General features: G+C 62.3%; 55 protein-coding genes and 1 pseudogene (2 of these 56 only partly in view). 25 read left to right on the top strand and 31 right to left on the bottom strand.

Annotation, left to right across the window (positions count from 1 at the left end; genetic code table 11):
* A protein-coding gene (locus PSH80_RS10730; protein ID WP_057959859.1) for a DHCW motif cupin fold protein crosses the window boundary here: on the bottom strand, positions 1-151 show its 5' portion. Its footprint begins 179 nt before the window's first position; 151 of the gene's 330 nt are visible here — the first part of the coding sequence; its start codon is at positions 149-151; its stop codon lies beyond the left edge, outside the window.
* Positions 152-286: 135 nt separating this feature from the next.
* On the opposite strand from PSH80_RS10730, the gene PSH80_RS10725 reads away from it, so the two are divergent.
* Complete coding sequence (locus PSH80_RS10725) at positions 287-781, top strand: HIT family protein (protein ID WP_186626133.1); 495 nt, start codon at positions 287-289, stop codon at positions 779-781.
* Here PSH80_RS10725 and PSH80_RS10720 read toward each other — a convergent pair.
* Positions 762-1,232, bottom strand: a complete 471-nt coding sequence (locus PSH80_RS10720) for a GNAT family N-acetyltransferase (protein ID WP_128593766.1) — start codon at positions 1,230-1,232, stop codon at positions 762-764. The two genes, PSH80_RS10725 and PSH80_RS10720, sit on opposite strands and share 20 nt — an antisense overlap.
* A 192-nt stretch (positions 1,233-1,424) precedes the next feature.
* Here PSH80_RS10720 and PSH80_RS10715 point away from each other — a divergent pair, with 192 nt between their 5' ends.
* A complete protein-coding gene (locus PSH80_RS10715; RefSeq protein ID WP_057438669.1) occupies positions 1,425-1,757 on the top strand; it encodes a hypothetical protein in 333 nt (110 codons plus the stop codon).
* On the opposite strand, the gene PSH80_RS10710 is transcribed toward PSH80_RS10715, so the two are convergent.
* The gene (locus PSH80_RS10710) at positions 1,750-3,363 is read right to left on the bottom strand and encodes a hybrid sensor histidine kinase/response regulator (RefSeq protein ID WP_076964888.1); all 1,614 of its coding nucleotides are present in this window, start codon (positions 3,361-3,363) and stop codon (positions 1,750-1,752) included. The two genes, PSH80_RS10715 and PSH80_RS10710, sit on opposite strands and share 8 nt — an antisense overlap.
* A gap of 110 nt (positions 3,364-3,473) precedes the next feature.
* Here PSH80_RS10710 and PSH80_RS10705 point away from each other — a divergent pair, with 110 nt between their 5' ends.
* The 4 genes and pseudogenes from PSH80_RS10705 (at position 3,474) to PSH80_RS10690 (ending at position 5,460) form a co-directional block, all read left to right on the top strand.
* Positions 3,474-4,076, top strand: coding sequence for a response regulator transcription factor (locus PSH80_RS10705; RefSeq protein ID WP_057438671.1), 603 nt, complete (start codon positions 3,474-3,476; stop codon positions 4,074-4,076).
* Between the two features lie 28 nt (positions 4,077-4,104).
* Positions 4,105-4,284 (top strand): annotated as a pseudogene (locus PSH80_RS10700) (ASCH domain-containing protein); the annotation flags it as partial.
* A gap of 165 nt (positions 4,285-4,449) precedes the next feature.
* Complete coding sequence (locus tag PSH80_RS10695) at positions 4,450-4,887, top strand: GNAT family N-acetyltransferase (RefSeq protein WP_076964903.1); 438 nt, start codon at positions 4,450-4,452, stop codon at positions 4,885-4,887.
* Between the two features lie 81 nt (positions 4,888-4,968).
* Positions 4,969-5,460: a GNAT family N-acetyltransferase gene (locus tag PSH80_RS10690; protein ID WP_057438672.1), complete on the top strand. Its 492-nt coding sequence runs from the start codon at positions 4,969-4,971 to the stop codon at positions 5,458-5,460.
* A 14-nt stretch (positions 5,461-5,474) separates the two neighbouring features.
* Here the strand turns inward: PSH80_RS10690 and PSH80_RS10685 are convergent, their stop codons facing one another.
* The 3 genes from PSH80_RS10685 to PSH80_RS10675 all read right to left on the bottom strand — a co-directional run bounded on the left by PSH80_RS10685 (position 5,475) and on the right by PSH80_RS10675 (position 8,888).
* Positions 5,475-6,686: a YgcG family protein gene (locus PSH80_RS10685; protein WP_057959864.1), complete on the bottom strand. Its 1,212-nt coding sequence runs from the start codon at positions 6,684-6,686 to the stop codon at positions 5,475-5,477.
* Between the two features lie 129 nt (positions 6,687-6,815).
* Positions 6,816-7,193: a type 1 fimbrial protein gene (locus PSH80_RS10680; protein WP_057959865.1), complete on the bottom strand. Its 378-nt coding sequence runs from the start codon at positions 7,191-7,193 to the stop codon at positions 6,816-6,818.
* 129 nt (positions 7,194-7,322) lie between these two features.
* Entirely contained in the window at positions 7,323-8,888 is a 1,566-nt protein-coding gene (locus PSH80_RS10675) for a murein L,D-transpeptidase (protein ID WP_057959866.1), read from the bottom strand.
* Between the two features lie 37 nt (positions 8,889-8,925).
* Between PSH80_RS10675 and PSH80_RS10670 the strand changes: the two genes are divergently transcribed.
* The 3 genes from PSH80_RS10670 to PSH80_RS10660 are packed head-to-tail and all read left to right on the top strand — an operon-like array spanning position 8,926 to position 10,741.
* Positions 8,926-9,624: a murein L,D-transpeptidase catalytic domain family protein gene (locus tag PSH80_RS10670; RefSeq protein ID WP_057438675.1), complete on the top strand. Its 699-nt coding sequence runs from the start codon at positions 8,926-8,928 to the stop codon at positions 9,622-9,624.
* A 44-nt stretch (positions 9,625-9,668) separates the two neighbouring features.
* Entirely contained in the window at positions 9,669-10,418 is a 750-nt protein-coding gene (locus tag PSH80_RS10665; protein ID WP_057959867.1) for a creatininase family protein, read from the top strand.
* Between the two features lie 47 nt (positions 10,419-10,465).
* A complete protein-coding gene (locus PSH80_RS10660; protein ID WP_057438677.1) occupies positions 10,466-10,741 on the top strand; it encodes a hypothetical protein in 276 nt (91 codons plus the stop codon).
* On the opposite strand, the gene yfcF is transcribed toward PSH80_RS10660, so the two are convergent.
* Both yfcF and PSH80_RS10650 read right to left on the bottom strand, forming a co-directional pair.
* Positions 10,716-11,333: a glutathione transferase gene (gene yfcF, locus PSH80_RS10655; protein ID WP_178118167.1), complete on the bottom strand. Its 618-nt coding sequence runs from the start codon at positions 11,331-11,333 to the stop codon at positions 10,716-10,718. The two genes, PSH80_RS10660 and yfcF, sit on opposite strands and share 26 nt — an antisense overlap.
* A 107-nt stretch (positions 11,334-11,440) precedes the next feature.
* The gene (locus PSH80_RS10650) at positions 11,441-11,986 is read right to left on the bottom strand and encodes a DUF924 family protein (RefSeq protein WP_057959869.1); all 546 of its coding nucleotides are present in this window, start codon (positions 11,984-11,986) and stop codon (positions 11,441-11,443) included.
* 134 nt (positions 11,987-12,120) lie between these two features.
* Between PSH80_RS10650 and PSH80_RS10645 the strand changes: the two genes are divergently transcribed.
* Complete coding sequence (locus PSH80_RS10645) at positions 12,121-13,284, top strand: DUF1624 domain-containing protein (protein ID WP_057959870.1); 1,164 nt, start codon at positions 12,121-12,123, stop codon at positions 13,282-13,284.
* A gap of 537 nt (positions 13,285-13,821) precedes the next feature.
* Here PSH80_RS10645 and metE read toward each other — a convergent pair.
* Positions 13,822-16,110, bottom strand: a complete 2,289-nt coding sequence (gene metE / locus PSH80_RS10640) for a 5-methyltetrahydropteroyltriglutamate--homocysteine S-methyltransferase (protein WP_169961179.1) — start codon at positions 16,108-16,110, stop codon at positions 13,822-13,824.
* Between the two features lie 119 nt (positions 16,111-16,229).
* Positions 16,230-17,003, bottom strand: coding sequence for a M12 family metallopeptidase (locus tag PSH80_RS10635; RefSeq protein ID WP_076964783.1), 774 nt, complete (start codon positions 17,001-17,003; stop codon positions 16,230-16,232).
* Positions 17,004-17,288: 285 nt separating this feature from the next.
* On the opposite strand from PSH80_RS10635, the gene PSH80_RS10630 reads away from it, so the two are divergent.
* From PSH80_RS10630 to PSH80_RS10605, 6 genes are all read left to right on the top strand, one after another.
* Entirely contained in the window at positions 17,289-18,386 is a 1,098-nt protein-coding gene (locus tag PSH80_RS10630) for a carboxynorspermidine decarboxylase (protein ID WP_057438683.1), read from the top strand.
* 29 nt (positions 18,387-18,415) lie between these two features.
* Entirely contained in the window at positions 18,416-19,660 is a 1,245-nt protein-coding gene (locus PSH80_RS10625; protein WP_057438684.1) for a saccharopine dehydrogenase family protein, read from the top strand.
* 1,244 nt (positions 19,661-20,904) lie between these two features.
* Positions 20,905-21,255, top strand: coding sequence for a DUF6124 family protein (locus tag PSH80_RS10620; protein ID WP_057959872.1), 351 nt, complete (start codon positions 20,905-20,907; stop codon positions 21,253-21,255).
* Positions 21,256-21,377: 122 nt separating this feature from the next.
* Positions 21,378-21,884, top strand: a complete 507-nt coding sequence (locus tag PSH80_RS10615; protein ID WP_057438686.1) for a sigma-70 family RNA polymerase sigma factor — start codon at positions 21,378-21,380, stop codon at positions 21,882-21,884.
* Complete coding sequence (locus PSH80_RS10610; protein WP_198792303.1) at positions 21,881-22,840, top strand: FecR domain-containing protein; 960 nt, start codon at positions 21,881-21,883, stop codon at positions 22,838-22,840. Before PSH80_RS10615 ends, PSH80_RS10610 begins: the two co-directional genes overlap by 4 nt.
* Before the next feature lie 99 nt (positions 22,841-22,939).
* The gene (locus tag PSH80_RS10605) at positions 22,940-25,384 is read left to right on the top strand and encodes a TonB-dependent receptor (RefSeq protein ID WP_186626128.1); all 2,445 of its coding nucleotides are present in this window, start codon (positions 22,940-22,942) and stop codon (positions 25,382-25,384) included.
* Between the two features lie 72 nt (positions 25,385-25,456).
* On the opposite strand, the gene PSH80_RS10600 is transcribed toward PSH80_RS10605, so the two are convergent.
* Positions 25,457-26,641, bottom strand: a complete 1,185-nt coding sequence (locus PSH80_RS10600; RefSeq protein WP_305420140.1) for a sugar transporter — start codon at positions 26,639-26,641, stop codon at positions 25,457-25,459.
* 87 nt (positions 26,642-26,728) lie between these two features.
* Positions 26,729-27,727 (bottom strand): bile acid:sodium symporter family protein, encoded by a 999-nt coding sequence (locus PSH80_RS10595; protein WP_057959877.1) that lies wholly within the window; start codon positions 27,725-27,727, stop codon positions 26,729-26,731.
* Between the two features lie 84 nt (positions 27,728-27,811).
* On the opposite strand from PSH80_RS10595, the gene PSH80_RS10590 reads away from it, so the two are divergent.
* Entirely contained in the window at positions 27,812-28,600 is a 789-nt protein-coding gene (locus tag PSH80_RS10590; protein WP_120732578.1) for a helix-turn-helix domain-containing protein, read from the top strand.
* A 545-nt stretch (positions 28,601-29,145) separates the two neighbouring features.
* Here the strand turns inward: PSH80_RS10590 and PSH80_RS10585 are convergent.
* Positions 29,146-30,174 carry a LacI family DNA-binding transcriptional regulator gene (locus PSH80_RS10585; RefSeq protein ID WP_120732577.1) on the bottom strand — a complete coding sequence of 343 codons (1,029 nt, stop codon included), beginning with the start codon at positions 30,172-30,174 and terminating at the stop codon, positions 29,146-29,148.
* Positions 30,175-30,387: 213 nt separating this feature from the next.
* Between PSH80_RS10585 and PSH80_RS10580 the strand changes: the two genes are divergently transcribed.
* The gene (locus PSH80_RS10580; protein ID WP_186626127.1) at positions 30,388-31,719 is read left to right on the top strand and encodes an MFS transporter; all 1,332 of its coding nucleotides are present in this window, start codon (positions 30,388-30,390) and stop codon (positions 31,717-31,719) included.
* Positions 31,720-31,732: 13 nt separating this feature from the next.
* Entirely contained in the window at positions 31,733-33,088 is a 1,356-nt protein-coding gene (locus PSH80_RS10575) for an amidase (protein WP_305420135.1), read from the top strand.
* A gap of 42 nt (positions 33,089-33,130) precedes the next feature.
* Here PSH80_RS10575 and PSH80_RS10570 read toward each other — a convergent pair whose 3' ends face one another.
* From PSH80_RS10570 to PSH80_RS10540, 7 genes are all read right to left on the bottom strand, one after another.
* Positions 33,131-34,366, bottom strand: a complete 1,236-nt coding sequence (locus tag PSH80_RS10570; RefSeq protein WP_076964775.1) for a Zn-dependent hydrolase — start codon at positions 34,364-34,366, stop codon at positions 33,131-33,133.
* Entirely contained in the window at positions 34,363-34,854 is a 492-nt protein-coding gene (locus PSH80_RS10565) for an L-2-amino-thiazoline-4-carboxylic acid hydrolase (protein ID WP_057438692.1), read from the bottom strand. Before PSH80_RS10565 ends, PSH80_RS10570 begins: the two co-directional genes overlap by 4 nt.
* Positions 34,855-34,970: 116 nt before the next feature.
* Positions 34,971-36,110 (bottom strand): branched-chain amino acid ABC transporter substrate-binding protein, encoded by a 1,140-nt coding sequence (locus tag PSH80_RS10560; protein ID WP_252118050.1) that lies wholly within the window; start codon positions 36,108-36,110, stop codon positions 34,971-34,973.
* Between the two features lie 84 nt (positions 36,111-36,194).
* The gene (locus PSH80_RS10555; protein WP_076964773.1) at positions 36,195-36,911 is read right to left on the bottom strand and encodes an ABC transporter ATP-binding protein; all 717 of its coding nucleotides are present in this window, start codon (positions 36,909-36,911) and stop codon (positions 36,195-36,197) included.
* Positions 36,904-37,677 carry an ABC transporter ATP-binding protein gene (locus PSH80_RS10550; protein WP_029292970.1) on the bottom strand — a complete coding sequence of 258 codons (774 nt, stop codon included), beginning with the start codon at positions 37,675-37,677 and terminating at the stop codon, positions 36,904-36,906. The genes PSH80_RS10555 and PSH80_RS10550 overlap by 8 nt, the downstream gene beginning before the upstream one ends.
* Positions 37,674-38,774, bottom strand: a complete 1,101-nt coding sequence (locus tag PSH80_RS10545; protein WP_057438695.1) for an ABC transporter ATP-binding protein — start codon at positions 38,772-38,774, stop codon at positions 37,674-37,676. Before PSH80_RS10545 ends, PSH80_RS10550 begins: the two co-directional genes overlap by 4 nt.
* Entirely contained in the window at positions 38,771-39,718 is a 948-nt protein-coding gene (locus tag PSH80_RS10540) for a branched-chain amino acid ABC transporter permease (protein ID WP_370693735.1), read from the bottom strand. The genes PSH80_RS10545 and PSH80_RS10540 overlap by 4 nt, the downstream gene beginning before the upstream one ends.
* Positions 39,719-39,916: 198 nt before the next feature.
* On the opposite strand from PSH80_RS10540, the gene PSH80_RS10535 reads away from it, so the two are divergent.
* The 4 genes from PSH80_RS10535 (at position 39,917) to PSH80_RS10520 (ending at position 42,595) form a co-directional block, all read left to right on the top strand.
* Positions 39,917-40,822 carry a LysR substrate-binding domain-containing protein gene (locus PSH80_RS10535; protein WP_057959883.1) on the top strand — a complete coding sequence of 302 codons (906 nt, stop codon included), beginning with the start codon at positions 39,917-39,919 and terminating at the stop codon, positions 40,820-40,822.
* A gap of 229 nt (positions 40,823-41,051) precedes the next feature.
* Positions 41,052-41,504 (top strand): thiol-disulfide oxidoreductase DCC family protein, encoded by a 453-nt coding sequence (locus tag PSH80_RS10530; protein ID WP_057959884.1) that lies wholly within the window; start codon positions 41,052-41,054, stop codon positions 41,502-41,504.
* A 67-nt stretch (positions 41,505-41,571) separates the two neighbouring features.
* On the top strand, positions 41,572-42,000 hold the full coding sequence (locus tag PSH80_RS10525) for a hypothetical protein (protein ID WP_057959888.1): 429 nt from the start codon (positions 41,572-41,574) through the stop codon (positions 41,998-42,000).
* 151 nt (positions 42,001-42,151) lie between these two features.
* Positions 42,152-42,595: a hypothetical protein gene (locus PSH80_RS10520; RefSeq protein WP_057438703.1), complete on the top strand. Its 444-nt coding sequence runs from the start codon at positions 42,152-42,154 to the stop codon at positions 42,593-42,595.
* Between the two features lie 104 nt (positions 42,596-42,699).
* On the opposite strand, the gene PSH80_RS10515 is transcribed toward PSH80_RS10520, so the two are convergent.
* The 11 genes from PSH80_RS10515 to PSH80_RS10465 form a co-directional block, all read right to left on the bottom strand.
* Positions 42,700-43,677, bottom strand: coding sequence for a LysR family transcriptional regulator (locus tag PSH80_RS10515; protein ID WP_057959890.1), 978 nt, complete (start codon positions 43,675-43,677; stop codon positions 42,700-42,702).
* 51 nt (positions 43,678-43,728) lie between these two features.
* Complete coding sequence (locus PSH80_RS10510) at positions 43,729-44,658, bottom strand: peptidylprolyl isomerase (protein ID WP_305420125.1); 930 nt, start codon at positions 44,656-44,658, stop codon at positions 43,729-43,731.
* Positions 44,655-45,131 carry a YbjN domain-containing protein gene (locus PSH80_RS10505; protein WP_120732572.1) on the bottom strand — a complete coding sequence of 159 codons (477 nt, stop codon included), beginning with the start codon at positions 45,129-45,131 and terminating at the stop codon, positions 44,655-44,657. Before PSH80_RS10505 ends, PSH80_RS10510 begins: the two co-directional genes overlap by 4 nt.
* Positions 45,132-45,153: 22 nt before the next feature.
* Entirely contained in the window at positions 45,154-45,780 is a 627-nt protein-coding gene (locus tag PSH80_RS10500) for a DNA repair protein (RefSeq protein ID WP_220172910.1), read from the bottom strand.
* A gap of 17 nt (positions 45,781-45,797) precedes the next feature.
* Complete coding sequence (locus tag PSH80_RS10495; RefSeq protein WP_305420122.1) at positions 45,798-47,489, bottom strand: putative porin; 1,692 nt, start codon at positions 47,487-47,489, stop codon at positions 45,798-45,800.
* A gap of 40 nt (positions 47,490-47,529) precedes the next feature.
* Positions 47,530-48,234 (bottom strand): energy transducer TonB, encoded by a 705-nt coding sequence (locus PSH80_RS10490; RefSeq protein ID WP_076964766.1) that lies wholly within the window; start codon positions 48,232-48,234, stop codon positions 47,530-47,532.
* Positions 48,231-48,650 carry a biopolymer transporter ExbD gene (locus tag PSH80_RS10485; RefSeq protein WP_128593771.1) on the bottom strand — a complete coding sequence of 140 codons (420 nt, stop codon included), beginning with the start codon at positions 48,648-48,650 and terminating at the stop codon, positions 48,231-48,233. Before PSH80_RS10485 ends, PSH80_RS10490 begins: the two co-directional genes overlap by 4 nt.
* Positions 48,651-48,661: 11 nt before the next feature.
* The gene (locus PSH80_RS10480) at positions 48,662-50,461 is read right to left on the bottom strand and encodes a DUF2341 domain-containing protein (protein ID WP_305420120.1); all 1,800 of its coding nucleotides are present in this window, start codon (positions 50,459-50,461) and stop codon (positions 48,662-48,664) included.
* A gap of 25 nt (positions 50,462-50,486) precedes the next feature.
* On the bottom strand, positions 50,487-52,076 hold the full coding sequence (locus tag PSH80_RS10475) for a ShlB/FhaC/HecB family hemolysin secretion/activation protein (protein WP_057438710.1): 1,590 nt from the start codon (positions 52,074-52,076) through the stop codon (positions 50,487-50,489).
* Positions 52,077-52,138: 62 nt separating this feature from the next.
* Positions 52,139-52,741, bottom strand: a complete 603-nt coding sequence (locus PSH80_RS10470; protein ID WP_057438711.1) for a transposase — start codon at positions 52,739-52,741, stop codon at positions 52,139-52,141.
* 943 nt (positions 52,742-53,684) lie between these two features.
* Entirely contained in the window at positions 53,685-54,164 is a 480-nt protein-coding gene (locus PSH80_RS10465; RefSeq protein WP_057959148.1) for an Lrp/AsnC family transcriptional regulator, read from the bottom strand.
* A 160-nt stretch (positions 54,165-54,324) separates the two neighbouring features.
* Here PSH80_RS10465 and PSH80_RS10460 point away from each other — a divergent pair, with 160 nt between their 5' ends.
* Positions 54,325-56,139 carry a tyrosinase family protein gene (locus PSH80_RS10460; RefSeq protein ID WP_220172908.1) on the top strand — a complete coding sequence of 605 codons (1,815 nt, stop codon included), beginning with the start codon at positions 54,325-54,327 and terminating at the stop codon, positions 56,137-56,139.
* Positions 56,136-56,622: the 5' end (the start) of a hypothetical protein gene (locus PSH80_RS10455; RefSeq protein ID WP_220172907.1), read on the top strand. It continues 1,247 nt past the right edge of the window; only the first 487 of its 1,734 coding nucleotides appear in the window; the start codon lies at positions 56,136-56,138; its stop codon lies beyond the right edge, outside the window. The genes PSH80_RS10460 and PSH80_RS10455 overlap by 4 nt, the downstream gene beginning before the upstream one ends.

The raw sequence follows: 56,622 nt of genomic DNA, 5'->3' as shown, positions 1-56,622 counted from the left end.
CCAGGTAGCCAGGGCTGTATTCGACCATGCGCACGCGGGTGGTGCCGAAATGGCAGGTGCGCCATAGGGCGCTGCCGGTTTCGCCAGGGTGCAACTCTGGTTCGATGGTCGACCAGTCGGTGGTGCCAAAAGGGGTAGCCAGTAGATCCATGATTGCCTCAGCGTTAAAGCAAAGAGCAGGACAGTACCCACAAGACCCGCCCGTCGAAAGACACAGATCGCGCCCATTTCTGGGATACAGGGGGTTGCCTTTGGTATCCTGCCGGCCCGACCTAGGTGCCCGGCCATGCACATTGCTCCGTCCCATATCCTCCACGAAACCGAACACTGGCTGCTCAACCATCACCTGGCCTCGGCCCTGCCCGGTTATTTGATGCTGGGGGCCAAGACGCCAATCAGCTCGCTGGCTGACCTGCCCGACGCGGCCCTGGCGGAAATGGGTGGCCTACTGGCGAAAACCCAGCGGGTGATGGAAGTACAGCTCCAACCCAAGTGGCTATACATCAGCCGCTTTGGGCATATGCCCGGTTTCCCGCTGCATTTTCATTTGATCCCGGTCTATGACTGGGTCGAAACGCTGTTCTGGGAGGATGAGCGCTACCGGGTGCTGCAAGACTTCGGCACTGGCAGCGACGGGCAAGCGGCGACGGATGGGGCCGAACTCACCCTGTTTATCTGGCGCGAGTTCGGTGAGAACCCGACGCCACCCGCGACGGCCGGGCTCACGGTGCCGGACGTGATCGAGCGGCTGCGGGCGGCGTTCAAACAGTCAGGCGCTTGACCATCGGGATACACGCCAGCTCCAGCCCCGAAGGCGAATGATAGATGGACTGTTCGCAGCCTTCATAACCACGCCTGCGATAGAACTGCGCGGCATTCAACGTCGCGTCCAGCACCACCTCCTCAATCCCCAACTCCAGCGCCACTTGCTCCAGGTGCTCAAGCATCTGCCGGCCAAAACCGCGCCCGATAGAACCGGGCAGCACAAACAGCGCTCCCACTTCCCGGTGCGCCGGGTCAAGCATGCCCGTGGCGACCGGCTCGCCATCGACGCAGCCCAGGTAAAACGGCTTGGCCATTAGCGCGGTATAGCCGTCCTCGGCCGCGCCACGGGTCCAGGTCAGCATCTGTTCGGCGGTGTAGGCGCCGATGCATTGGCCGCGGATCGCCTGACGGCGAATGTCGAAGGCGATGGGGCCATCGTCGTCGGTGGCGCGTCTGATTTGCAGCATGCGAATCTCCCTGAATTAACTCTGTTTGCCGTGACCTCAAGGTGCCATTAGCACACTTGTGCTAATCGACCCCGCAGGCCCCCGGCGCTATATTCCCCGGTACTCCAATGCTCCCCGCCAGCACGTCGAACCCGCCGTGCAAGGGATCGTTGTGCGTTGAAAACACTAAAACAACCCCAAGGAAGACACGCCATGAAACTGCACTCCCCTGTCGCCCGCCTTGCCCTGTTGGGCGCCCTGATGCTCGGTGTTGCCGGTTGCAGCAATATCAAGCCCACCGAAGACCACCTCAAGACCCTCTCGGAAACCAACCTCGGCGAGCCGGTCAAGCGTGTCTCCAATGTCCGCAGCGACTCCATGACCACCTATTACATCGCCAGCACCGCCTCCGGTGACTACAACTGCTCCGTGCCCAGCGGTGCCAGCGGCGGGATGTTTGCAGTGGCCAGCTTTGGCATGATGAAACCCGCCGCCTACTGCCAACCCAAGGGCGCCCGGGGTAACGGGTTGACGCCGTTTAACTAGTAACCGGCCCCTGGCTGAGGTCGCGCAGGGTGCCCCGTAGTTCAGCGGGGCGCACTGGCTTGGACAAAATGGCGATCTGCCGGTCGTGCAGCGCCGCCTGGATCTTCTCCACCTCATGCCCGGTCAGAATCAGCGCCGGCACCGCCACGCCACGCTGTGCACGCAACCGGTCGATGCACTCGATACCGGTGGCGTGGTTGCCCAGGTCATAGTCGGCGACGATGATGTCGCAATCGCTGACCAGGTTATGCCCGCTCGACTCCGCCTGCACCTGGCAGCCCCAACGCTCCAGCAATGCCTGGGTGGCCAGCAGCACGTTGTGGTCATCTTCCACCAGGCACACTTTCAGGCCGGTCAACAGCCCCGCCTGGCGTGCATCGTCGCGCACCGGGGGTTGATGGGGCGCGGTCGCCAGGTGCAACCCGCGCAGGCTGACGGACGTGCCATGGCCCACCCGGGAGCGCAGCACCACGTCCATGTCCATCAACTGCCCCAGACGCTTGACGATGGACAAGCCCAGGCCGACCCCTTCGACGTCCTTGTCGCGCAGGTGGCGGACGCGATAGAACTCCTCGAAGACCCGCGGCAGATGCTCCTCGGCAATCCCCCGGCCCTGGTCGTGAATCTCCACCCGCACCTCGCCGCCGCGCTGGCGCACGCCGATCAGTACCGGGCGCTGGCCGCCGTACTTGAAGCAATTGGAGAGCACGTTCTGCACCATCGTTGCCAACAGCGCCGGATCCACCCGCACCCAGTGGGCGCAGGGGCGCAGGCGCAGTTCTACGCCGGCCCAGCGTGCGGCTTCGGCGTTTTGCCGCAGCAGGTCGGCCAGCCACTCACCCAGGTGCACCACCTGGTATTTGGGCAGCAGCCGGCCGTTATCCAGGGTGTAGAGATCGAGAATGGAGCGGAACAACTGCGAGACGTTGAGCAGCGAACGGTCGATATTGTCCACCAGCCGCCGCTCCTCATCGCCCAACCGCGCTTCACGCAGGCACGCCGTAAACAGGCCGATGGAGTGGATGGGCTGGCGCAGATCATGGCTGGCCTGGGCGAGGAAGCGCGACTTTTCCAGGTTGGCGGCGGTGGCCTCTTCAGACGCCTTGCGCGTGCGCTCCAGCAGCAGGTGGGCGTAGACCGGGATCACCGTGCTGGTAATCATCAGCATCAGCACCATAAAGGGCTGCGCCTGCCACAACGGGGTCAGCCGATACACAATCAGCAGCGCCAGCAACGCCAGGCCCGTGGCAATCGCCAGGTAGCGCGAGCCATAGCGCATGCCATTGCCCAGGTTGACCCAGACCATCACCGCATACAGCGGCAATGCCGCCTCGCCGCCGACTACCAGGCCGAACGAGGTGCCGGTGTAGTCGTGGATCATCCCGAAAACCCGTCGCGCCGGGTAATGCCCGGGCCAGCGTGCAATCACCTGACGCAGCACAACCGAGACCAGCAGAAACAGGCAAATATAAATAATCACCGGCACATAGCGGTCCATCGACTGCCCCGGCAAAAAGCCCAGCAGGCTGATGTACACAATGGCGCAGACGGCCACCACAATACGCAGGTTGGCTTGGTCCAGTTCGGCGTCTTTCACGAACTTCATGGGCAACGTCCTTGTACGGTCATCGTCTAAACTGTGCCCCCAGCAGGCAGGCGCTGAGCAGAGTGGTAAAGTAGCACGCCACACAACCTGGCCCCAGGGAGGAGCACACCATGACATGCCGGATCATCATCGCCGACGACCATCCCATGTTTCGCGAAGGCATGCTGCGCACCGTGCAACGCCTGCTGCCCGAGGCCCGCGTGGAACAGGCCGGCGATCTGGATACAGTGCTGCACCTGCTCAAGAGCGGCAGCGAAGTCGACACCCTGATCCTCGATTTGCGCTTCCCCGGCCTGACCTGTATCAGCCAGTTGGGCGAGCTGCGCCAGCAACTGCGGCGCACCACGCTAATCGTGGTGTCGATGGTCGATGACCCGGGGTTGATCGAACAGGTGATGGCGCTGGGCGCCGATGGTTTTATCGGCAAGAACATCGCCCCCGAAGAAATCGGCCAGGCCCTGCTCGCCATCCGCCAGGGCGAGGTGCTGGTCAAGTTCGCCCCCTCGGGGCTGTTGCCCCTGGACACCAACACCCTGACCGCGCGCCAGCAGGAGGTGTTGCGACTGATCGCCCAAGGCAAGACCAACAAGGAAATCGCCAAGGCCCTGGATATTTCGCCGTTTACCGTACGCATCCATGTGTCGGGGTTGTTGAGAAGTCTGAACGTGCCATCGCGGGCAGCGGCGGCAGTGAAGTACAACACCCCTCTTTAGGAGCAGCACCATCAAAGCCCTCTCCATCGTGCGCCCCAGCGGCAGCCGCATCGCCGCAGGCGAAAAAACCCTGGAAATCCGCCGCTGGCAGCCACAACTGGAGCCTTCCCAGGACCTGCTGATTGTCGAGAACGGGCGCTTCCTGCATACCGATGGCGATGAAGATGAAACCGGCGTGGCCGTCGCCATCGTACGGGTAAAAGCAGTGCGTGCGTTCACCCCCGAGGACGTGCCAGCGGCCTGCGCCAGCTATTTCGAGGAAGGCTGGCTCGCCTGGGAACTGAGTGATGTACGGCCGCTCACCCGCCCCTTCACCGCCCTGGCGGCACGCGGGATCTACGACGTTGAATTCATGGATAACGGCGAGAACTGCATGAACAGCCCTATCAGAGTCGCCACCCCGGCAGATATCGACGCCATCTTCGACATTCGCACCAGCGTCAGGGAAAACCACCTGTCCCACGAGCAGTTGGCAGAAATGGGCATCACCCCCGATGCCATCCAACTAGCCATGCAGCAAGCGCCCTGCGTCTGGGTCGCCGAGGTGCAAGGTGTAGCGGTCGGGTTTGCCATGGCCGATATCGACGACGGCTGTGTATTTGCCGCCTTCATCCGCCCCGAATTCGAAGGCCGCGGGCTGGGCCGCAAACTGATGGAGCAGGCCGAAGCCTTGTTGTTCCAGCACCATCGACAGATCTGGCTGGAAACCGCCCAAGCGAGCCGGGCCAGTGGGTTTTACCAGCGCCTGGGCTGGGTGGAGGTTGAGCAATTGGCGGACGGGGATATTCGGATGGAGAAGCACCGGCAATAAGCCTGCCGCTGGGATTTTCGCCAGCGCACCGACCCCGCTATCATGCAGCCCCTCGTTCAATCGCCCAGCCCAGGAATCCCCATGCCCGCCCTCACCTTGCGCAACGCCACGCCGGCAGACGCCGCCCGCTGCTACGAGATCGAAATCAGCGCCTATGAGGGCGATGAAGCCGCGACCCTGGAGAAGATCGCCACGCGTATCGCCCTGTACCCGCAAGGCTTCCTGATTCTGGAAGCGGACGGTCAGGTAGTGGGCTTTATCAACGGCGGTTGCGCCCATGATGTGGTGATGTCGGATGAGGCCTTCAAGGAGTTGGTGGGGCACTCAGCGGATGCGCCGAATGTAGTGATCATGTCGGTGGTGGTGGACCCGGCGCACCAGGGCAAGGGCTACGCCACGCAATTGATGACAGCCTTTGTGCAGCGCATGCGCGGGATGGGCAAACAGACCATCCACTTGATGTGCAAGGAGCAGCATGTGCCGCTGTACACACGCATGGGTTACCAGTATGTGCAGCCCTCGGCGTCAGACCACGGCGGGATGGCTTGGCATGAAATGGTGATGACGCTCTGAGCCGGCACGGGGCCTCACCAGCTCCCTGAGGCCCCACCGCCGCCGCTGGAACCGCCGCCACCGGAAAACCCGCCACCGGAGCTTGAACTTGAGCTGGAGCTGGAGCTTGAACGGTCACTGGAACCGGAGCTCGACCCGCCCGTGCCCTGACCATAAATGAACAACGCCGCGAACGAGCTGATAGGCCAGGCGAACAACCAGCCATCAAGCCCCATCTCCAGCATGTACCCCGCCGCGCCATAGACCCCCAGCACCATCACCGATTGCACGCAAAAACCCAGCCGGCTGTGTTTCCAGGCGGCTTTCATCACCGCGAACAGGATCAGGTACAGGCCCAGCACCGCCAGCGCGGCCAGCGGCCATGCCAGCCAGTTCATAAAGGACACTTCAGTCAGGTAGTGATCCACCAACCCCAGGCCGATGCTGTAGGTCATCAGCCCCACTACGCAATAAAACACCGCCTTGGCCTGCCATAACGCGCCAAACAGAGCCGCGCTGATCGACATACAAAACGGCAGCGCCAGCACATAGATCGGCCAGGCCTTGCCATTGATCGCGGCCAGTGCCGTCAGCAACACGGTCAGCACCAGGCCGGCAATCAGGCCGCGGCGCCAATGCAGCTTGCCCGAGGCCAGCAGCACCCCGCCGACAGCCCCCAGAATCAGCGCCAGCAACACCGCAGTTTCATCCACTGTTTCGCGGGTCTGGTCTACTGCCGGCAAGTCACCCCCCTCGACCAGCACGGTCAGGGCGTCCACGGCGCGCTGCACACCGCCAGCGTAATCGCCCTGGCGAAACGCCGGGTTCAGTTGCTCCTCGATAATCCGGTGGCTCAACAGGTCCGTGACCACCCCCTCCAGGCCGTAACCGACTTCGATCCGCACAGTGCGGTCGTCCTTGACCACCAGCAGCAAAATACCGTCGTCGATGCCCTTGCGCCCCAATTTCCAGGCGCGAAACAGTTGGGTGGTGAATGTTTCGAGGTCAGCGTCGCCCGTACTCGGCAGCAGCATCACGGCGATTTGCGCGCCTTTGCGTTGTTCGAGGTCTGCCAGTTGCTCAGTCAGACGCTGCTGGGTCGAGGTATCCAGGGTATGGGTCAGGTCGATCACCCGCTGGTTCAGCGGCACATTCTCCAATGCCGGAGGCGCCGTTTGCGCCACGGCCAGCGTGGTGAACACCATGACCAGCAGGACCAAGACCGATTGCCGTATAAACTGCCCCATCGTTTGTTACCTGACGTTTCATCCTGAAGACGCCGACTTTACCTGATCAACCCGCGTTGAATCTCCAGGCTGACGCGAAAAGTTCGTGGCAACACGCCCCTGCGAGCCGGACCTTCGACATCGCGACAATCAGGGATAACTCAGCGTCACCAGGTAAGCCCCTGAACGCAACGGTTTGCCTGCCGCATCGCTCAAGTTGTATTGCCGATCGAAGTAACGACCATCGCGCGTTTCAGTCACCATCTTGACCTTGACCACCGAGTGGTCCAAGGCACTGACGGTACGCACCGGCTCGACACCCTGGGCGCTGACGTTGCTTGCGGGTACAAACTGCGGGCAACCACTCAGGGCCAATGTCGCCCCCGCCCCATCGCCCGTAGTGCATGTTGCCTCGACGATGCTGCCGCGGAAATGGATAACACCGTGGCTCACGGGCGCCGCCTGGGCAGTGCCACTGACGAGCGCGAAAAACAGGCTGATACCGACTGCCAAACGTTGACTGCTCATATTGAACGCTCCTGGGTATGTACCCATCACGTCGGCAAGCTTGGTCGGTTTCTTGAGTGTTTGAGAAATGCCTGATGGTTAATTTTTCAAGGATGCCAACCGGGTCTCATATTGCGCCTCGCTGCGCACCTACAGGACCGCGCCCAGAGCCTTCAACAGCACGCCATCGCGGCCATAGATATCCGGCGCGTACAGCAACGCCCCCTGGCTATCCACCTGCACCGTCCAGTACCCCAGCAACACCGGGACCGGCGTAGCCAGGCGGAACTCATGGGTCAGCCCGGTCGCCAGCAATTCCTCGGTCCGCGCTTTTTCTGCCGGGTTCACCAGCAGATCGCGCAGCAGCATCGGCTGCTCCACCCGCACACACCCCGAGCTGAACGCCCGTGGCCCCTTGCTGAACAACGGTTGGCTGGGCGTATCGTGCAGGTACACGGAGAATGGATTGGGGAAGCGCATGACGATCTTGCCCAGCGGGTTGCGCGGGCCGGCGTCCTGGCGCAGGAGGATGTTGCCGGGGTGCGACCAGTCCACCTGCTCGGGCGACAGGGCGCGGCCTTCACTGTCGAGCACTTTGAGGTTCTGTTGGCGCAGGTACTCCGGGTTCAGGCGGATGGCCGGCAGTTTGTCCTCGCGCATGATGGTCGGCGGGATGGTCCAGGTAGGGTTGAGGGTCAAGCGTGTGATGCGCGACTTGAGCAGCGGCGTCTGCCGTTCGGCGCGGCCCACCTGCAGGCGGGTCTGCCACACGGGCACACCACCCTGGTAGACACTCAACTGGGCCGCCGCGACGTTGACCAGAATGCCATCCGGCTCCAGGTCCTGGGCCAGCCAGCGAAAACGTTCGAGGTTGACCCGCAGTTGCTCGCGGCGCACCGCCGGGCTGACGTTAAGCTCGGCCACCGTGCCCGGGCCGATCACCCCGTCGGCTTGCAGCGAATGGCTGGCCTGGAAGCGCTTCACCGCCGCCACCAGCTCATTGCCGTATTGATTGCCCTTGGGCACGCTCGCCAACTGGCCGCCACTGACCAGGCGTCGGGCCAGGGCCGGTACCCGTGGGTCTTCGCCGCCGGGACGCAGCAATGGGCCGTCGGCAATCACACCCCACTGCGGCAAGGGTTGCAGGCGTTGGGTGGCATAGGCCGCGCGCAGGCTACGATACAGATCGGCTGCGGGCCGGGCCTGGTCGAACGCCGCCGGCATATCCGCAAGCCCCGCGTTGGCCAGGGCCAGCACCGCAACGGCCGGATCCTCAGTTGGCGGCTGGGAATGCCACAGCGGCTCGTAATGGGCCTGCTGCAAACGGCCATAGTGCAAGTCATGCAGGGCCTGCAGGTAGTGCTGGCTGGTTGCGAAGTCGGTACACAGCACATTGCTGGTGGTTGCCACGTCGGGCAGCCGGTAGTGCGCCGGATCGAGGCCGTCGTCGGCCAGCAACAGCAACTGGCCCTGCAGGGCCGTTCGGCGATCGTCCACCGACCACAGGGCAGCATTGCCTTGTTGCTGGTAAAAAGCCTGCAGCCGCAGCTCGGCCGGTGTATCCAGTTGGGTCGCCAAATCGGGGCAAACACTCGACAACTGCCCAAGTGCCAGCTGTACTGGGTTTGGCGGCTCGACTGGCAGTTCATCGGCCATGGCGACCAATGGTGCTACGAGCAAGCAAAGGCTCAAGTAACATGCGTGTTTTTTGAACAATGGCTTAGCTCCAATCTACGGCGGAGATGCTTGATAAATGCTGAATATTTACTGCCGACTCGGCCTGATCGCCGCCACCCTGGGCGCGTTCTGTACGGGTGCCTTCGCAGAGAATGCCAAACCTCATACCTTGTATAACAGCCTGGCGCGCTCGGCTCCAGAACTCAATCCCACTGTACTTAAAAGTGCCCTCAGCGCGATGCAGTGTGCTGTCAATAACGGCCAGGAACGCTCTGAACGCCTGGCCGTGATCGACTACTCGCAACCTTCGACCGCCCGTCGCCTGTGGATTTTCGATCTGCGGCAAAAAAAACTGGTGCTACGCGACCTGGTAGCCCACGGGCAAAAATCCGGGGAAAACTTCGCCACCCAGTTCTCCAACAGCGAAGGCAGCCATCAATCCAGCCTCGGGTTGTTCCGCACCCAGGAGAGCTACCAGGGCACCCATGGCTACTCGCTGCGCATGGACGGCCTGGAGCCGGGGTTCAATGACCAGGCCCGCGACCGTGCCATCGTGATCCACGCCGCCGACTACGTCAGCCCCTTGTGGAGCAAGCGTGAAGGCCGCATCGGCCGCAGCCAGGGCTGCCCCGCCGTGCGTCCGCAGGTGGCGCGCCAGGTGGTGGACAAACTCAAGGATGGCCAGTTCATGTTTTCCTGGTACCCCGACCAGCGCTGGCTGAAATCCTCGCCCTACCTCAATTGCAAGCCGCGCCAGATCGCCAGCGCCGGTTGAGGTAGTATCTGGAAGGCCGAGCCTGACCAGAGAGAGAACCTCCAATGCTTTTGCACCAGTCAACGTGGATCGAGATAAGCCAATTTCTCGACCGTAGCCGCACCGTGGTGATTCCTATCGGTTCCAATGAACAACATGGCCCTACCGGCCTGTTGGGCACCGATTGGATGTGCCCGGAAATCATTGCCCATCACGCGCAAAAAGACGCCGATATCCTGGTCGGCCCGACCTTCAATATCGGCATGGCCCAGCATCACCTTGGGTTCCCCGGCACCATCTCCCTGCGCCCGTCGACGTTTATCGCCGCCATCGGTGACTGGACCCGCTCCCTGGCGGCCCACGGCTTCGAGAAAATCCTGTTTCTCAATGGCCACGGCGGCAATATCGCCACCATCGAAGCCGCCTTTTCCGAACTGTACGCCGAGGCCAGCTTCGCCCGTCGCCCTGCCGGCTTTGCCTTGAAGCTGTGCAACTGGTGGGACCTGGAAGGTGTTGGCGAACTGGCGCGCGCGCAGTTCCCGACGGGGCATGGCACCCATGCCACCCCTTCCGAGATTGCGATTACCCAATGGGCTTATCCGGACTTGATCAAGACCGCCGACTATTCACCACAGATCGCGTCTTCCGGCCCGATCCGCGAGGCCCAGGATTTCCGCGCCCGCCACCCGGATGGTCGGATGGGTTCCGACCCGGCCCTGGCAACGCCTGAGAAAGGTGCTGAACTGGTGGTGCTGGCCGCCAAGGGCCTGGTGTCCGCAGTGGAGGCTTTCAGCCGCGAAGCCATGCCACACTGACGGTTGCGACACCGGCACACAATAAAATCTATAAGAAGGACCTCTCCATGAAACCCCATCAGAAGACCTTTGATCGCATCCGCAACGCCGTCCTGCCAGAGTATCGCGAGCGCGTTGCCGACTATTTGATCGAGTACGAAAACGTCCTGCAGGACCCGACTGCCGATGCCGATCAGGCCAGCGCCGCCGCCCAGCAGTTGCGCGGCTACATACGCGGCCTGAACACCACCCGGGTGCTCGGCATGGAAGACTGGGAAGACCTCGACCGCCGAGTCGCGCAGGAATGGCCGCTGGGCGCTACAACGCCGGACGTGCCTGGTTGACCCAGGCCTGTACCGATGGCCGCTGCCACTGACGCTGGGCATATGCCACCAACCGCGCGGGCACCGGATCGCCATTGAGGATCAGCCGGTTGAGCATCACGGCCAGGTCCACATCGGCAATCGACCATTGGCCAAACAGGTAGTCGTCGCCCTCGGCCAACCATTGCTGCGCCGCCGCAATCAGCTTGTCGGCCGCCATCTGGGCCTGGGTTGATAACGGGCCATACTGGACCCCGCAAAACACCACCAGTGTGGAGCGTTCCTGGCGGATCGCCAGCAGGTCGCTGCGCAACCATGCCTGAATCTGCCGTGCCCGCGCACGTTGGCGCGGCTCCCTGGGATACACCGGCACCTGCGGGAACACATCCTCCAGGTACTCGGTAATCGCCGACGACTCGGACAAGGCAAACCCAGCCTGCTCCAGGGTCGGCACCCGCTGGGTCACGGACAGCCCGGTAAACACCGGCGACTGCTGCTCCAGCGCGTCAAGGTCGAGGGGGCGCACCTCGAACGGTAGGCCTTTTTCCCGCAGGGTCACAAACACCGACATTGCATACGGGCTGGTGAACAGGGCATCGACATATAAGCGCATCGGCAGGTCAGTCACGGTGGCATCTCCTTGGGTGAGCAGCCACGCTACGAGATGTGCAGCGATAAATACAATGTCGCTTTTTTATCGGCCCATTCCCGCAAGGAATACTAGCCAGAAAATCCGCCGCCCGTGAGGAACGCCTGCTCCTGCTCAGTCGTCACCCGGCCCAACGCCGCGTTGCGGTGCGGAAAGCGACCGAATCGCTCGATGATCTCGGCGTGTTCCTTGGCCCAGTGATAGGTACTGGCGTCGAGCTGCTTGTTCAAGGCCAAAGACCGTTGTTGGTCCTCAGGGCTTTCGGAATGTTCGAAAGGCAAATAGCAAAACGCCCGCAATGCCGGGTCAATCAGCCGATCCATCCCGGCGTCGATCATACGTGCGGCATAAGCCCTGGCCAGTGGATCGGTCGCGAACATATGGGCGGTACCCCGGAAGGTGTTGCGCGGGTATTGATCGAGCAGGATCAGCAGCGCCAGCGCGCCTTCGGGCTCGTCCATCCAGTGTTCCAGTTCGCCCCTGGCTGCCTGGAAGTGCGCCTCGTGGAAGCGGGCGCCAAACTCGGCATCGAACTGTGGATCTTTCTTGAACCAGCGTGATGGGCCCGCCGCCATCCAGAATTGCACGACAGCCTTGATATCAACGGGGACGCTCATAAGTCACTCCAGGGTGGTCAAAGTCTGCGCCCTACCCTAGCACCTGCAGGGCCCGATTCCGACTGAGAAATCCACAGCTGCCGACCAATGTTATAAGATAACCGCCCCTACATTCCCGCCGGCGACCCTGCACCATGACCGACGCTGTTCCCGCTGCCCGTTTACGCCAACGCCTGCTCTCCATCGACGCCCTGCGCGGCCTGGTGATCCTGTTCATGTTGCTCGACCACGTGCGCGAGACGTTCCTGCTGCACCGCCAGGTCAGTGACCCGATGAACATCGACAGCACGGAGCCGGCGCTGTTTATCAGCCGCACCCTGGCCCACTTGTGTGCGCCGGTGTTTGTGTTGCTGACCGGCTTGTCGGCGTATCTGTACGGCGAAAAGTACCAAGGCCGTGGCGATGTTGCGGCGTTTCTGTTCAAGCGCGGGCTGTTCCTGGTGGTGCTGGAATTTACCCTGGTGAACTTCGCCTGGACCTTCCAACTGCCCCCCAGCGTGATCTATATGCAGGTGATCTGGGCCATCGGCGTGAGCATGATCGCCCTCGCCGCGCTGGTGTGGCTGCCCCGCCCGCTGCTGATCGGCCTGGCGCTGGTGATCATTGGCGGGCATAACCTGCTCGATGGCGTGCATTTCGCGGCGGGGTCGGCGTGGCATATTTCCTGGACGATCCTGCATGAGCGCAGCTGGATCGAGGTGAGCGACACCCTGCGCCTGCGCACGACCTACCCGGTGTTGCCGTGGATCGGGGTGATTGCCCTGGGTTACAGCCTCGGCCCGTGGTTTTCCGGGGCGATGCCGGCGGCGCGGCGTCAGCGGTATCTGTTGCTGGCGGGCATTTGCGCGCTGGTGGGCTTTGGGGTGCTGCGCGCGATCAATGGTTACGGTGAGGCGCCGTGGCACAACTATGACAGTCCGGTGCAGACCTGGATGAGCTTCTTCAACATCACCAAGTATCCGCCGTCCTTGCTGTTCCTGGCGCTGACCCTGGGCGTGGGGCTGGTGTTGCTGCTGGCCTTTGAACGCGCCGGGCAGCGGCGCTGGATCGACATACTGGCGGTGTTCGGCGCGGCGCCGATGTTCTTCTACCTGCTGCACCTGTATGTGCTGAAGGTGTTGTACGTGATGGGTGTGGCGCTGTTTGGCCTGAATCAGGGGACGCACTTTGGGTTCGACAGCGTGGGGGCGGTGTGGCTGGTGGCGTTGTTACTGCCGCTGGCGTTGTACCTGCCCGTCCGCTGGTTTGCCCGGTTGAAGGCCCGGCGGCGGGATATAGCGTGGCTCAAATACCTCTGAGCACAAAGATCCACATGTGGGAACTGGTTTGCCTGGGATGGCGGTGGGTCAGTTGTCAGAAGTGGTGACTGGGCTGCCGCTATCGCGGGCAAGCCCGCTCCCACAGGGGATCCGCGCGTGGTAGAGAATTTGGGTATCGCCACAAATCAAATGTGGGAGCTGGCTTGCCTGCGATGGCGGTGGGTCAGTTGCCAGAAGTGGTGACTGGGCTGCCGCTATCGCGGGCAAGCCCGCTCCCACAGGGGGGTCTGCGCGTGGCAGAGAGTTTTGGTGCCGCCACAAATCAAATGTGGGAGCTGGCTTGCCTGCGATGGCGGTGGGTCAGTTGTCAGAAGTAGTGACTGGACTGCCGCTATCGCGGGCAAGCCCGCTCCCACAGGGGGGTCTGCGTGTGGTAGAGAATTTGAGTACCGCCACAATTCAAATGTGGGAGCTGGCTTGCCTGCGATGGCGGTGGGTCAGTTGTCAGAAGTAGTGACTGAACTGCCGCTATCGCGGGCAAGCCCGCTCCCACAATGGGATTTGTGTCAGCCGCAGTTACGCCCATTCAGCGCGCAATTGCCGGGCAGCTGTAACCATGTGAATCAACGCCGCTTCCGTCTCCGGCCAGGCGCGGGTCTTCAGGCCGCAGTCGGGGTTGACCCATAGGCGCTCGGCCGGGATGCGCTGGGCGGCTTTGCGCAGCAGGTTGGCCATTTCCGAGGCGTCGGGCACCCGGGGTGAGTGGATGTCGTAGACCCCCGGGCCGATGTCGTTCGGGTAAGCGAAGGCTTCGAACGCGTCCAGCAGTTCCATGTCCGAACGGGAAGTCTCGATGGTGATCACGTCGGCATCCATCGCCGCGATGGACTCGATCACGTCGTTGAATTCGCTGTAGCACATATGGGTATGGATCTGGGTTGCGTCACGCACACCCGAGGCGCACAGGCGGAACACTTCGGTGGCCCAGTCCAGGTAGTGCTGCCACTGGGCCCGGCGCAGGGGCAGGCCTTCACGGAACGCCGCTTCATCAATCTGTACGATCTTGATGCCCGCCGCTTCCAGGTCCACCACTTCGTCACGGATCGCCAGCGCCAGTTGCCGGGCCTGCACTTCGCGGCTCACGTCTTCGCGGGGGAATGACCACATCAGCATGGTCACCGGGCCGGTCAGCATGCCCTTCATGACCTTGTCGGTCAGGCCTTGGGCATAGCGGATCCACTCCACGGTCATGGCTTTCGGGCGGCTCAGGTCGCCGAAGATCACCGCCGGTTTCACGCAGCGAGAGCCATAGCTCTGCACCCAGCCAAAGCGGGTAAATACATAGCCGTCCAGCTGTTCGGCAAAGTACTCGACCATGTCGTTACGTTCGGCTTCACCGTGCACCAGCACGTCCAGGCCAAGGTTTTCCTGCACTTCAACGGCGTGCTTGATCTCGCTGTGCATCGCCTCGACATATTCGGCCTCGCTTAACTTGCCGGCCTTGAACGACTGGCGCGCCAGGCGGATCGACGCGGTCTGCGGGAACGAACCTATGGTGGTGGTCGGGAACAGCGGCAAGTCGAGGCCGGCGCGCTGCTGGGCGATGCGCTGGGCAAACCGCGACTGGCGCTGGCTGTCCTTGGCGGTGATAGCCGCCACGCGGGCCTGGACCGCCGGCTTGTGGATACGCGGCGAGGCCCCGCGGGCCGCTTGCACGGCGCGGCTTTGGGCCAAGGCAGCAAGCACCTTCGGCGCTTCGGGCTGGTTGATGGCCTGGGTCAGCACCGCGACTTCTTCACACTTTTGTACGGCGAAGGCCAGCCAGCTTTTCAGCTCGGCGTCGAGCTTGTCTTCACGCCCCAGATCCACCGGGCTGTGCAGCAGCGAACAGGACGGCGCCACCCACAGGCGATCACCCAGGCGTTCATGGGCGTGCTGCAAGGTAGCCAGGGCATTTTCCAGGTCGCAGCGCCAGACGTTCCGCCCGTTGACCACCCCCAAGGACAGCACCTTATAGGCCGGCAGACGGTCGAGAATCGTCGGGTACTGGTCAGGTGCACGCACCAGGTCAATGTGCAGGCCATCGACCGGCAAGTTGGCCGCCAGGCCGAGGTTTTCTTCGAGCCCGCCAAAGTAAGTGGCGACCAGTTTTTTCAGCGGGTCACGCTGGATCAGGTTGTAGGCGCGTTCAAACGCGTTTTTCCAGTCCTGGGGCAGATCCAGCACCAGGATCGGCTCGTCGATCTGCACCCATTCCACGCCCAGGTCCGCCAGGCGCTGGAAGATCTGCCCGTACAGCGGTAGCAGGCGGTCGAGCAGGTCGAGCTTGTCGAAGTCACCGCCCTTGGCCTTGCCCAGCCACAGGTACGTCAGCGGCCCGATCACCACCGGCTTGACGGTGTGCCCCAGGTCGCGGGCCTCCTGGACTTCTTCGAACAATTGGTCCCAGCCCAGGTGGAACTGCTGGTCCGCGCTGAATTCAGGCACCAGGTAGTGGTAGTTGGTGTCGAACCACTTGGTCATTTCCTGGGCGTGGGCACCGCCGCAGCAGCTGTCGCTGACGCCACGGGCCATGGCAAACAGGGTATTGAGGGTGGCATGCCCATCAGCCGGGCGGAAACGCTCGGGGATCACACCAAACATCAGCGAGTGGGTCAGCACCTGGTCGTACCAGGCAAAATCCCCAGCCGGCAGCAACTCGATGCCGGCCTGTTTCTGCAAGTCCCAGTGGGTCTTCCGCAATTCACGGCCGACGGCGCGCAGACCGGCTTCGTCCAGCTCACCCTTCCAAAACGCTTCCTGCGCTTTTTTCAGTTCACGATCGCGTCCAATGCGCGGAAATCCAAGGGAATGAGCGACAGCCATGACAAAAACTCCAATGTGTTGGTATGGGAGCTATTGTCGGCAGCGGGTCATAATGAGACAAACTCATTTTACTGTAGATGATCACGAATCTCGCTCATAATCGGCCTGCCCCAGGCTTTTTATGGAGACGGCTGAACGTGACGGAAGTCCCACCAACTGGCAGAAACTGGTTTTTTCTTGACCTCGGGTGGATAGAGCGAGCGGACAAAGTTGATATCACCCTCGGAGAGCTCATTGTTGTCCCCAATAGCATCTCCACTGTTGAGCCAGGATGAATTGAAACCATAATGCATGATGGATTTACGATCATAGTCAGATGACACAACATCGGAAACCAACGGCCCAAAATTCGCTTTTAGTTCTTTCTCCCCACCTTTATCCATGTAGGTTTTCTTGACTTCGGACCAATTGATATCCAAATCATTGTTTTCGTGCTGATGTTCATGTTGCAACCCCAAAACATGACCGAACTCATGCTGGATCGTACCGGCGTTATAAGCATTCGGCCCACCCTTGAGGCCGATGACCATTGTAGGTTTGTCGGGCGGTACATAGAGCGAGCGGGTACCCAAGTACGAATGCCCACCGGAAATATCGTTGTCTGCGGCAATCCGGATATCCCCGTCGGCGGCGTCAGTGAACTCAAAGTGCAGATTGACGTGAGGCGCCCATTTGTTGATGTTGGCTTTGGTAAACTCTTCTTGCGCTTTACTCATGCCCATCAGGGAAATTCTTATGACTGAGTGTTGTGGCCATAACGCCGAAGCTGACGCCACCCCACGCTTTTGCCTGGAAGACGCAGCAACCTCCCCCTTGGCAGTTTGATCGGCGTTCTCGTTGGGCAGGTAGTCCGGTGGATAGACAGATAAGTGAGCGTTCAGTTGGACAGTCAAAGTCGTAGCTCCAGCAGCGATGTATTTCCCATTACGTCGTAATTCGGCGCTATAGGTTCCACTGGGGCCATGACAAGGGTTTACGCGTGACGATCAAGCGTGCGCCTGGCGACTAAACCACTGCCTGACCGCCTGGCCACAGGGTTATGGACCCATTTGCTGACCAATACCTGAGTGGCCTGTAGGCCCAAGCCTGCAAATTCCGCTGACTAACCTTTCGATCCTGAGCAAGTGCGGGCACAATGCCTGTCCTTTTTTGGCAGGCTCCGCCGCAGGCTCTGAAAAATGATCAAAACCCCGTATTACCTCATCGACAAACAGAAGCTTCTGGTCAACATGCAGAAGATCGCCTACGTGCGCGAGCAGTCCGGCGCCAAGGCGCTGCTGGCGCTCAAGTGCTTTGCCACCTGGTCGGTGTTCGACCTGATGCAGGAATACATGGACGGCACCACGTCCTCGTCGCTGTACGAGCTCAAGCTCGGTCGCCAGAAGTTCGAAGGTGAAGCCCACGCCTATAGCGTGGCCTGGGCCGACGATGAGATCGAGGAGATGCTCGACAACTGCGACAAGATCATCTTCAACTCCATCAGCCAGCTGCAGCGCTTTGCCGAGCGCAGCGAGGGCAAGACCCGCGGCCTGCGCGTCAACCCGCAAGTGAGCAGCTCCGATTACCTGCTGGCTGACCCGGCGCGCCCCTTCAGCCGTCTGGGCGAGTGGGATCCGGTGAAGATCGAAGGCGTGATCGAGCAGATCTCCGGCTTCATGTTCCACAACAACTGCGAGAACGGTGACTTCAACCTGTTCGACCAGATGCTGAACACCATCGAAGAACGTTTCGGCGCACTGCTGCACAAGGTCAACTGGGTCAGCCTCGGCGGCGGCATCCACTTTACCGGCGAAGGCTATGCCATCGACGCGTTCTGCCAGCGCCTCAAGGCCTTCTCGCAGAAGTACGACGTGCAGGTGTACCTGGAACCCGGCGAAGCAGCGATCACCAACAGCGCCTCCCTGGAAGTGACCGTGCTCGACACTCTGTACAACGGCAAAAACCTCGCCGTGGTCGACAGCTCCATCGAAGCCCACCTGCTGGACCTGCTGATCTATCGCCTCAACGCCAAACTGGCGCCAAGCGATGGCGAACACACCTACATGGTGTGCGGCAAGTCGTGCCTGGCCGGTGATATCTTCGGCGAATATCAATTTGATCAGCCGCTGGCCATCGGCGATCGACTGTCGTTCATCGACACGGCAGGCTACACCATGGTCAAGAAAAACTGGTTCAACGGCCTGAAAATGCCGTCCATCGTAGTGAAACAACTCGACGGTACAGTCGAAGTGGTTCGTGAATTTGGTTACGACGACTACCTGTCCAGCCTTTCGTAAAGCGGACAGATAAAGGAGAGATAAAGCAATTGAAAAAGAACGTTCTTATCATTGGTGCAGGAGGTGTCGCCAAGGTGGTGGCCCACAAGTGCGCGCAGCACAACGACGAACTCGGTCGTATTGCTATCGCGTCGCGCAACATCTCCAAATGCCAGGCCATCATCGACAGCGTCAAGGCCAAGGGTAGCCTCAAGGTACCCGCGCAGATCCAGGCCTTTGCCCTGAACGCCCTGGACGTGGAAGCGACCAAGGCACTGATCCGCGAAACCGAATCGCAGATCGTCATCAACGTCGGCTCCGCCTTCCTCAACATGTCGGTACTGCGTGCCTGCATCGATACCGGCGTGGCTTACCTCGACACCGCCATCCACGAAGAGCCGGGCAAGGTCTGCGAGACCCCGCCGTGGTACGGCAACTACGAGTGGAACCACCTGGAGGAATGCAAGCAGAAGAACATCACTGCGATCCTCGGTGTGGGTTTTGACCCAGGTGTGGTCAACGCCTATGCGGCGCTGGCGCAACAACAGCATTTTGACCGAATTGATTCGATCGACATTCTCGACGTCAATGCCGGCAGCCACGGCAAATATTTCGCCACCAATTTCGACCCGGAAATCAACTTCCGCGAATTCACCGGGCAGGTGTGGAGCTGGCAGAACAGCCAGTGGACCAGCAACACCATGTTCGAAGTAAAACGTACCGACGACCTGCCGGTAGTGGGTTCACAGAACCTGTACCTGACCGGCCACGATGAAGTGCACTCGTTGTCGAAAAACCTCGACGTGCCCAACGTGCGGTTCTGGATGAGCTTCGGCGAACACTACATCAATGTGTTCACCGTACTGAACAACCTCGGCCTGCTCTCCGAGAAACCGGTCACCACCGCCGAAGGCCTGGAAGTGGTGCCTTTGAAACTGGTCAAGGCCGTGCTGCCTGACCCGTCCTCGCTGGCACCGGGCTACACCGGCAAGACCTGCATCGGCGACCTGGTCAAGGGCACCAAGGATGGCCAGCCACGCGAGCTGTTCATCTACAACGTGGCCGACCACGAAGACGCCTTTGCCGAAACCGAAAGCCAGGGCATCTCCTACACCGCCGGCGTACCACCGGTAGCCGCTGCGCTGCTGGTGGCCCGTGGCGAGTGGGACGTGCAACGCATGGCCAACGTTGAAGAACTGCCAGCCGAGCCGTTCCTCAAGGCACTGGACGTGATGGGCCTGCCGACCCGTATCAAGGACGAAAAAGGCGACCGCGCCTGGGATGCTATCGCCTGATAGCGTCTTGATCGACGGATCGCTCCCACGTCCTGTGGGAGCGATCAAAAACATTGCCCGGATCGTTGCATGGGCGGATATCAATGTTGCCAGTGCCTAAGCTATCGCAGGCAAGCCAGCTCCCACAGGGTTTATCGGTGTTTGCAGGATCTGCGCACATTCACGTGGGCGTCCTACAGCGAACTCGTCATGCCAGCTGGCCCAAATTAATGTGGGAGCTGTCGAGCCCCAGCGAGGCTGCGATGGCGGCAGTATTGCTGGCATTGATGCTGGCTGACCCACCGCTATCGTAGCCTCGCTAAAGCTCGACAACTCCCACAGGGTTTGTCGGTGTTTGCGGGATCTGCGCACCTTAATGCTGGCGTCCTACAGCGAACACGCAATGCCATCTGGCCCAAATCAATGTGGGAGCTGTCGAGCTCCAGCGAGGCTGCGATGGCGGCGGTACTGCTGGCATTGATGCTAGCTGACCCACCGCTATCGTAGCCTCGCTAAAGCTCGACAACTCCCACAGGGTTTATCGGTGTTTGCGAGATCTGCGTCTTTGAACGCTGGGGCTCTGGAGCGAGCACGCTATTAACGCTGCCCCAAAACAATGTGGGAGCTGTCGAGCCCCAGCGAGGCTGCGATGGCGGCGTTACTGCTGGCATTGATATTGGCTGACCCACCGCTATCGTAGCCTCGCTAAAGCTCGACAACTCCCACAGGGTTTATCGGTGTTTGTAGGATCTGCGCACCTTAATGCTGGCGTCCTACCGCGAACACGCAATGCCATCTGGCCCAAATCAATGTGGGAGCTGTCGAGCCCCAGCGAGGCTGCGATGGCGGCGGTACTGCTGGCATTGATGCTGGCTGACCCACCGCTATCGTAGCCTCGCTAAAGCTCGACAACTCCCACAGGGTTTATTGGTGTTTGCGGGATCTGCGCACCTTAACGCTGGCGCACCAGATGCTTCCTACATCCGTTTCAGGTTGTCCCTCGGAAAGGTGCTGACTAACCTTCCCGTTGCCGCTGCCAAATCAGCGGCCGGATTTGACCGTCCGACCAAACCAGTACGCTACAGCACCCCAGACCTATTTCAGGCGTTTTTCTTATGTCTGATGTATCGTGTCGCGGCAGCTGTGCGCGGGATACCTTCGGGTATGCCGGAATCACTGGTTTCCGGTCGGTCAACCCGCGTACAGCTGCCACCCTACTCGTTTGACCGCGAACGGTGGCAGCTCCACCTACCAGGAGCTTCACCATGATCAAACACAGCCCCAACCCCCCACCCAGCTACGATGCCAGTCTTCTGCGCGATGCGGCGGATCGTGCGATCAACCACTATCTGCACCCCGAGCCCCCCACCCCAACCGCTCAACCCAGCGACCCGGCGTCAGCAGCATTGTTTACCGTGCGCACCGACCTGGACGCCGAAACCCTGCTGATCAATGCCTCGCAAGACCTGGCGTCGATCAACGTGATCGCCACGCACCTGGCCTTTGAAGTCGACGGTACGCACCGCAGCGTGGCGCTGGGCCTTTGCCGGATGCTCGAAGGCGTGCAGCTAATGGTCGACCAGGCGCTGGATGGCTGCGCACAACCGGCCCTGTAGAGCTGGAATGCCGTTTTATGTAGGAGCGAGCTCGCTCCTACAACTACCGGTTGTTGCACCCCCCCTCGCACAAAAGGTAGTATTGAGAACGATTCACAATACCACCCTGAGAAAGTCGACCCGTGCAGTCACCTCCAATCCGCAAGCTGGGCTTCTTTTTCAACGACCATCACCGTTGGCTGCTGCAACATATCCAGCATCGCGTGCGTAACCATGCCGATGCCGAAGACACCGCCGCCGATACCTTCTGCCAGATGCTCGCCGCCCGGGTCGACCCCGACAGCATCGAGCAACCCCGGGCCTATCTCTCGACCATTGCACGCCGGCTGATTTTTGATCGTTACCGCCGTAGCCGTCTGGAAACCGCCTACCTGGAACGCCTGGCCGCTGCCCCCGAAGCCTTGGCGCCCTCCCCCGAAGACCAATTGCAACTGATCCAGGCCCTGGTGGCGATTGACCGTGCCCTCGACGGCTTGCCGCTGATCGTCAAGGCCACGTTCCTTTATAGCCAGCTGGACGGCATGAGTTACGTGGCGATTGCGCGCAAGTTGCAGTTGTCCGAGCGCACCGTCAGCCGCTACATGAAACAGGCCCTGCGCCAGTGCTACCTGGCCGAGCTGGCCCCGTGAGCAAGGCGCGCCTGGACCCGGTCAGCGAGCAGGCCATCGACTGGATGGTGCGCCTGCGCGCCGGCAAACCGGATGCGCGGATGCAGGAGCGCTTCAATGCCTGGCTGGCCCTGGACCCGGCTCACGCCCAGGCCTGGGCCCGTTTGCAGGAGCGCCTGGGCGGCTCGTGGAACACCCTGCGCACCCTCGAAAAACGCCTGCCCGGTGAAGCGCGGCAAGTGCTGTTGCAGCCCCATGGTTCGCGGCGTGACGTGCTGCGCGCCATCGGCGGCCTGGGACTGCTGGGCGGCGGCCTATGGCTGGCGGCGCGCAGCCCGCTGGGCGACAACCTGTTGGCCGACCTGCACACCGCGCGCGGCCAGCGCCAGACATTCACCCTGGCCGATGGCAGCCGCCTGAGCCTGAATGCGCAGAGCGCGGTGGATGTGCAATTCGACCCACACCAGCGCCTGATCATCCTGCGCCACGGCGAACTGGTGATTCAGGTGGCGGCCGACGCGCAACGGCCGCTGCGCGTGCGCACTGCCCAGGGCAGCATCCAGGCCCTCGGCACGCGCTTCCTGGTGAGCCAGGAACCGCAGGCTACACGGGTGGTGGTGCTGGAACACTCGGTGCAGGCGACCCTGCGCAACGGCGTGCAGCGCACCGTGCTGGAGGGCCAAGCCGTAATGCTGCAGGCCGATCGCATCGAGCCGCTCGCCGGCAACCAAGGCTTCCGGGCCGACTGGCTCGCCGGGCACCTGAGTGTGCTGGACGACTCCCTGGAACAGGTGGTCAACGCCCTGCGTCCGTACAGCCGTGGTTTTGTGCGCGTCGATCCTCAGGTGCGCGACTTGCGCGTGCAGGGGGTGTTCCCCCTCAACGACCCGCACCGCGCCTTCGGCGCCCTGGCCGAAACCCTGCCGATCCGGGTCGATCACTACAGCCCGTGGCTGACCCTGATTCGCGCCAAATAACCCGGCAACATTTTTTATGCAAATAACTCTTATTTGTGTCCGGTTTTCATTTTTCGTCCCACCTATCTCCTGACACGTCCACACCTTCAGGAGAATGCTGTGCTCAACCCTTGGCCCCACGCCCTTTCTGTCGCCGTTGCCCTGGCAACCCTGGCGAGCCCTGCCCTGGTGCAGGCGCAAAGCCTGTCTTTCAACCTGCCGGCCGGCCCGCTGGCGCAAACGCTGAACGCCATTGCCAGCCAGAGCGGGCGCATTGTGTCCCTGGACCCGGTGCTGGTGCAGGGCAAGCAGGCCAATGCCGTGATTGGCCAGATGCCGGCCGAACAGGCCATGGACCGTGCGTTGTCGGGCAGCGGCTTGCAGTTGCGCATCACCGAGCAAGGTAATTTCAGCGTCGAGCCTGCCACCGACACGGGCAGCGCGCTGCAATTGGGCGTGACCTCGATTGTCGAGCACAGCATCGACCCCACCACCACCGAAGGCAGCGGTTCCTACGCCGCACGCGCGGTGACAATCGGCAAGGGCACCCACACCCTCAAGGAAATCCCCCAGTCGATCACGGTGATGACCCGCAAGCAAATGGATGACCAGGACCTGGTCGACCTCAAGGACGCCGTCAACCACACCACCGGCCTGGTGGGCGTGCAAGGTGTGGGCAAAGGCATGATCATCACCTCCCGCGGCTTCCAGATCGACGACTGGCAGTACGACGGCGTGCCGATCCCGCGCAATACCTACGCCCTGGGCAACTGGGCGACCCAGGACATGATTTTCTTCGACCGCCTGGAAGTACTGCGCGGCGCCTCCGGCCTGCTGCAGGGCACCGGCAGCCCCGGTGGCGCAATCAACCTGGTACGCAAGCGCGGGCAGACGGCACCCACCGTGGCCCTTACCGCCAAGGCCGGCAGTTGGGACCACTACGGCCTGCAACTGGACGCCGGCGGCCCGCTGAACCAGAGCGGCACGATCCGTGGGCGGATGGTGGCCGACGAAGACCAGAGCGATTCGTTCATCGACTACGAATGGAGCAAGACCCACTCGCTGTACGGCGCCCTGGACTTCGACCTGCAGGAAGACACCACCCTGGGCCTGGCCGTCAGCCGCACCAATGCCGAATCCCGGCCGATGCTGCGGGGCCTGCCGCGCTACAGCACGGGCAAGTCGATTGACCTGTCACGCTCCACCTTCAGCGGCTCGCGCTGGAACCACTCGCAGATCGACGTCACCACCCTGTATGCCGACCTGGAGCATCGCTTCAACGACGACTGGAAGTTCAAGGTCGGCGCGGTGCGCATGAGCGAAGAAAACACCTCCACCCACCAGCGCGTGCAGAGTACCGGCAACGGCATCAACGCCGACGGCACCGGGTTGACCTATGCCGATTGGTACACCGATTTCGACGGCACCAAGATCGGCCTGGACACCCACCTCACCGGGCGTTTCGAAGCACTGTCCATGGCCCAGGAAATTACGCTGGGCGGCAACTATTCCAAATACACGTCCAACGACATCATTGCCCGGACCTTCAATAAAAGCACCGACAACATCTTCGACATCGACAACAACCGCCCCGAAATCAGCTACGAGGGTCTGATGAACACCCCCGGCGGCAGTGCAACACCGAGCAAATACGACATCCGCCAAAAAGGCCTGTATGGCAGTTGGCGCGTCAAGCCCATCGACCCGTTGACCCTGGTACTCGGCGCCCGTGTCAGTTGGTATGACTACAGCTATACCTCCTCGGGCATCAAGGCGGTGACCCACGCCACCACCGTCAACGACCCCAGCACCACCAACGAAACCGGCGAAGTCACGCCCTACGCCGGGATCGTCTACGACCTGAGCCGCGAGTGGGCGGTGTACGCCAGCTACACCGACGTGTTCGAGCCACAGACCCAGCGCAACCTCAGCGGTGCGGTGGTCAAGCCGGTGATTGGCAGCAACTACGAAGTCGGGCTCAAGGGCGAACTGCTGGACGGGCGGGTCAATACCTCCCTGGCGCTGTTCCGCTACGACCAGGAAAACCGTGCGATCACCGACTACTCCCTGGGTGAAATCTGCGGCGGCACGTACTGCGCCACAGGCTCAGGCAAAGTCCGCAGCCAGGGCCTGGAAGCTGAAATCAGCGGTGAAGTGTTGAGCGGCCTGCAACTGTTTGCCGGCTATACCTACAACACCACCAAGTACCTTGAGGACCGGGATAACAAGGGCAAGGTATTCAGCCAGTGGACGCCCAAGCATATGTTGCGGGTGTGGGGCGACTACCAGTTCAGTGGCGACTGGAGCAAGGTCAGCGCCGGGTTGGGCTTTACCACCCAGAGCCATACCCTGGGGTATGAGTACAACTATGACGTGGCGGGCTACACGGTCTGGAACGCGCGGCTGGCGTATCAGATGACGCCGGAGGTGGGCTTGGCGGTCAATGCCAACAACCTGCTCGACAAGACCTACTACGCCTCCGGGTACAACCAGTTGAATGGCAACAACTTCTACGGTGATCCGCGCAATGTGATGTTCAGTGTGAAGTACACGCCGCAGTTCTGATGGGCTGACACAGCGATGGCGTTCCTGTGGACGCCATCGCTGGCGGGCTGGCTGCTGCGGACGCCGCTCACCTTATTCCCGTGGTCCACCCTGCCCAAACCGATAGATCGACAGGCAGTACAACCCCAGCGCCGCCACCGCCAGCAAGCCCCCCGCCGCGCCGATCCAGGCAAAGCCAAAATGCCCGCCGACCCAACTGCCCAGCAGCGCGCCGCCGCCGATGCCGATGTTGTAGATCCCGGAAAACATCGCCATCGCCACATCGGTCGCGTCCGGTGCCAGCACCAGGACCTTGGACTGCAGCGCCAAGCCAAAAGCCATGATCGCCATGCCCCAGAACACGCTCAGCACCACCAGGTACGAAACGTCACCACTCAACGGCAACAACAGCCCCAGGCACAGCGCCAGCACCGACACAGCCACCAGCAGAAAGCGGTAAGGGTTGAAACGGTGCAGCAAGCTGAACAGTAACGACCCCATGATCCCCGCCCCGCCAAACACCAGCAGCCCCAGGGTCACCGCATTGCCCCCCAGGCCCGCGACGCGTTCGACGAAGGGTTCGATATAGCTATAGGCGGTGAACTGGGCCGTGACCACCATGGCCGTCAACACGTACAGCGCCACCAGCGCCGGGCGCTTGAACAGCATCGGCAGGCTGCGCAGCGAGCCGGAGTTCTGGCTCGGCAACAGCGGTAAGGTGCGCGCCAGCCAGAACACCAGCACAGCGGCGAATCCGGCGATCACAATAAAGGTGGTGCGCCAGCCCATGGCCTCGCCCAGCAGACGGCCCAAAGGAATGCCCAGGACCATCGCCAGTGAGGTGCCCGTGGCCAGCAAGCCCAGCGCCTGCACCTGCTTGCCCGGCGGCGCCAGGCGTACCGCCAGGGAGGCGGTGATCGACCAGAACAGCGCATGGGACAAGGCAATGCCGATGCGACTGACCATCAACAAGCCAAAACTGTTGGCCACGCTGGAGAGGATATGGCTGGCGATAAACATGCCGAACAGCACAATCAGCAACTTGCGCCGCTCGACGTTGCGGGTCAGCAACATCACCGGCAGCGACGTCAATGACACCACCCAGGCATAGATGGTGAGCATCAGGCCGACCCGGGCGATCGGCATGTCGAAGCTGGCGCCGATGGCACTGAGCAGGCCGACCGGGACGAACTCAGTGGTGTTGAACACAAAGGCCGCCAGCGCAAGGGCGATGACCGGCTGCCAGTTGGCTTGAGGTGTGGTGGTGGAAGTACTCATCGACAGGTCGTTTTACTCAGTTGCGCGCCGATCCTGACGGCCCGATGCCTGCCCTTGAGCGGCGCCGAAAAATAGTAACACGATGGCTCAGGGATCGACTTGCGCCATGATCTCGGGAATCGACTCCGGGCGCTTGGCATAGCGCTGGGCCATTACCGCGCAGACCATCAACTGGATCTGGTGGAACAGCATCAGCGGCAGGATCAGCACGCCCATGGTGCTGCCGGCAAACAACACCTGGGCCATTGGCACCCCGGTGGCCAGGCTTTTTTTCGAGCCGCAGAACAGGATGGTGATGCGGTCTTCCTGGTTAAAACCGAACGCCTTGCCCAAGAGCGCGGAAGCCATCAGCACCAGCGCCAGCAGGATGCAGCAGGCCACCACCAGGCCGCCCAGCTCCCACAGGGGGATCTGGTGCCAGATGCCTTCGTTGACCGCCTCGCTGAAGGCGCCGTAGACCACCAGCAGGATCGAACCCTGATCGACGAATTTCAGCCAGTTTTTATTGCGCCCCACCCACGCACCGATCCAGCGTCGGGCGATCTGCCCGGCAATAAACGGCAGCAGCAATTGCACGCTGATCTTGAGAATCGCATCCACCGTGGAGCCGCCGTCGCCATGCACATTGAGCAACAAGGCCACCAGCAACGGCGTAAGGAAAATACCGAACAGGCTGGACGCCGCCGCGCTGCAAATCGCCGCCGGGATATTGCCCCGCGCCAGGGAAGTGAAGGCAATCGCGGACTGCACCGTGGCCGGTAGCGCGCATAAGTAGAGCATGCCCATGTACAGGTCTTTGCCGATCATCGGCGACAACAGCGGCTTGAGCGCCAGGCCCAGCAGCGGGAACAGCACGAAGGTCAGGCTGAACACCAGCAAATGCAATCGCCAGTGCCCGGCACCGGCGACGATGGCCTGGCGCGACAGCTTGGCGCCATGCAGGAAAAACAGCAGCGCGATGGCCAGGTTAGTCACCCAGCCAAACGCCACGGCGGCCTGGCCGCTGACCGGCAACAAGGAGGCGAGAACCACCGTGGCAATCAGGATCAGGGTGAAGTTATCAGGTAAAAACCGGGGGCGTTTCATTAGCTGTTCTTCCAGGGGTTGCCAGGGCGTCGTGGCGACTCTAACGTAACGGCTGCTTACCGACTAACGCCAATGAGCCAGTAAATGCCGCCAAAAGGACATGAAAAGGCCGTTCGCCGCAGCATCCCCGGGCTCGCCAGCCTGCCGCGCCCGGTGTATGGCCGCACCGAATCCCTGCCCAACCGCGCCCTGACCCGCCGCCATAGCCACCCGTGGGTGCAGTTGTCGTATGCGATTTGCGGGGTGCTGGAGATCCACACCAGTGCCGGGCGCTTTGTCGCCCCGCCGCAGCGCGCGGTGTGGATCCCGGCGGGGGTGCCCCACCGCGTGTTCAGCTCGCCCCACACCGAAATGCGCAGCCTGTACCTGGACTGCAGCGTGACGAGCTGGGCCGTGGAACGTTGCCAGGTCCTGGCGGTAAGCGACCTGCTGCGCGAGTTGATCCGCCGTTTCAGCGAACTGCCGGTGGAATATGCCGAAGACGGCCCGGACGGGCGCCTGGCCCAGGTGCTGCTGGACCAGTTGGCCGCCGCGCCGCAGGTTGACCTGATGCTGCCCCTGCCTGTGGACAGCCGGCTGCGACAGATCTATCGCAGCTTGAGCCTGCACCCGGAACAGGCGACGACCCTGGGGCAGTGGAGCCAGAAGTTAGGGGTCAGTGAGAAAACCTTGAGCCGGTTGTTCTTGCGCGATACCGGCCTGACCTATCGCGCCTGGCGCCAACGGCTGCGACTGCTCAGCGCCCTGCCCGACCTGGAACGCGGGGAACGGGTGACGGATGTAGCGCTGGGCTGTGGGTATGAATCGGTTTCGGCGTTTATCGCAGCGTTTCGCCAGCAGTTTGATGCGACGCCAGGGGAGTTTTTTCGCTGATTGAATACCGCGGCTTTTGACCGTCCACAATCCCCCTGTGGGAGCGGGCTTGCTCGCGAAGACGGTGTGTCAGTCGATAAATTCAGTGACTGAACCACCGCCTTCGCGGGCAAGCCCGCTCCCACAGGGGATCTTGGCCGGGCACAGCATTTTGGCCACACCACCCATCAAATGTGGGAGCTGGCTTGCCTGCGATGGCGGTGTACCTGTCATCAATGAGAGTGACTGGACCACCGCTATCGCGGGCAAGCCCGCTCCCACAGAGGATCTTGACCGGGCACAGCGTTTTGGCCACACCCCCCATCAAATGTGGGAGCTGGCTTGCCTGCGATGGCGGTGTACCTGTCATCAATGAGAGTGACTGGACCACCGCTATCGCGGGCAAGCCCGCTCCCACAGGGGATCTTGGCCGGGCACAGCGTTTTGGCCACACCCCCCTTCAAATGTGGGAGCTGGCTTGCCTGCGATGGCGGTGTACCTGTCATCAAAGAGAGTGACTGGACCACCGCTGAATCGCGGGCAAGCCCGCTCCCACATTTTTGACGTCAGCGCAACAAAGACGAACTCGCCCGCACCTGCAGCTGCGGCGCCACCTTGATCGACTCGACAGCCTCGCCCTCGATGCGTTTGAGCAGCAGTTCAACCGCATGGCGGCCCATCTCTGCCAAGGGCAGGCGCACGCTGGTCAGGGGAACCATCAGTTCATTGGCCAGCGGTATGTCATTGAAGCCCACCACGGCAATGTCCTTGCCCGGCATCAAGCCCTTGTCACGCGCGGCGCCCATCAGGCCGATGGCCAGGAAGTCATTGACCGCAAAAAACGCCTGGGGCCGTGGGTTCAGGCTCAGCAGATACTCGCCCTGGCGATGCCCGGTCAGGCTGTCAAAAGGACCATTGAGCGTCCACTCCGGGCGTAGCGTGATGCCTTGCTCACGGTAATAGCGGGTAAACCCACGGGTGCGATCCGCCCCGGTCGAGGCGTGCCGCTCACCCGCCAGAATGGCCACATCGCGACAGCCCAATTGGTACAAGTGCTCGGCCGCCAACCAACCGCCCAACTCATCGTCACTGCACGCCGCCAGATGCCCGGCAATCTGCCGGCTGACCAACACGTAGGGGATGTGCTTGCGCGCCAACAGGTCGAGCAGCGGCTGGCTTTCGCCCACATGGGAGTCGCCGACGATCAGCCCGGCCACCGAGCGGCGCAAGGCGTGCTCGGCACGCGCCATCTGGCGTGGCTGCTGGTCGTCGGTATTGGAAACGAAGGTGAGGTAGCCGGCCTGTTCGGCGGCACTGTCGATGCTGTCATAAATGGTCGCCATCACCAGGTCGGTGAGCCTGGGCATGAGCACACAGATTTCCTGGCTTTTGCGCAACTTCAGGCTCGATGCCTGGGTGTTCGGCCGGTAATCCAGCTCTTTGGCCAATGCACGAATGCGCGCCACCACTTCGGCCGAGGCCGCTCGCTCGACCCCGGCCGGGTCGCCATTGAGTACCCGGGACACCGTGGACACATGCACACCCAGTGCGGTCGCCATGGATTTCAGGGTGGCAGGGCGAGATGGGCTCGGCATGGTGGAGAGGCTTCCAACTGTCTGATATTTAGCGCGCAGATTCTACCCGAACGGGCGTGTCGCAGCCGCAGGTAAATTTTTACCCAAACGTTTGACTAAAATTTTTACGAGCCTTACATTTCGCCAACCCAAACGTTTGGGCAAACAATAAAAAATACGCCGGACGCGGCCGACTTTTTGACTTCTGCCATCATTTTGAAGAGTCAGATCCTTATGAACAGCCCCGCTATCCCGTCTTTCCGCTACCAGATTTTCTTCCTGATCATGCTGATGGCACTGCTCAACTACATCGACCGCGGCGCGATTGCCTATGCGTCGGCGAGCATTCTGCCCGAGTACGGTTTCGACAAGGCCGACTGGGGCAACGTGCTGGGTTACTTCGGCTACGGCTACATCCTGGGGGCATTGGTCGGTGGCATTCTGGCCGACCGTTTTGGTGCCAAGCGCATCTGGCTGATCGCCGGCGCCACGTGGTCGATCTTTGAAATTGCCACGGCCTTTGCCGGTGACTTCGGGCTGGCGTTCCTCGGCGGCTCGGCCATGGCCGGTTTCGCCACGATCCGCGTGATGTTCGGGTTTGCCGAAGGTCCGGCGTACTCGGTGATCAACAAGAGCGTGGCCAACTGGGCCACGCCCAAGGAGCGCGGTTTTGTGGTTTCGGTCGGCCTGCTCAGCACCCCCTTGGGGGCACTGCTCACCGCACCGGTGGCCGTGGGCCTGCAAACCCTGACCGGCAGCTGGCGCAGTATGTTCGTGGTGCTGGGCGTGGCCAGTCTGGCGCTGCTGATCTATTTCATGACCCGTTTCACCAACACCCCGGATGAAAACCCGCGGGTGTCCAAGGCCGAACTCGACTTCCTGCGTAAAGAGCGCGCCGAAGCCTCTAATGCCTCGACCCCCACCACCAGCGTCGCGCCGGTCTGGCACTTCTTCAAGAACAAGGACCTGCTGCTCAATGCCGTCGGTTACTTCTCGTTTGTGTACGTGACGTTCCTGCTGCTGACCTGGACCCCCAAATACCTGCAGGATGAGTTCCACTACAACCTGTCGTCGCTGTGGTACATGGGCATGATCCCGTGGACCGGCGCCTGCTTCACCGTGCTGCTGGGCGGCAAAATATCGGACTGGCTGCTGCGCCGCACCGGCAACCTGAAAGTCGCCCGCAGTTGGCTGGCCGCGACCTGCCTGCTGCTGACAACCCTGTGTTTCATCATGGTGTCCCAGGCCCAGACCGTCTGGGGCGTGATTGCCTTGATGACGTTGGCCAACGCCTTGAACGCCCTGCCCAACTCGGTCTACTGGGCCGTGGTGATCGACACTGCGCCGTCCAATCGGGTTGGCGCCTACAGCGGCATGACGCACTTTATCGCCAACACCGCTTCGTTTATCGCCCCGATGCTCACGGGCTACCTGACCGTGCATTACGGCTATTCGTCGATGTTCGTGGCCGCCGCAGTGGCCACGGCGCTGGGCATGAGCGCAATGCTGATGGTGCGCCCAGGCGGTCGCCAGGTCGCCCCACCCTCTGTACCCGCAGCTGTTTGATGGAGTTGTTTATATGAGCCTGGTGAAGCCTACCCACGCTGGATATTTTTGCGGTCAGTCGATCATCACGCTGGCCGCGCGCCTGCGGACTGGCAGCGTGACCAGTGTCGAGCTGACGCAAGCCGCCCTGGACAGCATCGAGCGCTTGAATCCGCGATTAAATGCGTTCGTTCAAGTCGATGCCTGCGTCGCCCTGGCCCAGGCGCGCAAGGCCGACGCGCTGTTGGCCCAAGGCCTGGACCTGGGCCCGCTGCACGGCATGCCGGTCGCGGTCAAAGACAACATCGACACGTTTGACTACATCACCACCTACGGCTCCGCGCATTTCGAGGGTTTCCAGCCGGACCGCGATGCCCTGTGCGTACAGCGGGTGCGCGAAGCCGGGGCGGTGATTATCGGCAAGACCCTGACCCACGAATTCGCCTACGGCCCGACCGGCGACCGCTCGTTGCAAGGTGCTGCACGCAACCCGTGGGATGCCCGTTGCATCACTGGCGGCTCCAGCGCCGGCAGTGCCGCGGCGGTGGCCAGCGGCATGGTGCCGCTGGCCCTGGGTACCGACACCGGCGGCTCGATCCGGATCCCTTCGGCCTTGTGCGGCACGGTCGGCTTCAAGCCCTCGTTTGCCTGCGTGCCGGTGGACGGGGTGTTCCCGCTGTCATCGAGTCTCGACCACGTAGGCCCCATCGCCAACCATGTCGAAGATGCGCGCCTGTTGTTCGAGGTGTTGGCCGGACGCGCCGGTACGCCTGCAACCCACCCGCAGCCGCTGCGGGTTGGTTGGATGACTTGCCCCAGCTTCGGCCCGGTCGACGCCGATGTGCATCAGCAGATCTATGGTGCAGCGCAGCAGCTGTTTGGCGACGCACTGCAGGAGACCGACGAACTGCACCACATGGCGGCGGGCATGAAAGACACCCTGCTGACACTGCAACGTGCCGAGGCCTTCGAGGTGCATGCCGAACGCATGCGGGATGCGCCGCATAAGTTTGAACAGGAGGTACGCGAGCGTCTTGAGGTATCGGAGGAAGTCAGAGGCTGGCAATACATTCGCGCACAGGCCAGCCAGGCGCAGTACAAAGCGGCGATGGCGCGCCTGTTCGAACACTATGACTTGCTGGTTTCGCCCAGCGTGCCGATTACCGCGACTGAGGTAAATGCACGCAAGGTGCGGGTGGGCGAACAGGACATTGATGTACGCGCCGCCGTGCTCAGCTATACCAGTGCCTGGAACCTCACCGGCCTCCCCGCGCTCAGCCTGCCGGTGGGGCACGTGAGGGGCATGCCGGTGGGGTTGCAGGTGATTGGCGCCGCTGGCGCGGATGATCGGCTGTTGCAGGTGATGAGCAGGCTGTTTGTGCGGGAGTGAGGGCAAGACCCCACAGGTTGAATGTGGGATCAGGTCTTCAGCCTATTCGCCTGACGAAGCCAGAATCGCCTGCAACAACACATCCGCCCCCGCTGTGGACCAGTGCGGGTGGATCTCTTCCGCCTCGTTATGGCTCAAGCCATCCACACACGGCACAAAAATCATCGCCGTCGGCGCGACCTGGTTCAGGTAGCAGGCATCATGCCCGGCTCCGGAAATCATGCGCCGATGGCTATAGCCCAAGGCCTCGGCCGCAGCCTGCACCACGTCCACGCAGTCTTTGTCGAAGGCAATCGGTGCGTACTGGAAGATCTGCTTGACGCTGGCCTGCAAGCCAATCCCTTCGGCGATGCGCGCCACTGCTGCGTGCAGTTGCTGATCCTGCACGGCCAGCACCGCTTCATCGGGATGGCGGAACTCGACGCTGAAAAACACCCGCCCCGGCACCACGTTGCGCGAGTTGGGGAAGATATTGGCCATGCCCACCGTTGCCCGCCCTTCGGCGCCTTGGGCCAGGCCGATCTGGTTGACCGCCTCCACCACCCGGGCAAAACCCAGCAGTGCATCCAGGCGGTGATCCATGGGCGTGGTGCCGGCATGGGCACTGCGCCCGCTCAGCTCGACTTCATACCAGCGCTGGCCCTGGGCGCCGGTGACCACACCGATGGTCAGGTCCTGGGCCTCAAGGATCGGGCCTTGCTCAATATGCAGTTCATACGCCGCATGCACCGCCTGGCCGCCCACGGGGTGCGGGCCGGCGTAGCCGATCTGTTGCAGTGCCTGGCCGATGCTTACACCGGCCTTGTCTTCGCGGGACAAGCCGTACTCCAGGTCGAACACCCCGGCATACACCCCCGAAGCAATCATCGCCGGGGCAAAGCGCGAGCCTTCTTCGTTGGTCCAGTTGACCACCTCGATCGGCCGGTCGGTCTCGATGCCCAGGTCGTTCAAGGTGCGCAGCACTTCCAGGCCGGCGAGTACGCCGTAGATGCCATCGAACTTGCCGCCCGCCGGTTGCGAGTCACCGTGGGAGCCGGTCAGCACCGGGGCCAGGTGCTCATGCCGGCCGGCGCGGCGGGCGAAGATATTGCCCATGGCGTCCACACGGATGCTGCACCCGGCCGCCGTGCACCAGGCCACGAACAGGTCGCGGCCGCGCCGGTCTTCGTCGGTCAGGGCCAGGCGCGAGACGCCGCCCTTGGGCGTGCCGCCGATCTGCGCCATTTCCATCAGCGAGTCCCACAGGCGCTCGCCGTTGACCCGGGCCAGGGCGCTCACGAGCGCGGCTCCCGGGGCTTGGCGTGGTAGCGGAAGTCACAGCTTGGCGCGCCGCCCATGATGGTCTGGGTGCGCGTCAATTCAATATTGGGGTTGTAGCCGACGATAAACAGCTCGTCGCGGTTGCACGACAACAGGTGGCCGATCTCGCCCAGGCCCATCTCGTGGTACATCTCGGCATAGCGGCAGCGCTTGACGTCATAGTCGTAATGCTCGGCGTCGCTGGCGATGATCTCGACTTTCAGCGCGTCGTCCTTTTCCCACAGCACTTGCAGCTCAACGAAGCTCTTGAGGTCGGCGCCCTGCTCTTCCTGGGCGGCAAAATGCTTGCCGGCCTGGATCGCGGCGTTGCCCACCGCTTCGCCAATCACCGCTGCGGCAAAGGCCTTGCCCTGCTCGCGCACGAGGATTTCGTAGATCGGTTTGATGATCTCGGCTTCGATGCGCCGGCGGGCCAGGATGCCCAGTTCACCTTCGAGTTTGCTCATTGCGTGCCTCATTCAAATGGCTACGAAGATCCAATGTTGGTGCTCCACATGGGGGAGCTGTCTCGCCGGGTGAGACAGCCCCCACTTGGGACGCTCCTACGCTTAGATCCAGCGCGTTACTTTTTGCCGCCAGCCACGCTTACCGGCTGCCATTGATTGGCCTTGACCTGGTAAACGGTGAACGACGGGTTCTTTAGATTGCCCTGGGCATCGAACGCGAGGGTCCCGGTCACGCCCGGATAGCTGATGGCGCGCAGGACCGGCAGGTACTTCTGCGGGTCGGTGGAGTTGGCCTGTTCGATGGCGGCGATCAGCACGCCGACACCGTCATAGGCAAACGGCGCATGCAGCTCGATATTGCTCTTGAAACGCGCCTTGTAGGCGTCTTCAAAGGCCTTGCCACCCGGCATCTGTGCCACGGCCAGGCCCGGCTCCAGTGCGATCACGCCCTCGCCTTCGTTCTGCGCCAGTTGCAGGAAGGTCTGGCTGACAAAGCCGCCCGCGCCCATCAACGGTGCCTTGATCCCCAACTGCTTGATGCGTCGGGCCAGCGGTGCAGCCTGGGAGTCGACGCCGCCAAAGAAGATCAGGTCGGGGTTTTGCCCACGGATATTGGTCAGCACCGCACTGAAATCGATGGTCTTGTCGTCCACGTATTCACGGGCAACCACCTTGGCGCCACCGGCCTCGATGGATTTGACGAACTGGTCCGCCAGGCCCTGGCCGAATGCGGTGCGGTCGTCGATCACGGCGATACGCTGCGCCTTGAGGGTCTTGAGCGCGTAGTCGCCGGCGACCTGGCCGCCGTCATCGTCATGGCCCATGATCCGGAAACTGGTGTCGAAACCTTGCTGGGTATAGGCGTGACCGGTGGCCACAGGCGCGACCTGGGCAATCCCGGCGTCATGGTAGACCCGCGCGGCCGGGATGCTGGTGCCGGTGTTCCAGTGACCGACCACACCGACTACGCCTTCGTCCACCAGGCGCTGGGCCACGGTGACGGCGGTGCGTGGGTCGGACTGGTCGTCTTCGGAAACCAGTTTGTACGTGACCGCTTCGCCGTTGATTTTCGGATGCTTGGCGTTGGCCTGGTCAATGGCCAGTTGCGCACCGTTCTCCAGGTCTTTGCCGATCCGCGCCGACGGGCCGGTCAAGGGCCCGGCCAGGCCGATCAGGACCGTCTGGTCGGCCTGGGCCACACCGCTCAGGGCCAGGCTCAACAACAGTACGCGTTTGAAGGGGGCAGTCTTGTTCATCAGTTTTTCCTGTTTCTCATCAGGCCCTCATGGCCTGTGGGGTGGGCGAAACACGCCGGGCGTCCGGTGGCGTTTGTTATGGGGTTATTCACCGAGGTAGGCACTGCGCACCTCGGGGTGGTCGAGCAATTGCGCGCTGGCGCCGCTGAGGCTGATGCGCCCGGTGTCCATCACATAGGCGCGGTCAGTCACTTGCAGCGCAAGGCGCGCATTCTGCTCCACCAGCAGCAGGGTCATGCCCTGGCGGCAGACATCATCAATCACCTGGAACAGCTTTTCGACCATGATCGGCGCCAGGCCCATGGATGGCTCGTCAAGCACCAGCAACCGCGGCTTGGACAGCAGCGCACGGGCCAGGGCGAGCATCTGCTGCTCGCCCCCGGAGAGCAAGCCGGCCGATTGCTGCAAGCGTTCTTGCAGGCGCGGGAAGTGCTCGAACAACTGGCGGATTTCCAGGTTCACCTGGTGCGGGTCGCGGCGCAGGAACGCCCCGGCCTGAAGGTTTTCCAGCACGCTCATGCGCGCAAAAATGCCGCGCCCTTCGGGCACCATGGCGATGCCCAGGGTCAGGCGCTCATGGGGCGCCAGGCTGAGGATCGAGCGCCCGGCAAAGCGGATCTGCCCCGCAGCGGCCGGCAGCAACCCGGTCAGGGCCTTGAGGCTGGAGCTTTTGCCGGCGCCATTGGCGCCGATCAGCGTCACCCGTTCGCCTTCATTGATATGCAGGTCCAGGGACTTGACCGCCTCGATGGCGCCGTAGCGCACCTTCAGGCCGTCAATCTGCAACAACGCTTCAGACATGGGCGCCGGCTCCCAGGTAAGCCTGGATCACTTGCGGGTGGCGGCGCACTTCGGCAGGCGCGCCCACGGCGATCACGCGGCCGTAGTCCAGCACGCTGATGCGGTCGCACACGCCCATTACCAGCTTCACGTCATGCTCAATCAGCAGCAGGGTGTGGCCGTCATCGCGGATCTTTTCCAGCAGGCTGCGCAGCTGCACTTTCTCGCTGGCATTCATCCCGGCAGCGGGCTCGTCGAGGGCAAGCAGGCGCGGCTCGGTGGCCAGGGCGCGGGCAATTTCCAGGCGCCGCTGATGGCCGTAGGACAGGCTGTCGGCGCGGTAGTGGGCAAACCCGGCGAGGCCGACATAGGCCAGCAAGCGGTGGGCGTGGGCGCGGGTCTGCGCCTCTTCCTCGCGCCCACGCGAGTGCCCGCTCAAGGCCGCCCACACGCCGTTATGGGTGCGCACATGGCGCCCGACCATGACGTTTTCCAAGGCGCTCATGGCGTTGAACAGGCGGATATTCTGGAACGTACGCGCAATGCCGGCGCGGGCCACCTGGTGCACCGCCGTGGGCTGGTACTCCTGGCCGTCGAGTTGAAAGCGCCCGGAATCCGGGGTGTACAGCCCCGTCATCACATTAAAGAAGGTGGTCTTGCCGGCGCCATTGGGCCCGATCAGGCCGTAGATTTCCCCGGCCTCGATACTCAGGCTCACGTCATCGAGCGCAGCCACGCCGCCAAACTGTTTATTGACCTTCTCGATCTGCAATAACGGATGATTCAAGGTGCACCTCCTGTGCGGCTCGGCCAGAGGCCGGCGGGTCGATACAGCATCGCCAGAATCAGCGCCAGGCCGTAAAACAGCTGGCGGATAATCTCCGGGTCCACCAGCACCTGGCCAAACAGCGCCTGCTGCAAGGGGCCCATGCTGGCGCGTAACGCTTCGGGCAAGGCTGCGAGCAACACGCAGCCCAGAATCACCCCGGGGATATGCCCCATGCCGCCGAGCACCACCATGGCCAGCACGGCGATGGACTCGTTGAGGGTGAAGGATTCCGGTGAAACAAAGCCCTGGAACGAGGCAAACAGCGCCCCGCTGATACCGCCAAACGCCGCGCCGATGGCAAATGCCAGCAGCTTCAGGCGCAAGGTATTGAGGCCCATGGCCTGGGCCGCCTCTTCATCCTCGCGGATCGCCATCCAGGCGCGGCCGATGCGCGAGCGCTCTAGGCGAATGCAGGCAAACAGGATCAGCACCACCAGCGCGGCGAACAGGTAGTAATAGAGGTAGACCGAGGGCAAGCGCAGGCCGAACAGTTCCTGGGTACGCCCCAGGTTGACCCCCAGTAGCGTCACCGGGTCGACCTGGGCGATGCCCTTGGGGCCATTGGTGAGGTTCACCGGGCGGTCGAGGTTGCGCAGCAGGATGCGGATGATTTCGCCAAACCCCAGGGTGACGATGGCCAGGTAGTCGCCGCGCAGGCGCAGGGTCGGCGCCCCCAGAATCACGCCGAACCCGGCCGCCAGCAGCGCGGCCAGCGGCAAGATCAGCCAGATCGAGGTGTGCATGCCCTCCGGCAGCAGCGCCAGCAAGGCTGGGAACTGTTGCACCAGATGGGGCGATGACAGCAAGGCCGCCAGGTAGGCGCCCACCGCGTAGAAGGCGATAAAGCCCATGTCCAGCAAACCGGCATAGCCCACCACGATATTCAGGCCCAGGGCCAACATGATGTACAGCAGGGCAAAGTCCAGGGTGCGCACCCAGGTATTGCCGCCGGCATGCCCGACAATCCAGGGGGCCAAGACCAGGGCCAGGGCGAACAGCAGCAGCCCCAGGCTGGCGCGTTTGCTCGAAGGGCTCACAGCGGTTGCCAGGCTCATGCGCGGGTCGCCAATCGTTCGCCCAACAACCCCTGGGGCCGCAACACCAGCACCGCGATCAACACGATAAACGCGAACACGTCCTGGTAGTTGGTGCCGAACACACCGTTGGTGGCAGCCCCCAGGTAGCCGGTGCCGAGGGCTTCGATCAGCCCCAGCAGCAGGCCGCCGAGCATCGCGCCCTTGAGGTTGCCGATGCCGCCCAGCACCGCCGCGGTAAACGCTTTGATCCCGGGCAAAAAGCCCATGTAGAAATGCGCGCTGCCATAGTTGCTGGCCATCATGATGCCCGCCAGCGCGGCCAGGGCGCCGCCGATGGCGAAGGTCATGACGATGATGCGGTTCGGGTTGATGCCCATCAGGCTCGCCACTTGCGGGTTCTCGGCCACGGCGCGCATGGCCCGGCCAAAGCGCGTGCGCTCTACCAACAGCAACAACCCGAGCATCAGGCTTAACGCCACGCCAATGGTGGTCAGTGCGGTGGCATTGGTCACGGCAGCGTGGGTGGCATCGCCAGCGAGTACTTCGATAGGTTCCAGGGGCAGCAATTGCGGGAACATCTGCGGGTTACGGGTCCAGACCAGCATCGCCACGGTCTGCAACAACAGCGACACGCCGATACCACTGATCAACGGTGCCAGGCGCGGCGCGTTGCGCAAGCGCCGATAGGCAACACGCTCGATCACCACCGCCAGCACCGCACAAAAGGCCATGGCGATCATCGCCGCCGTCAGCAGCAACAGCACCGGCGGCATATCCGGCCAGGCTGCCTGCAGCACGCGGATCACCGACAGGCCCACCAGTGCGCCGATCATCAACACATCGCCATGGGCAAAGTTGATGATGCGCAAAATGCCGTAGACCATGGTGTAACCCAAGGCGACCAACGCGTAGAGACTGCCCGACAGCAAGCCGTTAAGCAGTTGCTGGATAAACGCATCCATGAGAACCATCAACTCCCTTTACAAAAAACGTCGTGGCCAAGGCGCGCCGACTAAAAAGCCCGAGCGCGGAACACTAGTTATTTATTCTGTTTTTATCAAATATCTGAAGGGAATATGGTTATACCAACTACAAAAGCCCCTATACACGGGACCTTTTTGCGCTTTATTTATCTTTTTACTTAGTATTTAATTCAATACATGAATAATTTAGAACAGTTAGCCAACGATCCGCCTCTACGGGCCGTGCGTACTTTCGAGGCCTTTGCCCGCCACGGTGGTGTCAATGCCGCCGCCCGCGAGCTGGGGGTGTCGCCCTCGGCTGTCAGCCATCAGTTGCACTTGCTCGAGAGCTTCCTGCAACAGCCGCTGACGATGCGCCAAGGCCGCAACCTGGGCCTGACCGAAGAAGGCCGCGAGTACTACCGGGCGATTCGCTCGGCATTCGCGGTACTGCGCAGCGCCACCGAACACGTGCGCGAGAAAAGCGCGACACGCCAGGTCACCATCAGCCTGATCCCGATGTTCGCGACCAACCTGTTCATCCCGAGCCTGGCGCAGTTTTTGAGCGCCAACCCGGCGCTGGATATCAACATCACCTACGCCAACCACCGCAGCTACCCCAGCGATGCCGCCGACCTGTCGATCCGCTTCGGCACCGGGCACTGGCCGGGTTATCACAGCGAGCCCCTGATCAGCGGCGCGGTCACGCCGTTCTGCAGCCGCGAATTCCTCCAGCGCCACGGCCCTATCGACAGCCCCCAGGCCCTCAGCGAACTGCCCCTGCTGCACGACGAAGAGCGTGGTACCTGGGGCCAATGGTTCGATGCCGCCGCGATCAGCCACAGCAACACACACAACGGCCTGCTGCTGGAGGACGGCCAGTTGACCCTGGTCGCCACCCGCACCGGCCTGGGCTGCTCGCTGCTGCGCGCGCCGTTGGTGGCGCCACTGGTGGCTACGGGTGAGCTGGTGCAATTGTTTGACCTGCAGGTGGATGACGGTCGCCAGTATTACCTGTGCCGCCGAGCCACCAGCGAGCTGTCGAGCGAGGGCAATAACCTGTATGACTGGATCAAGGACCGCTTGGGCCATAGCCCCGTGTAGGAACACCTCATGCACGAACGGCATCCCTGTGGCGAGCGGGCTTGCTCGCGCTGGGTCGCGTAGCGGCCCTAAAAATGGGACTGCTGCGCAGTCCAACGCGGGCAAGCCCGCTCGCCACACTTTATTTGTGCTTACCAACTGAACAGCATCGCGTTTTCCGGCCCGTGTATCATCAGTGCGGGCTCGCCGGTATGATCCGAGGCTCCAGAGCCTCATTGGACCCACCCTTATGCCCGGCGCCTTTACCCGCCCCACTCCCGCCCCCTTGCTCAGCCAGGGCGAGACGGTGGTGCTGTTCGACGGGGTCTGCAAACTGTGCAATGGCTGGGTCAGGTTCCTGATCCGCCATGACCGCCACCGGCGTATTCGCCTGGCGGCCGTCCAGTCGCCCGAAGGCCAGGCACTGCTCGCCTGGGCCGGCTTGCCCCTGGATCAATTCGACACCCTGGCGGTGATTCGCGACCAGCACTACTGGGTCCGCTCCAACGCAGTCCTGCAGATCATCGCCCTGCTGCCCATGGCCTGGCGGCCGCTACAGTTGCTGCGGGTACTGCCACGGGTACTTCGTGACTGGGCCTATGACCGCATCGCTCGTAACCGCTATCGGCTTTTTGGCCGGTACGACAGCTGCCTGCTGCCCGATCCTGATCATGCGCAACGCTTCTTGAAAACCCCGCGATGAGTACGGATCGTGCTGGTATGATGCCGCGCTTTGAAAAACCAGCTGTAGACCTGCGAGGAAATGCACCTTGAGTAACGACGCAAAAATGACCGGCGACCTGTTCGAAGTGGACAAGCGCCTGTCGCTCAAACCCGTGGTGGACTTCAATAGCTACCTGCAGGCGGCTTTTGGTGATGGCCCTTGCACCTGCACGCGCTGCGTGGCCAGCGCGGGTGACGAGAAAGGCTACGAGTATCAGCACAGCTTCGACTTCCAGGGCCAGGTAACCCACCGCCGCTTTGCGCTGACCGCTGGCAGCGATGTGTTGCAGATGCTGAAGAAGGCCTGGCTGTCGTACACCAAGGCGGAACTGCCGGGTCACGGCGAGCTGGCGTTGGACACGGTAAAGGAGTTTGTCGAACCGCAGTTGCACAAGCGTCTGCTGCCGTTGTTGCTGGCCAGCGGGTTGGTCAAGGATGTCGAGGGTGGGTTGCACATTCAGCCTGTAGTCGCCTAGGGACCGACCCGGGATACACGCGCCCGGAACGACACCAGACCACTGAAACGATTTACTGTTAATAGTGACAGTAGATCCCTGGTACTCCTCAAGTTATTAATTAACCGTAAAGCCTCTACGAACGGTTTAAATCAACTCTGAGGATTCACTAATGCCAACCCCCCAACCGCACAATACAACCGGCCATTTAACGGCGGACATTGATGGCCGCGCCTACACCGCCGAGTCTGTTTCACTTAACCTTTATAGTTCATCCATTATTGCCGGCGGTCCGATTGAAGGTATCTTGAAAGAGGGGATTTTCTTTACTTTCCCGGACCACATCAAGCCGGGCACATACGAAATGAACAGGGATACCCTTGTAGGTGCCTGGTACAACCCAGGGCAGAATCAGAATAGCTGGTACGCTGACAACAACGATGAGGACAAGATGGAGGTCATCTCTGTTTCATTGGAAGCCGAACCTTCATTAGAAATTTCTTTCAAGTTTTTTGCGGTCAATTCTGCGGACACGCAACAGCGTAAAAAAATTATCGGCGTCGCGAAGTTCGAAGGCGCCTCGCAACAAGGTACGGTGCAATACAAGACTCAATAACACTATGAGCGCCCAAGTCTGTCTATCGCTGGAATATCCCATTTGTAAAAAGGGCCGCGCTTATTAGCGCTGGCCCTTTTTATTGTTCGCGCCATTGAGCGGCGTCAGCCAAACCACTCCCGCCGCTCCTCAAAGGTGTTGACCACCATTGCCACAATCATCTGCACCTCCTGTGGATGCGCCGCCGCGGCATTGACCGCCATCCACACCTGGCGCTGCATATCCTGGGCAAACAAGCCCGGCAACGCCATCAAGCCCCGGTCGAAACAACTCATGTAACGCGGCAGCAAGCCAATGCACGCGCTGCAGCGGATCATCTCCAGCATCAGCGGATACGCCTGCACCTGCACCACCCCCGCCAAGCGTTGTTGCACCACCCGGTTCCACGGCGCCAATGCCTCGACCAAGCCGTCAGGCTGCCATTGCACCAGCATGTAGTCCGCCAAGTCATCCACACTGTCCGGGCGTGCGGCCAGGCGTGAGTAGCGTTTGGCGATATGCGGCAGGTAATCCAGGCAGGCCAGTGCCTGCGGTGGGTGGGTCGCAAAGCCCGGTCCCGGCTGCGGCGAGTCGACGCCCGCCAGCCACAGCACCACGTCGGCTTCCACTGTCTGCACGGCCTGCGGACTGTCGATACAGACAATCTCCAGGCGCACACTGGCATTGCGGCGCAGCAGGGAGATCAGGTCGCGCCCGAGGATGTCATGCAGGATGGTCTCGGCCACTGCCAGCCGAATCAACGGTTGTTCCTGCACCGGCACCCGCCGTTCATTGGCCAGGGTCACCAGCCGCGCCTGGAGCTGCAGGCCGTCACGGCTCAGCGCCAGGACATTGCCCTGGTAGCTGAACAGTGAACGGCGCATCTGTGCTTCCAGTAACGCCAGGCGTTTGCGCAGCAATGTGGCCTTGATGTTCAGGCTGCGGGCCGCCTGCATGAAACAGCCGCAGCGGGCGCTGATCAGGAAGTAGCGCGCCACCTCCGGGTCGATGCCCGCAGCCAGGGCCAGCCAGGCTTCCCGGGGTTCGCCGGGCGCGCGGTAAGGCGTCATGCCGTGGGGTGCTGCAGGTTCTAGATAGTCCATGGGGGGAACTCCCTGTCTTATTGGGTCTGTGCATCCATGCGTACAGCCTGTTTATTCCAGTACTTTGTTCAGTTGCGCCCCGTCGATGCTCAAGGTCGCGGTGTTGAGCATGCCCTCCAGATAGGCCTTGGCGATCTGCTCCTGGCGCTGGGCGCGCAGGGCCTCGGTCAGGCGTGGGCGCAGTTCTTCGAGGCTGGCGGTGCGCGCCGGTTGGTGCTCGGTCAACTTGAGCACATGGAACCCCGCCGCGCTGTGCACCGCATCCGATACCGCACCCGGCTTGAGCCGCGCGACCACGTTGCGCACCTCTGGTACCAGTTGCTGCAAGGGTTGCAGGCCCGAATCACCGCCGCGCCCGGCGCTGCCGGCGTCCTGGGAGTACTGGCTGGCCAGCCCGGCAAACTCCGCCGGGGCCGCCTGGGCCCGGCGGCTCAGTTCCTGGGCCTGGCGCCGCACGGCCTCGGCATTTTGCGGGTCGTCCACGGCGAGGAAGATCTGGCTGACCCGGTACAACGGCGGTGTCATCCACTGGGCCTTACCGCTGTCATAGGCCTGCTGCAACTCGGCGGCGCTGGGGTAGTCGGCCGGCACCTGGCTGACCGACAGCAGGTAGTCGCGAAACACGATCTGCTCGGTGGCGGCGCGGGTCAGTTGCTCGACGTCCGGGCGTTGCCGCCAACCCTGGGCATCGGCCTGTTCGAGCACGGCCTTTTGCGCCAGGCGCGAGCGGATCCAGGTTTCCAGGGCACCCCGATTGGCGCGCAACTGCTCGCGCGATTCGGCCGGCAAGGTGGCCAGCAATGCCTGCAGTTCCGGCACGGCCACCTGTTGATTGCCCAGGCGTGCCACCGCCGGGCCCTCTGCGCCGATCACCGGGGCCGGTTGCTGGGCCGCGACCGGGTCGCTGCCCGAGCGCAGGCCCAAGCCCACCGCCACCCCCAACAGGGCCAGCGCAGCTACCACCAGGGTTGGTTTTTTCACAGCGCCGACGCCTCTTCGCGGGTTTCAACCTCAGGTACACCCTGGGCATGCAGGTGAGCGGCGGTCTGGCTGTATTCACGCAGGTAGACGATAAATTCCTGCAACAGCCGATCCCACAACTCCAATTGGCTGCGCAGGTACAGGGCACCGACGCCAGCCACCATCACGTCCATCTCCATCAGCAGGAACTCCCCCTGCACGGACAGCCGGGCAAAGCGCCGCGAGGTGTTCCAGACCGGGGCCAGGCCTGCGGGCAACTCGCCCTGGACCCGCAGCGCGCAACTGTAGGTGAAATCCACATAGGCGCCCTGCTCCGCCGCCGGGTTGCCGAAGCGCACGGCAAAACCGATGCCCTGGCTGGCGCTGAGCAGTTGCACGATGCCGTTCTGCTCGCTCTGGTTGACCCGGTAGCCGGCCTCTTGCAGCAACTCGGTCAGGCGCTGGGGGGTCACGCTGCTCATCAATTCGCTCATGGTTAACTTCTTCCTTGGTTGATCAGTGATTAAGCGCCGCCTGGGGCGCATCGAAACGGCTGTTGTACAGGCCATCGCCAAAACCCTGGGCCAGTTCTTCGAACTTGACCCGCGCGCCGCTGGCGAACGGTTGGCGAATGCTCATGACCTCGGCCACGTCGATTTTTTCGTAGGCCGCGAGCAACGCTTGGGCCACGCCATACATCTGTTGATTCTTGGCTGAACATTGCTGCACTTGTGTGTCACGCTCAGCCAGTTGCGCCTGCAGGCGCGCGCGCTCGGTTTCTTTGCCACGGGCCAGCACCAGCAGCTCGTCATAAGCCTTTTTGAACTTGCCAGTCTGCTCGGCACTCGCCGCCACTTGCGCCTGGGCCTGGCTGTGCAGGCTCTGCTGCTGGCCGGCCAGTTGCTCGGCCATGCCTCGGGCCTTGTCCAGCTCCAGGCTCAACTGCTTGATCTGCACCTGGGCCTGCTTGGCCTGGTTTTCAGCGGCAATCCGTGCAGCGGCGGCCTGGGCCTGTTCGCTTTGCAGTGCCTGCAGCTGCGCGGTAGTGCTGCGCAACTGGGTGCGCAGGCGCTCCTCCATGCCTTCGGCCGAGGCGCCGGTGGCGACCAGGGCCAGGACCAGTCCGCAAATTCGCATGTTCATGGGTATCTCCCGGCGCGTCAGAAGCGCGTATTCAGTTCCAGTTGCATCACATCGACTTCAAACGGCGCGCCATACACCTCTGAGGCGCTCAGCCAACGGGCGCTGGCGTAGATGTTCTTGTCGATGCCGTAGTTGCCGCCAATGAAGTAGCCCTTGGCGTTGGTGCCGCCGAGGTGGAAGGACGAGTCGTTGAAGCCGTCCGGCAAGGCATCCGGCTGGATGTACTTGTAGCCAGCCAACAGGTTCCAGTCGCCGGCCTTTTTCATCTCCAGGGCGCTGCCGAGGGTGAACTGCACCATCAGCGCATTGCCGCCACTTTCAAACTGGCCCTTGCTGTTGATGTTGTTGACGATCTCGCCTTCGCTGCGCTTGAGCATCTCGCCCTCGTCGTAGGCCAGGTTGTGAATGAAGTTGGCCTGGCTGCGCAGCTTGAAGTCTTGGGGCAGTTCGCTGTCCCACACCAGGTTCAGGTCCAGCACATCGAACTTGGAGGCCAGGCCCACGTATTGCGGTTGCGGGGTCAGGCCCGGGGTCGCCGGGTTGGCGTTGATATTGCGCAGCAGGAACACGCTGTTGCCCTTTTGCATAAAGGCCACGCGCGAGCCGTCGGTGTCGCAGCCCGGCGCGCCGGCCCATGGCGAGCAAGGGCTGGAGCGCTGGCCTTCGATGTCGTCGAAGCGGTAGTAGGCCAATGCGCCCTTGAGGCTGTTGCTGCGGTTGATCTTCCAGTTGGCGCCGATCTGCCCGCCGAACAGCCATTTGGTGTCGCTGTCCTCCTTGTCGAAACCGTTGCTGCTGGCGGTGTCGGAGGTGTACTCCACCGGGAACGCGCCCAGCGTGCCGAACAGGCCCCATTCGTTGTTGAGGCTGTGGTTGAAGATCGCCGCCACGCCGTCAAAGTTGAGGTCGCTGGAGTACATCATGTCGGTGGAATAGAACGGGTTGGCGATCCGCCCGCCCGTCAGGGTCAGGTCCTGGGTGGCCTTCCAGGTCAGGTAGCCCTGGTCGAGCCAGATATCTTTCTTGCCAAAGCCGCCGCCCAGGGTCTGGGTGGTGGACACCGGGTTGTTGTCGGAGCCGGTGCCGATGCGGATGCCTGCGGTCCACTCCGGCGAAATGATCGCCTTCATCCCCAGGCGTGCGCGCAGGCGGAACAGGTTCTCGCGGTCTTCACGGGTGTTGAGCAATGGCGGCAGGCGGGTGTTGGTGTCTTTGTTGACGTCGTAGGGGCCGTTCTCGTTGAGCTTGGCGTAATCGACGATTTCGTTGCTGTTGTTGCCAGAGAAAAACCGCGACTCGTCACGCAGACGGATGTCGCCATCGAAGCTGATACGCGAGACCCAATCCGGGAAGGTGTTGGGCTGGGCCCAGTTTTCCTGCTTGGCAGTGGCCATGACTTCGGCCTTGACCTGGTCGCGGATCTGATCACGCACGGCGGCCGGCACGTACTGCACCCGCACATCCCCAGGGGCCGCCGCAGGCCCGGTGGCGGCCACTGCGGTCTGGCGCGCCTGCACCGCCTCTTTCTCGGCCTGGGCGATCAGCCCCTCGGCCTGTTCCTGCTTGAGCACACCTTGCTGCACCAGCAGGCGGATCAGGTTGATCGTGGCGTTTTCCGAAGGCCCGGCCGGGGCGGCCGTTGCCTGGCCAACCAGGGTCGCGATGACCATGCCGACCGCCAGGGTCACTCGATTCACGTGGGAAATCATCTGCACACAACTCCTGTAGAAAACTGCAAAAAAGGTTGGCTCACTCCGGGCGTCGGCCCTTGAGGGACAGGCGCACCGGCAACGTCAGGGAGGCCGGTGTGCGTTCTTTCAAACGGGGCGTGGCCCGCAGTGCCGCCAGTACCTGGGCGTCGGTGTCGGCATCGCCGCTGGACTGGGCCAGCTCTACACGCGTGACCTCGCCATCGCCGCTCAACCACAGGTCGGCCTGCACCGCATAGGCCTTCTTGCGCAACTCCGGGTCTTCGCGCAGCAGGCGCTGGAACACCCCGGCCAGGTACTGCTTGAACGTGCCCGTGCCCAGGCCGCCCCCACCGGACCCGGCCATGCCGCCGCCCTTGCCGGCCCCCACGTTGAAACCGTCGTTACCGGCCTGGGCATCACCGTCGATCTGCATCGGGTTGGCCAGGTCGTCGGCAGGACTCGGGGGTGCCTCTTGCTCCGGCTTGACCTCCTCCGGCGCAGGTGTGGGCTCAGGCTCGGGGATCTTTTCCTCGACCTGGGGCTCGGGCTCCTTGGGCGGTTCCGGGGGCGGCGGCGGTGGTGGCGGCAACGGGATAATCATCGGCACCTTGGGCGCTTCGCGGCGCACGCCGCTCATGTCATTGGCCCACTGCCACAGGAACCACGCGGCCACGGCGCCCACCAGCAGGCCGGCGCCCCACTTCAGCGGGCGCAGCGGCGACTTCTTCACGGGCGTGGGTGGGATCGGCATCTGTGCGGTCATGATGGTTTGCCAGTGACCAGGCCGACCTGGGACAGCTCCAGGCGGCGCAGCAAATCAAGCACCTCGATGACCTTCTGGTACTGCACCGTGGCATCGCCGCGCACAATCACCGGAAACTCCGGGTTCAGGGCTTTCTCGATGCGCAGGCGTTCTTCCAGTTCCCCCAGGGTTACCGGGTAGGCGTCGAGGAATACCTGGCCGCCGTCATTCACCGAAATCGCCTTGGTCTTGGCCTCGGACAACGACACCGAGGCGCTGGCCTTGGGCAAGTGGATCTGGATCCCCGAGACCTGAGCCGTGGCGGTGAGGATAAACATCACCAGCACCACCATCAGCACGTCCACCAGGGGCGTGATGTTGATGTTGTCGACGGCGGCGTCTTCGTCATCGTCGTGGGAGGCATTCACAGAAGCCATGCTGATTCTCCTCAGGCCGGTACGTGGGCTGGCTGGGCGCGCCGATGCCCGGCTTCGCTGGACTGGCTCTCGCCGTGCATCTCGGCCAGGCGGGTGATGAACTCATCGACGAACACCCGCATGTCGGCACTGACCTCCTTGTTGCGGGTGATCAGGCGGTTGTAGCCAAACAGTGCGGGGATCGCGACAAACAGGCCCATGGCGGTGGCCAGCAACGCAGCAGCCATGCCCGGGGCGATCGCATTGATGTTCACGTCGCCGGCCATGGCCGTGCCGAGGAACACCACCATGATCCCCAGCACCGTACCGAGCAGGCCGATATACGGGCCGCCGGCAATGGCGTTGGACAGGGTCGAGAGCTTGGCGCTGAGCTGCTGGTTTTCCCGGGTGCGCACGCCGTCCATGGAGCAACGGATGGCTTCGATGGTGGCTGCCGAGACCGAGCTGGTGTCGGCGCCCTGGGCGCGGCGGGTGCGGATTTCCTGGACGGCGACGCGGTACAGGCGCCATAACGACGAGTGGCTGAGGCGCTCGGCCAGGATCTGGTCGTCGTAGTACATCTCCAGGCGGGTGCCGATCTGCGCGAACTGCTCGCGGAAGATCTCGTTGGCACTGCTGACGCGGCTGACCATGCGGTTCTTGCGGAGCATGATGACCCACGACTGGACCATCATCGCCACCAGCACCAGGATGATCACCCAGGCGTCGATAGGCACGGCCTTGAGCAAAAAGCCCAGGCTGCCGAAACCAAAGCCCGACTGTTCTTCATCCACGCCATAGGCCAGCAGTTTCGACTCAGAACCCTGGGCGCTGGCATCGGCCAACAACGCCCCCGCCGGGCGTGCGACTTTGGACAGGCGCAGCTCATCCATCGCCCCGGCAAAGGGCAGCAGGCCGCCGGTGGACTCCGGCAGGTCGGCGCCAATGGCCAGCTGGGAATTGAACGCCGGCATCGCCAGCGCCAGGGTCGCGGTTTCGCGGCCGTTGACATACAGGGTCACGGCGTTGCCAGCGGCCGTAAAGGCCAGGTGTTGCCATTGGCCGGGGTTCAGCGGCTGGGTCGATACCGCACGCTGGCCGTCGATCTCGACAAACGGCATGCCCTGGTTCAGGCCCAGCACCAGGCTGCTGCTGCCTTCACGGCGGGCCAGCACCACTTGCTCACCGGCGGCCTGGTCCAGGCGCAGCCAGGCACTGAAAGTAAAGGCGCTGCTGGCGGTGTGTTGCAACGACGGACTGGCCGGCAACAGCAACGGCTGGCCGCTGAACTGCAAGGCCCGCCCGATCACGCCGTCGATGCTCGCACCGGTGGCGTTCAGCGCGGTGTTGCCATAGGCCGTGGTGTCACGGGCCGGCGTGCCGTTGGCGCCCTCGAAATGGTAGAGCGCGGTGTAGCTCGGATCGAACGTCAGTTGGCCGTTGCCGGTCGCCGGGGCCTTGTCGTTGCCGTAGTACATCCACAGGTCCTGACGCTGGCCGCCCTCGATCTTGGGCACATCGACCCAGATCAACGCCATGCCCATCAGCGGGTCGAAGCTCTCGATCTGGTGATTGAACACGGTCTTGTCGTCGGCGCTGACAAAACGCAGGTCGGCGCCGTCTTCCTTGACCCCGTCGAAGGTGAAGTTGCCGGTGTGCAAGCGCACCAGCAAGGCAGTACGGCCCAGCGCCTGATTGATCGCGGCGCCTTGGGGGGTGGTGTCCAGCGAGATCTGTTTACGGTAGTGCCAGTCGTCCTGCCACCAGGCTTGGGCGGTGGCCGGGAGCACGAAGCCCAGGCAGATCAACAGGCTCAGAAATAGGCGTTGCATGTGAAGGGTTCTCCGGAAAAAAGGGTCAGAAAGTCGCCTGCACACTGAAGTGCAGTCGCGAGTCCTGTTTCTGGGTGTTCGGTCCATCGAGCAGCGGGTAGCCCCAATCCAGGCTGCCGGACAACCACTTGCTCAAACTGGCACGGGTGCCGAGGCCGACGCTGGCCAGGCTGTATTCGTCTTCCTGCTCGGGCAGCGGGTCATGCAGGCGCAGGCGCGCGCCTTCGGCAAACGCGTAGAAGCGCCACTCCTGCACATAGCTGCCGAGGAACTTGGCCAGGGATGGCGTACGCAATTCCTGGGAGAGCAAGTAGCCCTCATCCCCGGTGCGTTCAGCGGCCAGGTAGCCACGGATCGACGTGGCGCCACCGGCCGAATACTGCTCGTTGGAGACCAGCGGGCCAGACGCCAGTTGGAACGCGGTCTTGGTCGCCGACTGCCAGTCGCCGGTGAAGGTGTAGGTGTAATTCAGGTCGCCCTTGAGCACGGCAAAGCTGGGGCTGGCCTGGTCGCGTTTGTACTGGAATTCTTCGGCGTCGCTGCCGTAGCCAAAAAACGCACGGGTGCCGACCACCAGGTTCAGGCCCAGGCCCAGCTGCGCCTGCTCGGTGTAGCGGTAGCCGTTGTAGCCGAAGGTCAGCGGCGCGTACTTGAGCGGGATCTGGTCGCGGCTGGCGCCGAACTGCATCTGCTCCTCGAAGTCCTTGAAGTCCACCCCCACCGATAACGAGTTGGCCCAGACACCACTGGCCGGCAGGTTGTAGATCGCCGAGACGCCGTAGGAGTGACCCTTGCCCAGCACGTTGCTGCCGCCGATGGTGGCGATATTGCTGTCGGACTGATAACCGGAGAACTGCACGGTCCAGCGCTCGTTGAGCGGCGCGCTGTAGGCGCCGGACCAGACCTTGGCGTTTTCGCTGTCCTGGGGCGCAGTAAAGAAGGTCAGGGACACGCTGTGGCCCAGTTGCCAGAGGTTGTCGTAGCCCAGGGTCGCGACACTGCGCAGTTTCTCGGTGTCGGCGCTGTAGTCGTTGTTCAGGCCGAGGCTGGCGTGCCAGGGGTTCTGGTCCTCCACTTGCAGGTCCACATCCATGGTGCCGGGGCGCTGGCCCTCGCGCACCAGCGGCGTGACCTGGCGCCCTGCCCCGCGATTGAGGCCGGCGAGCTGGGTCTGCACCGTGGCAAAATCCGGCACCGCCCCCTCCTTCAGCGCCGAAACTTCTTCGCGGATCTCTACCGGCGAATAGTGCTTGGCCCCCACCACCCGCACTCGGCCGACCTTGGTCTCGCTGACTTGCAGGTAGACGATGCCGTCATCGACCTTCTGCTCGGGCAACTCGACAAACACCGACTGATAACCGCGCGCCTGGTAGATCTTCTGCAAGGCATCGCGGGCGCCTTCGATATCGCTCAAGGTTTTTTGCGGGCCCAGGAACGGGTACACCGCCTCTTCGATCGCCCGAGCGTCGAGCACCGTATTGCCGCGCACAAAGTACTCATTGACGTCCACCCGCCGCACCGCGGCCTCGGACGCGCCACCTGGCTCATCGGCTGACACCGGCAGCGCCAGTGTCAGCCAGCACAGCGCCAGCGTTGATTTGAACAGATGCGTCACACCGCCCCCTGGATTACTCGAATGGCTGGCCTTCACGGTTGTTGGCACCGCGTTCGGCCGACTCAATTGCTGGATGTCGAGGTATTGGCATGCCGTGCCAGCCAGGTATGCAGCAGCGCGAAGTTCAAGGAGAACTCCGGCATGTGCAGCAAGGCGCCACAGAACACTTCACCGATGATTTTCTGGATCAACTGCACCGCCCGTGGGTTGCCCAGGAGCGTGGCGATATCGCGCTGCAGAACGTGGATGCCCCACACCCGCTGGGTCAGGTCGAGGCCGACGAACCAGCGGAACAGCAGGTTGTAGTTGAGTTGCTCGTGCAGTTGCTGTTCGCTGGGCACCGAATAGAGCAGTTGCAGCAGCAGAATCTGCAGCACCGTGCGCGGGGCGATAAGCATGCCAGGCTCGGCATTCAGGGCCTGCAGCAAGTCGTGGTGCTGCTCCAGCACCTCGTCGATCTGCGGGCGCAGCAACACCAGGGAGTGACCGGCAGGTATATAGCTGGACACCTCTTTCAAAGCGCCTTGCCAGTCCTCCTGGGACACGATCCAGACCCAGGGCGCGCCATAGCGATAGACCGACACCGGCTTCTTGCGGGCGGCTTCGACGATCTTCGACAGGCGCTGATCGAGTTCCTGCATGCCTACTTTCGAGTAGCGTTCCATAGTTCCCATCCGCCCCACTCCTGGCCTGTTTCGCGTGCTTGAGCGCGTTACATAGGCAAGACGGAGGGACGGGGGGACTACCGAACTTTTGTCATAAAAGCTTCATTCCGCAGGGCTGATTGTCGGGCGTCGTCAGCAACCCAATGTGGGAGAGGGCTTGTTCGCGATGGGCGTAGGTCGCTACACAGCTCTTTGGTGGTTCTTTGGGGTTGTGTACATATCCGTTGCTGCGGTCATGGCGGCTATTGGTTCCGCTCTTACAGCGGGTCACTTTTGGAAAAGAGCCCGGAGTGCCGGCCCAGCCAAAAGTAACCAAAAGGGCTCTTGCCCCACCACTCGGCACCTCGCCTAGGCTCGGCATGCCCGTCATCCGACATTGATTTGGGGGGCCGCCGCGATGGGCCATCCATGGCCCAGCGCGGCTAACCCGGCGTCCTGCCGGGTTACCCCCCAAATCAATATCGGATGACGGCCAGCGTGGTTTAACGGGGCGCCTAAGATCAAAATCACAAGCAAAGCGAGGCGGCCTGACAGCCGACCTGATCGTCGAGGCGTACGCGTACCTCTGTGGGAGCTGGCTTGCCTGCGATGACGGTGTATCAGTCGATAAATGTATTGGCTGATGAACCGCCATCGCAGCGATGCGGCGACCCGACAAGCCAGCTCCCACAGGGGAATGCAGCTTCGCGCTCTGGCTTTGCTGTTGCTCTGCTTTTGATCTCAGGCGCCCCGTTAAACCACGCTGGCCGCAGACAGGCATGCCGAGCCTAGGCGAGGCACCGAGTGGTGGGGCAAGAGCGCTTTGCTTACTTTGGCGCTCTTCCAAAGTGAGCCGCCGTAAGGGCGGAACCCTAAGTGGCCGTGACCGCAGCAACGGATATGTACACACCCCCCAAGAACCACGAAAGAGTTTATGTAGATACCTATGCCACAAACCGCGCGTCTACAGATCCGGAGGCAAATGCTGCACACCCTGCAGCGGCAGTTCATAAGACTTCTTCACCGTGCGCACCACCAGCGTCGACGAATAAGTGCGAATCGGAATATCGCGGTAAGTGTCGAGAAACCGATAGATATATTCGGTGTACTCCGTGGCATCGCGAAACTTGGCCACCATCACAAAATCGAACTCCCCGGTCATCAGGTAGCAGTCCTGAATCTCCGGGCGGGTGGCCAGGATGTGTTGCATCTTGCGATCAATGTCGTTGCTGTCCTTGTCGAGCTTGATCAAAAAGAACGCCGTGACCTGGATCCCCAGCTTTTTTTCATCCAGCACCGCGACTTTCGCCTTGATGATCCCCGCGCTCTCCAGGCGCCGGATGCGCCGGTAACAACTGGTCGAGGACAGCCCCACGCTGTCGCTGAGCAGGTCCAGGCTCTGGGTACAATCCTTCTGCAATTTGCCGAGAATTTTCAAATCCATGGCGTCTGTCATTATTTCCACTTCTTCCTTGAGAAAACTGCAATGAATCCGCCGTAACGGGCGGCCAATTTGCACAAATCACTGCACAGTGGCCCGTTACTATCAATTCCAGCTTAGCAGCCCCGAAAGATCCAGCATGGGGCGGCGTGAGAGGGATCTTATGATAGTTGCGAAACCGACATGGACCGCTGATATCCAAGGGCTTTTCACCGCGCCTTACTGGATACCGCCCGCCGAGCGCGGCCAGGTCGCAGGCTCGTGGGTGCGTTGCATGAATGCCTACGACGTGTTCCTGGAAGACCCCGATTCGGTCAAGACCTGGTCCGAAACCATCTACCAGCACCTGGCCTCACGCAACATGCCGCTGACCCTGGATGACCGGCAGTTCTGGCCGATCGACGCCCTGGAAACCTTCCGGTTGTGGGTCAACCAGGGCTGGCGCCTGAACAGTTTTTCGCCGTTCGATATCGCCGAGCGCATCCCGCCGCCAGACCTGCCGCACCCGGTCAGGCGCGTGCGCCAGGACATCCGCGCGCTGAGTCAGGAACAACTGGACCTGTACCGCGCGCGGCTCGATGACGTGATGCAGATCGGCAACCCGGACAGTGGCTCGCCGTGGCAGCGCTATGCCTATATCCACAGCAACTGGTGCCTGCATTATCAGGAGGCCTTTGCCCTGTGGCATCGCGCTTACCTGCTGTACCTGGAGGCCTTGATTGACTACCCGATCCCGTACTGGGACTGGATGGCCGAAGACGCCAGTGTCGACGGCAGCCCCCAGGCCGGTTTGCCCCAGGCGTTTCTCGATGAAACCTATGTGCACCCCCGCAGCGGCGAAGTGCGGCCCAACCCATTGCGCTATGCGGCGGCCAAGGATGGGCGCTCGAAGGTGTGTGCCTCGGGCAATGTCGAGGGCGTGGATTGCCGCTTTGTGCAACGCAACCCGCTGTTCTACACCCAGGGCGACTCACAACGCCTCAAACGCACCCAGTTGTATGGCATGAGCCGGATTTTCCAGCAGCAGGTGGTGGATGCCTTGACGTTCAAGACCTTCAGCCAGCCCCAGGGCGTGCCGGGGTATCCCTGGGCCAATATCACCGAGTTCGATCCGCCGCAAAAAGACGAGTTGTATCCCAATCGCACACTGAATTTCGATGGTCTGTACGAACAGCCCCACGACAACTACCACGGCTGGATCGGCGGCGATATGGCCGATAACGCCTACACCGCGTTTGACCCACTGTTCTGCTCTTACCACGCCAATATAGACCGCGTGCTGGAGATCTGGATCCGCGCCAACCCGGCGGCGCAGTACACCACCCAGTGCCTGCTCCAGCCGTTTGCCGGCAACCAGGCCGAGACGGTCACGTTCACCAGTGCCGATGCCTGGCGCTACACCACCCTGGGCGATATGGCCCAGGACAGCCGGCACATCGGCTACGACTACGGCACCCCGGTGGCGCCGCCGTTCGGTGCACGACGCGCCAGCGCAAAAGCGTGCTGCCCGCACAGTGCCGCGCCTGCCCAGGAGCAGGCCCAGGCCAGCGGCCCGTGGGTAGTGTTCGACCATGTGCGCTGCACCCACGACACCTACCTGATCGACGTTTTCCTCAACCAGGCCGACGCCACGCCCCAGCAGGTCAGCGCTGAGAACCCGCACTACGTCGGGCGCTTCAGCCGGATCGGCATGGGCCTGGTGGATGACAAGGGGCGCTGCATCCCCCATGGCGTGTGCCGCGCGCTGAATGCCGCGCGCAGTGTCACGGCATTGCACCTTGGCCCCACGGACGCGCTGCAGTTGAGCCTGCTGGTCACCCATCTCGATAGTGGCCGGGTATTGGCGCCGCAAGAGTATGCGCCGCTGCCTGGCTTTATCGCCCAACTGGTGTGGGACGACCCGCGCCAGACCGTTGCCGACCCTCCCCCGAGTGCCGGTTGCTGCTCCGTTTCTACCCCCCATGGAGATCTGACATGAGCACGCCCTTCAAGCAATTCACCTCCCCCGCCGGGCAAGCGCCAAAGGACTACAACAAGCTGGGCCTGGAAGACCAGTTGCCGCAATTTGAAACCGACTGGAACAACGACGTCACCGGCTGGACCGAAGCGGCGATCATCGGCAACCCATGGTCGGGCCTATACGACGCGCCACGCTCGGGCTATTACAACCCGCTGGTCGAGGGCTATGGCGACACCACCCCGCCGGCGATTACCTGGCAACCCTTTCCCAACCGGCTGTGGACGTTTTTTTATAGCAACGGCACGGCGGTGATTCCGCAACTGGGCGGCAAGGCCATGACCCTGCAACAGGTCATGGAGCTGACCGACAATGGCCAGATCACCATCAACAACACCCTGTACACCCTGTACGACCCGGACAAGAAAGGCACCCTGCTGCAACTGCCGGTGACCCGTTGCCCGAGTATCGACTGGTACGGCAAGTACAAGGACTTCTCACCCT

The sequence above is a fragment of the Pseudomonas sp. FP818 genome, from assembly GCF_030687335.1.
GTDB lineage: Bacteria > Pseudomonadota > Gammaproteobacteria > Pseudomonadales > Pseudomonadaceae > Aquipseudomonas > Aquipseudomonas shahriarae.
This window is presented reverse-complemented; position numbering and strand designations above follow the sequence as displayed.

Bases quoted from the DNA above. Each gene is read 5' to 3' on its own strand.
- PSH80_RS10725 (WP_186626133.1), top strand. From the start codon at position 287: ATGCACATTGCTCCGTCCCATATCCTCCACGAAACCGAACACTGGCTG.
- PSH80_RS10720 (WP_128593766.1), bottom strand. From the start codon at position 1,232: ATGCTGCAAATCAGACGCGCCACCGACGACGATGGCCCCATCGCCTTC.
- PSH80_RS10715 (WP_057438669.1), top strand. From the start codon at position 1,425: ATGAAACTGCACTCCCCTGTCGCCCGCCTTGCCCTGTTGGGCGCCCTG.
- PSH80_RS10710 (WP_076964888.1), bottom strand. From the start codon at position 3,363: ATGAAGTTCGTGAAAGACGCCGAACTGGACCAAGCCAACCTGCGTATT.
- PSH80_RS10705 (WP_057438671.1), top strand. From the start codon at position 3,474: ATGACATGCCGGATCATCATCGCCGACGACCATCCCATGTTTCGCGAA.
- PSH80_RS10695 (WP_076964903.1), top strand. From the start codon at position 4,450: ATGAACAGCCCTATCAGAGTCGCCACCCCGGCAGATATCGACGCCATC.
- PSH80_RS10690 (WP_057438672.1), top strand. From the start codon at position 4,969: ATGCCCGCCCTCACCTTGCGCAACGCCACGCCGGCAGACGCCGCCCGC.
- PSH80_RS10685 (WP_057959864.1), bottom strand. From the start codon at position 6,686: ATGGGGCAGTTTATACGGCAATCGGTCTTGGTCCTGCTGGTCATGGTG.
- PSH80_RS10680 (WP_057959865.1), bottom strand. From the start codon at position 7,193: ATGAGCAGTCAACGTTTGGCAGTCGGTATCAGCCTGTTTTTCGCGCTC.
- PSH80_RS10670 (WP_057438675.1), top strand. From the start codon at position 8,926: ATGCTGAATATTTACTGCCGACTCGGCCTGATCGCCGCCACCCTGGGC.
- PSH80_RS10665 (WP_057959867.1), top strand. From the start codon at position 9,669: ATGCTTTTGCACCAGTCAACGTGGATCGAGATAAGCCAATTTCTCGAC.
- PSH80_RS10660 (WP_057438677.1), top strand. From the start codon at position 10,466: ATGAAACCCCATCAGAAGACCTTTGATCGCATCCGCAACGCCGTCCTG.
- yfcF (WP_178118167.1), bottom strand. From the start codon at position 11,333: ATGCGCTTATATGTCGATGCCCTGTTCACCAGCCCGTATGCAATGTCG.
- PSH80_RS10650 (WP_057959869.1), bottom strand. From the start codon at position 11,986: ATGAGCGTCCCCGTTGATATCAAGGCTGTCGTGCAATTCTGGATGGCG.
- PSH80_RS10645 (WP_057959870.1), top strand. From the start codon at position 12,121: ATGACCGACGCTGTTCCCGCTGCCCGTTTACGCCAACGCCTGCTCTCC.
- metE (WP_169961179.1), bottom strand. From the start codon at position 16,110: ATGGCTGTCGCTCATTCCCTTGGATTTCCGCGCATTGGACGCGATCGT.
- PSH80_RS10630 (WP_057438683.1), top strand. From the start codon at position 17,289: ATGATCAAAACCCCGTATTACCTCATCGACAAACAGAAGCTTCTGGTC.
- PSH80_RS10620 (WP_057959872.1), top strand. From the start codon at position 20,905: ATGATCAAACACAGCCCCAACCCCCCACCCAGCTACGATGCCAGTCTT.
- PSH80_RS10600 (WP_305420140.1), bottom strand. From the start codon at position 26,641: ATGAGTACTTCCACCACCACACCTCAAGCCAACTGGCAGCCGGTCATC.
- PSH80_RS10595 (WP_057959877.1), bottom strand. From the start codon at position 27,727: ATGAAACGCCCCCGGTTTTTACCTGATAACTTCACCCTGATCCTGATT.
- PSH80_RS10590 (WP_120732578.1), top strand. From the start codon at position 27,812: ATGCCGCCAAAAGGACATGAAAAGGCCGTTCGCCGCAGCATCCCCGGG.
- PSH80_RS10585 (WP_120732577.1), bottom strand. From the start codon at position 30,174: ATGCCGAGCCCATCTCGCCCTGCCACCCTGAAATCCATGGCGACCGCA.
- PSH80_RS10580 (WP_186626127.1), top strand. From the start codon at position 30,388: ATGAACAGCCCCGCTATCCCGTCTTTCCGCTACCAGATTTTCTTCCTG.
- PSH80_RS10575 (WP_305420135.1), top strand. From the start codon at position 31,733: ATGAGCCTGGTGAAGCCTACCCACGCTGGATATTTTTGCGGTCAGTCG.
- PSH80_RS10565 (WP_057438692.1), bottom strand. From the start codon at position 34,854: ATGAGCAAACTCGAAGGTGAACTGGGCATCCTGGCCCGCCGGCGCATC.
- PSH80_RS10560 (WP_252118050.1), bottom strand. From the start codon at position 36,110: ATGAACAAGACTGCCCCCTTCAAACGCGTACTGTTGTTGAGCCTGGCC.
- PSH80_RS10555 (WP_076964773.1), bottom strand. From the start codon at position 36,911: ATGTCTGAAGCGTTGTTGCAGATTGACGGCCTGAAGGTGCGCTACGGC.
- PSH80_RS10545 (WP_057438695.1), bottom strand. From the start codon at position 38,774: ATGAGCCTGGCAACCGCTGTGAGCCCTTCGAGCAAACGCGCCAGCCTG.
- PSH80_RS10540 (WP_370693735.1), bottom strand. From the start codon at position 39,718: ATGGATGCGTTTATCCAGCAACTGCTTAACGGCTTGCTGTCGGGCAGT.
- PSH80_RS10535 (WP_057959883.1), top strand. From the start codon at position 39,917: ATGAATAATTTAGAACAGTTAGCCAACGATCCGCCTCTACGGGCCGTG.
- PSH80_RS10530 (WP_057959884.1), top strand. From the start codon at position 41,052: ATGCCCGGCGCCTTTACCCGCCCCACTCCCGCCCCCTTGCTCAGCCAG.
- PSH80_RS10520 (WP_057438703.1), top strand. From the start codon at position 42,152: ATGCCAACCCCCCAACCGCACAATACAACCGGCCATTTAACGGCGGAC.
- PSH80_RS10515 (WP_057959890.1), bottom strand. From the start codon at position 43,677: ATGGACTATCTAGAACCTGCAGCACCCCACGGCATGACGCCTTACCGC.
- PSH80_RS10505 (WP_120732572.1), bottom strand. From the start codon at position 45,131: ATGAGCGAATTGATGAGCAGCGTGACCCCCCAGCGCCTGACCGAGTTG.
- PSH80_RS10500 (WP_220172910.1), bottom strand. From the start codon at position 45,780: ATGAACATGCGAATTTGCGGACTGGTCCTGGCCCTGGTCGCCACCGGC.
- PSH80_RS10495 (WP_305420122.1), bottom strand. From the start codon at position 47,489: ATGATTTCCCACGTGAATCGAGTGACCCTGGCGGTCGGCATGGTCATC.
- PSH80_RS10490 (WP_076964766.1), bottom strand. From the start codon at position 48,234: ATGACCGCACAGATGCCGATCCCACCCACGCCCGTGAAGAAGTCGCCG.
- PSH80_RS10485 (WP_128593771.1), bottom strand. From the start codon at position 48,650: ATGGCTTCTGTGAATGCCTCCCACGACGATGACGAAGACGCCGCCGTC.
- PSH80_RS10480 (WP_305420120.1), bottom strand. From the start codon at position 50,461: ATGCAACGCCTATTTCTGAGCCTGTTGATCTGCCTGGGCTTCGTGCTC.
- PSH80_RS10470 (WP_057438711.1), bottom strand. From the start codon at position 52,741: ATGGAACGCTACTCGAAAGTAGGCATGCAGGAACTCGATCAGCGCCTG.
- PSH80_RS10465 (WP_057959148.1), bottom strand. From the start codon at position 54,164: ATGGATTTGAAAATTCTCGGCAAATTGCAGAAGGATTGTACCCAGAGC.
- PSH80_RS10460 (WP_220172908.1), top strand. From the start codon at position 54,325: ATGATAGTTGCGAAACCGACATGGACCGCTGATATCCAAGGGCTTTTC.